The organism is Pseudomonas sp. M47T1 (assembly GCF_000263855.1).
In the GTDB taxonomy this organism is placed as follows: Bacteria; Pseudomonadota; Gammaproteobacteria; order Pseudomonadales; family Pseudomonadaceae; genus Aquipseudomonas.
Map to the genome: position 1 here is coordinate 1 of NZ_AJWX01000007.1, position 55839 is coordinate 55839.

The 55839-nt window shown below is 63.7% G+C and carries 55 protein-coding genes and 2 pseudogenes (1 of these 57 only partly in view); 30 read left to right on the forward strand and 27 right to left on the reverse strand.

The features are described from left to right. The first annotated feature begins 58 nt into the window (after nucleotides 1–58). On the forward strand, nucleotides 59–1267 hold the full coding sequence (locus PMM47T1_RS09915; RefSeq protein ID WP_008368251.1) for an MFS transporter: 1209 nt from the start codon (nucleotides 59–61) through the stop codon (nucleotides 1265–1267). Here the strand turns inward: PMM47T1_RS09915 and PMM47T1_RS09920 are convergent. Further along, on the reverse strand, nucleotides 1257–1985 hold the full coding sequence (locus PMM47T1_RS09920; RefSeq protein WP_177323376.1) for an alpha/beta fold hydrolase: 729 nt from the start codon (nucleotides 1983–1985) through the stop codon (nucleotides 1257–1259). The genes PMM47T1_RS09915 and PMM47T1_RS09920 overlap by 11 nt on opposite strands. Before the next feature lie 303 nt (nucleotides 1986–2288). On the opposite strand from PMM47T1_RS09920, the gene PMM47T1_RS09925 reads away from it, so the two are divergent. Further along, on the forward strand, nucleotides 2289–3272 hold the full coding sequence (locus tag PMM47T1_RS09925; protein ID WP_008368256.1) for a DUF1852 domain-containing protein: 984 nt from the start codon (nucleotides 2289–2291) through the stop codon (nucleotides 3270–3272). A gap of 27 nt (nucleotides 3273–3299) precedes the next feature. Then, nucleotides 3300–4329: pseudogene (locus tag PMM47T1_RS09930) on the forward strand (methionine synthase). A gap of 535 nt (nucleotides 4330–4864) precedes the next feature. Here PMM47T1_RS09930 and PMM47T1_RS30820 read toward each other — a convergent pair. Beyond that, nucleotides 4865–5005 (reverse strand): annotated as a pseudogene (locus PMM47T1_RS30820) (hypothetical protein); the annotation flags it as partial. 3 nt (nucleotides 5006–5008) lie between these two features. Here PMM47T1_RS30820 and PMM47T1_RS30825 point away from each other — a divergent pair. The 3 genes from PMM47T1_RS30825 to PMM47T1_RS09945 all read left to right on the forward strand — a co-directional run bounded on the left by PMM47T1_RS30825 (nucleotide 5009) and on the right by PMM47T1_RS09945 (nucleotide 7257). Next, nucleotides 5009–5692, forward strand: coding sequence for a hypothetical protein (locus PMM47T1_RS30825; RefSeq protein WP_443216090.1), 684 nt, complete (start codon nucleotides 5009–5011; stop codon nucleotides 5690–5692). A 311-nt stretch (nucleotides 5693–6003) separates the two neighbouring features. Continuing rightward, the gene (locus PMM47T1_RS09940; RefSeq protein ID WP_008368261.1) at nucleotides 6004–6474 is read left to right on the forward strand and encodes a hypothetical protein; all 471 of its coding nucleotides are present in this window, start codon (nucleotides 6004–6006) and stop codon (nucleotides 6472–6474) included. 129 nt (nucleotides 6475–6603) lie between these two features. Continuing rightward, complete coding sequence (locus PMM47T1_RS09945; protein ID WP_157212978.1) at nucleotides 6604–7257, forward strand: ATPase; 654 nt, start codon at nucleotides 6604–6606, stop codon at nucleotides 7255–7257. Here PMM47T1_RS09945 and PMM47T1_RS09950 read toward each other — a convergent pair. Continuing rightward, a complete protein-coding gene (locus PMM47T1_RS09950; protein ID WP_008368265.1) occupies nucleotides 7250–8056 on the reverse strand; it encodes an AraC family transcriptional regulator in 807 nt (268 codons plus the stop codon). The two genes, PMM47T1_RS09945 and PMM47T1_RS09950, sit on opposite strands and share 8 nt — an antisense overlap. Nucleotides 8057–8174: 118 nt before the next feature. Here PMM47T1_RS09950 and PMM47T1_RS09955 point away from each other — a divergent pair, with 118 nt between their 5' ends. Next, the gene (locus PMM47T1_RS09955) at nucleotides 8175–9101 is read left to right on the forward strand and encodes a DMT family transporter (protein ID WP_008368267.1); all 927 of its coding nucleotides are present in this window, start codon (nucleotides 8175–8177) and stop codon (nucleotides 9099–9101) included. 408 nt (nucleotides 9102–9509) lie between these two features. Further along, nucleotides 9510–9782: a DUF3077 domain-containing protein gene (locus PMM47T1_RS09960; protein ID WP_008368268.1), complete on the forward strand. Its 273-nt coding sequence runs from the start codon at nucleotides 9510–9512 to the stop codon at nucleotides 9780–9782. A gap of 199 nt (nucleotides 9783–9981) precedes the next feature. On the opposite strand, the gene PMM47T1_RS09965 is transcribed toward PMM47T1_RS09960, so the two are convergent. The 4 genes from PMM47T1_RS09965 to PMM47T1_RS09980 form a co-directional block, all read right to left on the reverse strand. After that, the gene (locus tag PMM47T1_RS09965; protein WP_008368271.1) at nucleotides 9982–11295 is read right to left on the reverse strand and encodes a cytochrome c; all 1314 of its coding nucleotides are present in this window, start codon (nucleotides 11293–11295) and stop codon (nucleotides 9982–9984) included. 14 nt (nucleotides 11296–11309) lie between these two features. Then, entirely contained in the window at nucleotides 11310–12914 is a 1605-nt protein-coding gene (locus PMM47T1_RS09970; protein WP_008368273.1) for a GMC family oxidoreductase, read from the reverse strand. Then, nucleotides 12907–13440, reverse strand: a complete 534-nt coding sequence (locus PMM47T1_RS09975) for a sugar dehydrogenase complex small subunit (protein ID WP_008368274.1) — start codon at nucleotides 13438–13440, stop codon at nucleotides 12907–12909. The genes PMM47T1_RS09970 and PMM47T1_RS09975 overlap by 8 nt, the downstream gene beginning before the upstream one ends. A gap of 132 nt (nucleotides 13441–13572) precedes the next feature. Then, nucleotides 13573–14037 carry a GlcG/HbpS family heme-binding protein gene (locus tag PMM47T1_RS09980; RefSeq protein WP_008368276.1) on the reverse strand — a complete coding sequence of 155 codons (465 nt, stop codon included), beginning with the start codon at nucleotides 14035–14037 and terminating at the stop codon, nucleotides 13573–13575. Between the two features lie 325 nt (nucleotides 14038–14362). Between PMM47T1_RS09980 and PMM47T1_RS09985 the strand changes: the two genes are divergently transcribed. From PMM47T1_RS09985 to ada, 3 genes are all read left to right on the forward strand, one after another. Beyond that, nucleotides 14363–14704 (forward strand): FKBP-type peptidyl-prolyl cis-trans isomerase, encoded by a 342-nt coding sequence (locus PMM47T1_RS09985; RefSeq protein ID WP_008368278.1) that lies wholly within the window; start codon nucleotides 14363–14365, stop codon nucleotides 14702–14704. Between the two features lie 94 nt (nucleotides 14705–14798). Further along, nucleotides 14799–15347: a cupin domain-containing protein gene (locus tag PMM47T1_RS09990; protein WP_008368280.1), complete on the forward strand. Its 549-nt coding sequence runs from the start codon at nucleotides 14799–14801 to the stop codon at nucleotides 15345–15347. Nucleotides 15348–15442: 95 nt separating this feature from the next. After that, on the forward strand, nucleotides 15443–16486 hold the full coding sequence (ada, locus tag PMM47T1_RS09995; RefSeq protein ID WP_008368282.1) for a bifunctional DNA-binding transcriptional regulator/O6-methylguanine-DNA methyltransferase Ada: 1044 nt from the start codon (nucleotides 15443–15445) through the stop codon (nucleotides 16484–16486). On the opposite strand, the gene PMM47T1_RS10000 is transcribed toward ada, so the two are convergent. Beyond that, nucleotides 16487–18607, reverse strand: coding sequence for a hybrid sensor histidine kinase/response regulator (locus tag PMM47T1_RS10000; protein ID WP_008368285.1), 2121 nt, complete (start codon nucleotides 18605–18607; stop codon nucleotides 16487–16489). It abuts the gene before it with no gap. A gap of 240 nt (nucleotides 18608–18847) precedes the next feature. Next, on the reverse strand, nucleotides 18848–19531 hold the full coding sequence (locus PMM47T1_RS10005) for a Dps family protein (RefSeq protein WP_008368287.1): 684 nt from the start codon (nucleotides 19529–19531) through the stop codon (nucleotides 18848–18850). 250 nt (nucleotides 19532–19781) lie between these two features. On the opposite strand from PMM47T1_RS10005, the gene PMM47T1_RS10010 reads away from it, so the two are divergent. Continuing rightward, the gene (locus tag PMM47T1_RS10010) at nucleotides 19782–20843 is read left to right on the forward strand and encodes an NAD(P)-dependent alcohol dehydrogenase (protein ID WP_008368289.1); all 1062 of its coding nucleotides are present in this window, start codon (nucleotides 19782–19784) and stop codon (nucleotides 20841–20843) included. A gap of 130 nt (nucleotides 20844–20973) precedes the next feature. On the opposite strand, the gene PMM47T1_RS10015 is transcribed toward PMM47T1_RS10010, so the two are convergent. Then, the gene (locus tag PMM47T1_RS10015) at nucleotides 20974–21549 is read right to left on the reverse strand and encodes a flavin reductase family protein (RefSeq protein WP_008368291.1); all 576 of its coding nucleotides are present in this window, start codon (nucleotides 21547–21549) and stop codon (nucleotides 20974–20976) included. Between the two features lie 183 nt (nucleotides 21550–21732). Between PMM47T1_RS10015 and PMM47T1_RS10020 the strand changes: the two genes are divergently transcribed. Beyond that, nucleotides 21733–22824, forward strand: coding sequence for an ROK family protein (locus tag PMM47T1_RS10020; RefSeq protein WP_008368294.1), 1092 nt, complete (start codon nucleotides 21733–21735; stop codon nucleotides 22822–22824). An 11-nt stretch (nucleotides 22825–22835) separates the two neighbouring features. Here PMM47T1_RS10020 and PMM47T1_RS30575 read toward each other — a convergent pair whose 3' ends face one another. The 8 genes from PMM47T1_RS30575 to PMM47T1_RS10055 all read right to left on the reverse strand — a co-directional run bounded on the left by PMM47T1_RS30575 (nucleotide 22836) and on the right by PMM47T1_RS10055 (nucleotide 29806). Then, complete coding sequence (locus PMM47T1_RS30575) at nucleotides 22836–22964, reverse strand: hypothetical protein (RefSeq protein WP_274379854.1); 129 nt, start codon at nucleotides 22962–22964, stop codon at nucleotides 22836–22838. Next, nucleotides 22921–23268 (reverse strand): MerR family transcriptional regulator, encoded by a 348-nt coding sequence (locus tag PMM47T1_RS10025; RefSeq protein ID WP_008368295.1) that lies wholly within the window; start codon nucleotides 23266–23268, stop codon nucleotides 22921–22923. Before PMM47T1_RS10025 ends, PMM47T1_RS30575 begins: the two co-directional genes overlap by 44 nt. Before the next feature lie 70 nt (nucleotides 23269–23338). Further along, on the reverse strand, nucleotides 23339–24268 hold the full coding sequence (locus PMM47T1_RS10030; RefSeq protein WP_008368297.1) for a 2-hydroxyacid dehydrogenase: 930 nt from the start codon (nucleotides 24266–24268) through the stop codon (nucleotides 23339–23341). Continuing rightward, entirely contained in the window at nucleotides 24249–25583 is a 1335-nt protein-coding gene (locus PMM47T1_RS10035) for an MFS transporter (RefSeq protein WP_008368298.1), read from the reverse strand. The genes PMM47T1_RS10030 and PMM47T1_RS10035 overlap by 20 nt, the downstream gene beginning before the upstream one ends. A 171-nt stretch (nucleotides 25584–25754) precedes the next feature. Continuing rightward, the gene (locus tag PMM47T1_RS10040; protein WP_008368300.1) at nucleotides 25755–27125 is read right to left on the reverse strand and encodes a GntT/GntP/DsdX family permease; all 1371 of its coding nucleotides are present in this window, start codon (nucleotides 27123–27125) and stop codon (nucleotides 25755–25757) included. Nucleotides 27126–27374: 249 nt separating this feature from the next. Further along, nucleotides 27375–28175: a sulfite exporter TauE/SafE family protein gene (locus PMM47T1_RS10045; RefSeq protein WP_008368302.1), complete on the reverse strand. Its 801-nt coding sequence runs from the start codon at nucleotides 28173–28175 to the stop codon at nucleotides 27375–27377. Between the two features lie 11 nt (nucleotides 28176–28186). Continuing rightward, the gene (locus PMM47T1_RS10050; RefSeq protein WP_008368303.1) at nucleotides 28187–29440 is read right to left on the reverse strand and encodes an NAD(P)/FAD-dependent oxidoreductase; all 1254 of its coding nucleotides are present in this window, start codon (nucleotides 29438–29440) and stop codon (nucleotides 28187–28189) included. Between the two features lie 12 nt (nucleotides 29441–29452). Beyond that, nucleotides 29453–29806 (reverse strand): ArsR/SmtB family transcription factor, encoded by a 354-nt coding sequence (locus tag PMM47T1_RS10055; RefSeq protein ID WP_008368305.1) that lies wholly within the window; start codon nucleotides 29804–29806, stop codon nucleotides 29453–29455. A gap of 83 nt (nucleotides 29807–29889) precedes the next feature. Here PMM47T1_RS10055 and PMM47T1_RS10060 point away from each other — a divergent pair, with 83 nt between their 5' ends. From PMM47T1_RS10060 to PMM47T1_RS10075, 4 genes are all read left to right on the forward strand, one after another. Next, complete coding sequence (locus PMM47T1_RS10060) at nucleotides 29890–30753, forward strand: MBL fold metallo-hydrolase (RefSeq protein ID WP_008368307.1); 864 nt, start codon at nucleotides 29890–29892, stop codon at nucleotides 30751–30753. Nucleotides 30754–30842: 89 nt separating this feature from the next. After that, entirely contained in the window at nucleotides 30843–31949 is a 1107-nt protein-coding gene (locus PMM47T1_RS10065; RefSeq protein ID WP_008368308.1) for a Gfo/Idh/MocA family protein, read from the forward strand. A 16-nt stretch (nucleotides 31950–31965) separates the two neighbouring features. Beyond that, nucleotides 31966–32490: a hypothetical protein gene (locus tag PMM47T1_RS10070; protein WP_008368310.1), complete on the forward strand. Its 525-nt coding sequence runs from the start codon at nucleotides 31966–31968 to the stop codon at nucleotides 32488–32490. A 239-nt stretch (nucleotides 32491–32729) separates the two neighbouring features. Continuing rightward, the gene (locus PMM47T1_RS10075) at nucleotides 32730–33131 is read left to right on the forward strand and encodes a low affinity iron permease family protein (protein ID WP_008368312.1); all 402 of its coding nucleotides are present in this window, start codon (nucleotides 32730–32732) and stop codon (nucleotides 33129–33131) included. A gap of 57 nt (nucleotides 33132–33188) precedes the next feature. Here the strand turns inward: PMM47T1_RS10075 and PMM47T1_RS10080 are convergent, their stop codons facing one another. Then, complete coding sequence (locus PMM47T1_RS10080; RefSeq protein ID WP_008368314.1) at nucleotides 33189–33515, reverse strand: thioredoxin family protein; 327 nt, start codon at nucleotides 33513–33515, stop codon at nucleotides 33189–33191. A 22-nt stretch (nucleotides 33516–33537) separates the two neighbouring features. Next, the gene (locus PMM47T1_RS10085; protein ID WP_008368315.1) at nucleotides 33538–33855 is read right to left on the reverse strand and encodes an EthD family reductase; all 318 of its coding nucleotides are present in this window, start codon (nucleotides 33853–33855) and stop codon (nucleotides 33538–33540) included. A gap of 122 nt (nucleotides 33856–33977) precedes the next feature. Here PMM47T1_RS10085 and PMM47T1_RS10090 point away from each other — a divergent pair, with 122 nt between their 5' ends. Next, nucleotides 33978–35273, forward strand: a complete 1296-nt coding sequence (locus PMM47T1_RS10090) for a cation:proton antiporter (protein ID WP_008368316.1) — start codon at nucleotides 33978–33980, stop codon at nucleotides 35271–35273. On the opposite strand, the gene PMM47T1_RS10095 is transcribed toward PMM47T1_RS10090, so the two are convergent. After that, nucleotides 35270–35914, reverse strand: a complete 645-nt coding sequence (locus PMM47T1_RS10095) for an HAD family hydrolase (RefSeq protein ID WP_008368318.1) — start codon at nucleotides 35912–35914, stop codon at nucleotides 35270–35272. The two genes, PMM47T1_RS10090 and PMM47T1_RS10095, sit on opposite strands and share 4 nt — an antisense overlap. A 92-nt stretch (nucleotides 35915–36006) precedes the next feature. After that, nucleotides 36007–36945: a LysR family transcriptional regulator gene (locus PMM47T1_RS10100; RefSeq protein WP_008368319.1), complete on the reverse strand. Its 939-nt coding sequence runs from the start codon at nucleotides 36943–36945 to the stop codon at nucleotides 36007–36009. A gap of 133 nt (nucleotides 36946–37078) precedes the next feature. Here PMM47T1_RS10100 and PMM47T1_RS10105 point away from each other — a divergent pair, with 133 nt between their 5' ends. From PMM47T1_RS10105 to PMM47T1_RS10145, 9 genes are all read left to right on the forward strand, one after another. Continuing rightward, nucleotides 37079–38377 carry an MFS transporter gene (locus PMM47T1_RS10105; RefSeq protein ID WP_008368321.1) on the forward strand — a complete coding sequence of 433 codons (1299 nt, stop codon included), beginning with the start codon at nucleotides 37079–37081 and terminating at the stop codon, nucleotides 38375–38377. A gap of 25 nt (nucleotides 38378–38402) precedes the next feature. Beyond that, complete coding sequence (gene rhmD, locus PMM47T1_RS10110; RefSeq protein WP_008368323.1) at nucleotides 38403–39602, forward strand: L-rhamnonate dehydratase; 1200 nt, start codon at nucleotides 38403–38405, stop codon at nucleotides 39600–39602. Continuing rightward, the gene (locus tag PMM47T1_RS10115) at nucleotides 39599–40399 is read left to right on the forward strand and encodes an HpcH/HpaI aldolase family protein (RefSeq protein ID WP_008368325.1); all 801 of its coding nucleotides are present in this window, start codon (nucleotides 39599–39601) and stop codon (nucleotides 40397–40399) included. The genes rhmD and PMM47T1_RS10115 overlap by 4 nt, the downstream gene beginning before the upstream one ends. A 16-nt stretch (nucleotides 40400–40415) precedes the next feature. Beyond that, nucleotides 40416–41849, forward strand: coding sequence for an aldehyde dehydrogenase (gene aldA / locus PMM47T1_RS10120; protein WP_008368327.1), 1434 nt, complete (start codon nucleotides 40416–40418; stop codon nucleotides 41847–41849). Nucleotides 41850–41913: 64 nt separating this feature from the next. Beyond that, a complete protein-coding gene (locus PMM47T1_RS10125) occupies nucleotides 41914–42765 on the forward strand; it encodes an amidohydrolase family protein (protein ID WP_008368328.1) in 852 nt (283 codons plus the stop codon). Continuing rightward, nucleotides 42762–43079 (forward strand): L-rhamnose mutarotase, encoded by a 318-nt coding sequence (rhaM, locus tag PMM47T1_RS10130; protein WP_008368330.1) that lies wholly within the window; start codon nucleotides 42762–42764, stop codon nucleotides 43077–43079. Before PMM47T1_RS10125 ends, rhaM begins: the two co-directional genes overlap by 4 nt. A gap of 116 nt (nucleotides 43080–43195) precedes the next feature. Then, nucleotides 43196–44254: an L-rhamnose/proton symporter RhaT gene (rhaT, locus tag PMM47T1_RS10135; RefSeq protein WP_008368332.1), complete on the forward strand. Its 1059-nt coding sequence runs from the start codon at nucleotides 43196–43198 to the stop codon at nucleotides 44252–44254. Between the two features lie 12 nt (nucleotides 44255–44266). Next, entirely contained in the window at nucleotides 44267–45037 is a 771-nt protein-coding gene (locus PMM47T1_RS10140; RefSeq protein WP_008368333.1) for an SDR family NAD(P)-dependent oxidoreductase, read from the forward strand. Between the two features lie 126 nt (nucleotides 45038–45163). Beyond that, entirely contained in the window at nucleotides 45164–45646 is a 483-nt protein-coding gene (locus PMM47T1_RS10145) for a DUF4142 domain-containing protein (RefSeq protein WP_008368334.1), read from the forward strand. Here PMM47T1_RS10145 and PMM47T1_RS29020 read toward each other — a convergent pair. Next, nucleotides 45634–45861, reverse strand: a complete 228-nt coding sequence (locus PMM47T1_RS29020; RefSeq protein ID WP_157212979.1) for a type II toxin-antitoxin system RelE family toxin — start codon at nucleotides 45859–45861, stop codon at nucleotides 45634–45636. The two genes, PMM47T1_RS10145 and PMM47T1_RS29020, sit on opposite strands and share 13 nt — an antisense overlap. Before the next feature lie 59 nt (nucleotides 45862–45920). Here PMM47T1_RS29020 and PMM47T1_RS10150 point away from each other — a divergent pair, with 59 nt between their 5' ends. From PMM47T1_RS10150 to PMM47T1_RS10160, 3 genes are read left to right on the forward strand one after another with little or no spacing between them, the layout of a single operon-like run. After that, a complete protein-coding gene (locus tag PMM47T1_RS10150; protein WP_008368335.1) occupies nucleotides 45921–46139 on the forward strand; it encodes a hypothetical protein in 219 nt (72 codons plus the stop codon). 13 nt (nucleotides 46140–46152) lie between these two features. After that, the gene (locus PMM47T1_RS10155; RefSeq protein WP_008368336.1) at nucleotides 46153–46575 is read left to right on the forward strand and encodes a 3-isopropylmalate dehydratase large subunit; all 423 of its coding nucleotides are present in this window, start codon (nucleotides 46153–46155) and stop codon (nucleotides 46573–46575) included. Between the two features lie 49 nt (nucleotides 46576–46624). After that, nucleotides 46625–47197, forward strand: coding sequence for a GNAT family N-acetyltransferase (locus PMM47T1_RS10160; protein WP_008368337.1), 573 nt, complete (start codon nucleotides 46625–46627; stop codon nucleotides 47195–47197). Nucleotides 47198–47256: 59 nt separating this feature from the next. On the opposite strand, the gene PMM47T1_RS10165 is transcribed toward PMM47T1_RS10160, so the two are convergent. The 4 genes in view from PMM47T1_RS10165 to PMM47T1_RS10180 are tightly spaced (at most 17 nt apart) and all read right to left on the reverse strand, a layout consistent with a single transcriptional unit that may run on beyond the window. Next, complete coding sequence (locus tag PMM47T1_RS10165) at nucleotides 47257–48690, reverse strand: efflux transporter outer membrane subunit (RefSeq protein WP_008368338.1); 1434 nt, start codon at nucleotides 48688–48690, stop codon at nucleotides 47257–47259. A gap of 17 nt (nucleotides 48691–48707) precedes the next feature. Continuing rightward, nucleotides 48708–51815 carry an efflux RND transporter permease subunit gene (locus PMM47T1_RS10170; protein WP_008368339.1) on the reverse strand — a complete coding sequence of 1036 codons (3108 nt, stop codon included), beginning with the start codon at nucleotides 51813–51815 and terminating at the stop codon, nucleotides 48708–48710. Further along, a complete protein-coding gene (locus PMM47T1_RS10175) occupies nucleotides 51812–55009 on the reverse strand; it encodes an efflux RND transporter permease subunit (protein ID WP_008368340.1) in 3198 nt (1065 codons plus the stop codon). Before PMM47T1_RS10175 ends, PMM47T1_RS10170 begins: the two co-directional genes overlap by 4 nt. Beyond that, a protein-coding gene (locus tag PMM47T1_RS10180) for an MdtA/MuxA family multidrug efflux RND transporter periplasmic adaptor subunit (RefSeq protein ID WP_008368341.1) crosses the window boundary here: on the reverse strand, nucleotides 55006–55839 show its 3' portion. The gene runs 420 nt beyond the window's last position; the window shows 834 of its 1254 coding nt (coding positions 421–1254); its start codon lies off the right edge, out of view; the stop codon is at nucleotides 55006–55008. Before PMM47T1_RS10180 ends, PMM47T1_RS10175 begins: the two co-directional genes overlap by 4 nt.

The following is a 55839-nucleotide window of genomic DNA, read 5'->3' on the forward strand; positions in this document are numbered from 1 at the left end:
CCGAATTGACTAAAAACGTTCGGTAGCAAAAAACAACCTAATTACCCCAGGCAGGCCCATGAACGCTCAAACGGAACTGAACGACACTGCGCGCCCAGCAACCCTTTCACGGCTTACCACCTGGCTGTTTTCAGTGGCCTGCGCCCTCGCCGTGGCCAATGTGTATTTCGCCCAGCCGCTGCTGGACGCCATGGCGCGAAGCCTCGACGTCGAGCCAGGCATAATTGGCCTGGTGGTCACGGCCACCCAGATTGGCTACGCGGTTGGCCTGTTTTTCATCGTCCCGCTAGGCGACCTGATCGACCGCAAGGCGCTGATCATGACCCAACTTTTGCTGTCGGCCAGCGCACTGATGGCAGTCGGTTTAGCCCAGCACTGGTGGGTGTTGCTGGGCGCGATGGTGCTCAACGGCCTGATGGCAGTGGTGGTGCAGGTCATCGTCGCCTACGCGGCGGCGCTGGCCACCCCTGCGCAGCGCGGGCAGGTGGTGGGCACGGTGACCAGCGGGGTGGTGCTGGGGATTCTGCTGGCGCGCTTCACCTCGGGGTTGATCGCCGACCTTGCCGGTTGGCGCGCGGTGTATTTCGTCTCGTCAGGGTTGATGCTGGCGATGGCCTTTATCGTGTGGCGGACCATTGCGGCTGCGAGCCAACCGCGCCGGCAGGGTTCATACCGCTCGCTGATAGGGTCGATGCTCGAGTTGTTCACGACAGAACCTGTGCTGCGCAGGCGGGGGGTGTTCGCCCTGCTCATCTTCGCGGCCTTCAGTGTGTTGTGGACCGCCATGGTACTGCCCCTGAGTAAGCCGCCGCTGTCGCTGAGCCATACCCAGGTCGGGCTGTTCGGGCTGGCCGGCATCGCCGGTGCCCTCGCGGCTTCCAGGGCTGGCCGCTGGGCTGATCAAGGCTTTGCCCGGCGCACCACCGGGGTCGGCCTGGCCGTGCTGGCGCTGTCCTGGCTGCCGATGGCCTTTGCCGAGACATCGCTGCTGTGGCTGATCGTGGGCGTGATCCTGCTCGATTTCGCCGTGCAGGCCGTGCATGTCACCAACCAAAGCCTGATCTTCGCCGCCCGGCCCGACGCGCAAAGTCGATTGGTAGGTGCCTATATGTGTTTCTATTCGGCGGGCAGTGCCTTGGGGGCTGCGGCGGCGACCTGGGTCTATGCACGGTGGGGGTGGCCTGCGGTGTGCCTGCTGGGCGCCGCCATCAGCTTTACGGCCTTGCTGGTCTGGCGGCTGACGCCGGGCTCCCCGGCTACACGCTGATCGCGCGGAGCACTTGGGCAAAGCCTGCCGGGTCTTCGGCGCACGACGTATGGCCGGTGTCCAGCACGTGCAGCGTTGCATCACTGATGCCGTCGGCCAATTCCTGGGCATGTGTAAGGGTACGTGCAGGGTCATGCACGCCATGCACGATCGCCGTGGGCACACGCGGCAAACCGGCCAGCAGCGGCGCGCAATCGATCGCCTGCTGGCTGAGCAAGGCCTGGATCACCGCTTCGCGGTCCAGTTGGCACGGATAGCTGCGCACGTCCTCCAGCAGAGGCTCTGCCGGCAGGGTATGGAAACAGCGGGCGATGAACGACTCCCGGAACGCTTCGGACCAACCCAGCTCGATTCGCGCCACCAGGCTGTCGATATCACCGTGGCCACGGGTATTGGCGCCGCTGTTGGACAGCACCAGCCCTTTGATGGGGCTGTTTCCCCGCTTGGTACTCAGCAGCGCGGTCAACACGGCAATCGGCGTGCCCATGGAGTGGCCCACCAGAATCACCGACGGCAGGTCGGCGAGCTCGTCGCAGACGCGCTCGGCGATCGACTGCAGGTCGAATGCGCCGCCACCCTCCAGCCAGGCTAGCGCCACGGCGGGCAGGCCGCTGCGCAGCGCCGCTTGCTCGAATACCTTTGGCGAACACATCGCGCCGGGCAGGCACACCAATGTGGGGCCGCCGGCATCTCCTTCGCTCAACGTTGTCCTGTGCATCTTGCTCACTGCCTTTACCTTGTTGTTCTAGGGGCTGTATGAAAAAGCAGATTCGACAGGGCGAAGAGCAGGTTCACAGCATTGGGCCGTGGCCTTGGGCCATTCATCACACACCCACTCATGAATCTACCTAATGCTTCAATGAAATCAATTCAATACCCCTCAATCAACCACCCAACCTACACTACGTCTCAATGATCGATAACATTAAAACTGCCGAATGAAAGCCAGAAAGAGCATTCAGGTAAGCGGAGGGCGCAAAAAACCGGCTTTCACTTCGGATAATCAGGGTACCCCATCACCATGAGCAAAGCGTTTACATTTACCACCACGAGCATTTGCTTCGACGAACACTACCAGCCTTCGGACACTACGCGCACCACAACCAATTTCGCCAACCTGGCCAGAGGCAAGAGTCGCCAAGAGAATCTGCGCAATACTCTACTGATGATTGACAACCGCTTCAACGCCTTGGCGCAGTGGGACAACCCCCACGGCGATCGGTATACGGTCGAGCTTGAAATCATTTCGGTCGAAATGAATATTGACAATAACCAGAGCGGCAACGCCCTGCCCTTGATTGAGCTATTGACAACCTGCATTGTCGATCGAAAAACCGACGAGCGCATTGCCGGCATCACAGGCAATAACTTCTCTTCTTACGTGCGCGATTACGACTTTAGCGTGGTGCTGCCGCAGCACAACAAAGATCGGCGCGAATTCAGCACGCCAGAAAACTTTGGCGATTTGCATGGAAAGTTGTTCAAGTGCTTCGTGAACTCGAGCACCTACAGAGATCAGTTTGCCAAGGCGCCCGTCATTTGCCTGAGTGTTTCGAGCAGCAAGACCTACCATCGGACGGAAAACCAGCATCCCGTGCTGGGTATCGAATACCGTCAAGATGAACACTCCCTGACGGATGAATACTTCCAGAAAATGGGGCTGAAGGTGCGTTACTTCATGCCAGCCAACAGCGCCGCGCCTTTGGCCTTCTACTTCGCCGGCGATTTGCTGGGTGACTACAGCAATCTTGAATTGATCAGCACCATCAGCACGATGGACACCTTCCAGAAGATCTACCGCCCGGAGATCTACAACGCGAATTCCGCAGCAGGGCAAACCTACCGGCCAAGCCTGAAGCACCAGGATTATTCATTGACTCGGATTGTCTATGACCGAGAAGAGCGTAGCCAGTTAGCTATTGAGCAAGGAACGTTCGTTGAAGAGCATTTCATCAAGCCCCACCACAAGAGGCTTGAGCAATGGTCGGCTCATTACGCGCTTTGACTCATCCACCCTACGAGATCACTTATCATGAAAAAATTATTGCCCACTTCCACGGCCGGCAGCCTGCCGAAACCCTCTTGGCTCGCCCAGCCCGAAACACTCTGGTCGCCCTGGAAACTGCAAGACGAGGCCCTGGCCGAGGGCAAACAGGATGCCTTGAACCTGGCCTTGCTAGAACAACAACTAGCCGACATCGATATCGTCAGCGACGGAGAACAAACGCGTCAGCATTTCGTCACCACTTTTATCGAGCACCTAAGTGGTGTTGATTTCGAGAAACGTGAAACCGTTAGAATCCGCGATCGCTATGATGCCAGCGTGCCCACGGTCGTGGGCGCTGTCACTCGGCAAAGGCCCGTATTTGTCGAAGATGCCAAGTTCTTGCGCCAGCAAACCGGGCAACCGATAAAATGGGCGCTGCCAGGCCCTATGACGATGATCGACACCCTGTATGACAAACATTACAAAAGCCGTGAAAAACTGGCCTGGGAATTTGCCAACATTCTCAACCAGGAAGCCAGGGAGTTAGAGGCTGCTGGGGTTGACATCATCCAGTTTGATGAACCCGCGTTCAATGTGTTCTTTGACGAGGTCAATGACTGGGGGGTTGCCACCCTGGAAAAGGCTATCGAAGGCCTGAAGTGTGAAACAGCGGTGCATATTTGCTATGGTTATGGCATCAAGGCCAATACCGAGTGGAAAAAGACCCTGGGTTCAGAGTGGCGCCACTATGAAGAGGCGTTCCCCACGCTGCAGAAATCCTCTATCGATATCATCTCACTGGAATGTCACAACTCTCATGTCCCCATGGACCTGATTGAACTCATTCGGGGGCAAGAAAGTGATGGTAGGTGCCATTGACGTGGCAAACCACGCCATCGAAACACCCGAGGAAGTCGCCAACACACTGCGAAAAGCACTTCAGTTTGTGGATGCCGATAAGCTCTACCCTTGCACCAACTGTGGCATGGCCCCGTTACCTCGTGGCGTGGCACGAGGTAAGTTGAAGGCGTTGAGCGCAGGCGCCGACATTGTACGAAGAGAACTGTTGGCCTAATGTGGTGCTCAATCGAAGCTTCGAGATCTTTGACACTGACGTGCGCCTGTCGCTTGATCCACTTCGCGCTCAACGTTGGGAAAAGCGCTCGATCCATGCGGGCCTGATGTCGAACACGCCAGCCTGCGCTATAGTGTCGCACTTCCCCATCTGCCTTCCCAAGGATGTCTCAGTGGCTTCTAAGCTTTCGTTGCGCGCCATCTTGAAACCGGTTTCAGCTCTTGCCCTGTCACTGCTTGCCGCCCACTCCGTCTGCGCTGCCGACTGGGTCGTATCGTCCAACGACGGCAAATACCAGCGTGTGCAAGGCACTGACACCTACCCCGACAACGCCAAGCCCGATACCCTCACGGTGCTGGACGCCAGTGTGTTCCCACCCAAAGTGAACCAGACCGTTGAAGTGGAAAACGGCATTCAGGGCCCACCCCAGGCCGCTGCCATCAGCCCCGACGGCACGCTGGCGCTGGTGGCCGCGCCCACCCGCTACGACCATGCCGCCAAGCAGTTGCAGATGGACACCTTCCTGCAAGTGGTGGACCTGAGTGCCAAGCCGGCCACCGTCAGCAAGATCGAACTGGGCAGCCATCCGCAAGCCGTGGCGTTCGACCGCAGCGGCAAATGGGGCGTGGTGACCTGCGTGGACGGCGGTGTGCGTCCGCTGCGCATCGACGGCAATAAAGTGACCGTTCTGGACACTATCAGCATCGGCAGCAAGCGCCTGGCCGGCGCGTCGTTCACTCACGACGGCCAGCATGTGCTGGTGGCGTTGCGTGACGAGCAAGGGGTGGCCGTGCTGAACCTGGCCGACGGCAAATGGGTGGACAGCGGTGACCGCCTGAGCACCGGCGTGGCGCCTTACACCATCGATGTGTCCAGCGATGGCCACTGGGCCGTGGTCAGTAATGTCGGCCTGGCCGGCCTGGCCAACTACAAGGGCCGCCTGCTGGGCGATGAAGACAGCGTGACGCTGATCGACGTGTCGAAAACGCCGTTCCGCGCCGTGCAGCATCTCAACGTGCCGTCCGTGCCCGAAGGCGTGGCCATCTCGCCGGACGGCAAGTGGATCGTCGCCCAGTCCATCGACGGCTCCAACCTGCTGCCCAACAACCCTGGCGTGCGCGCCCATGGCCGCGTCACGCTGTTTGCCCTGCGCAACGGCAAGGCCGAGAAGGTCAATGACGTGGCGGACGGCAACTCGTCCCAGGGCGTGGTGTTCAGTGCCGACAGCAAGCACGTGATCGTGCAGTTCAACGTGGAGCACCAGTTGGGGCTGTACAGCATCGAGAACGGCAAATTGGTGGACAGCAAGAAGCGTATCGAGCTGAGCGGCGGGCCATCGTCGCTGCGCAGCGCGCCACGCTGATTTGGCTGCGTCTGTGACGCGGCCTGCGGCCGCTGCTACAGACACCGAACTCCCCCCGTAGGAGCTACCGTCAGGCTGCGAAAAAGTCCGCCGGACCTTCACGCTGTCGGGTCCATCGCGGGCGCGGGCGCGCGTTGTACGCCTTCGCAGCCTGGCGATGGATGGCCGCCGCGCAGTTCCTACGGGCTCGCTGTACCCGTTGCCAGCGACCATCACCCTGATCAATAGCGACCATTGATAATCACAGGTTCCTTGACCCGCGAATCAGGTTCACCATGGCTTCACACCCATGTAGTCCTGGAGCTCATGCCATGAAAGGTCCCCTCGTCGCACTGCTCGCCCTTGCCCTGGTCACCGGTTCGGCCATGGCCGCCCCGCGCGCCGCCGACGATGAAGGCATGTTCCGGCCAGCCACCCAGGTGTCGGCGGTTGCACTGCACCATTCGCAATCGGTGGGTGTGATTCTCAACGAGCAGACCCAAGCAGCGCTGATGCACCGCAACGCGGCTACCCGTGCCGCGCTGGAAGCAGTACGCGCTTCACTGCAACAGCAGTTCGCGAACGTGCAGTTCTATTCCAGCCTGGACAAGGTGCTGGCCGCCCGCCCCGATGTGATCGTGGTGCTCAAGAGCGCCAACCAGCACGGCGGCTTTGTGCAGGCGCAGTTCTTTGACAGCAATCTCACCTACATCACTGAAGCTCGCGGTGTGAACGCCCAGCAGGCAGGCGCGCTTAGGGCCTTCGATGCTTCGCTCAAGGCGCTGGTGGCCAGCGCCGACTGAAGGGGACAGATCGCTGATGGGCGAGTGCCATCATCACGGTCAATAACAACCATCAATAATGACAAGTTCCCTGACCCGGGAATCAGGTACACCATGGTTTCACCTGATGAAGCCCTGGAGTTCCGCATCATGAAAGGTCAAAACGTTGCCCTGCTCACCCTTGTCATCACCCTGGCCGGTTGCTCGGTTCCCGGTGCACCGCGCTACAGTGACAATCCCGACGGCATGTTTCGACCGGCGACCCAGGTCTCGTCCATCAGCCTCAAGCACTCGCAATCGGTGGGCGTGATCTTCAACCAGAACACCCAGGCAGACCTTGCCTACCTCAACGCCTACAACGCCCGGGCCCGCGAGGGCGTGGAGCAGAACCTGCTGCAATCACCGATTCAGCAGGCCTACATCAACAGCTCAGACCCGCGCCTGGCCGTAGACTCGGTACGCACCTCGCTGCAACAGCAGTTTGCCTCGGTCACCTTCTACCCCAACCTCGACGCGGTGATGGCGGCGCGGCCTGACGTGATCGTGGTGCTCGATACCCGCAGCACCCTGGCCACCGAACGCAGTTCGGATGTGCAGGCCAGCGTGCGGGCCCAGTTCTACGACAGCAACCTGACCTACATTGGCGAAGCGCGCGGCATGGACGGCAAGAACATGAGCCCGGTGTGGACCCACACCAAACGCGCGCCGGAAATCACCGATCAGGTGAACGCCCAGCGCCAGGTGCAAGTCAACGCGCTGCAACGCTTCGATGCGTCGCTGAAGGCGTTGGTGGCGGTCAACTGATCAGGCCCGGCGTGTTGCCCTTGCGGTACTCGTCCGGGGTAGCACCGGTCATGCGCCGAAACATGCTGATGAACGCTGACGCGCTGCTGTAGCCCAAGTCCAGGCCGATGGCTTCCACGGTATGGCCCTGCTCCAGTTTCGCCAGTGCATCGACCACCTTGAGGCGTTGGCGCCATTGCGCGAATGACATGCCCAAGTCCCGCTGACAGCGGCGCACCAGTGTGCGCTCGGTGGTGTTCACCCAGCGTGCCAGTTGGGGCAGTGAACGTGGATCGGCGGGGTTGGCTTCCAGTGCGCGCAGTACCGGCCCCAGCAGCGGGTCGCTGGAACCTGGCAAGTAACTGCCCGCGTGGGGCGCTCGGGCCAGGCGGTCCACCAACACGTGTAGCAAGCGTTGTTGTTCGTCGGTTTGTGGCAGGGTCGGCGGCTCGGCTCGCAGCGCTTCCAACAAGGCACGAATCAACGGGCTGAGCGTCAACGCGCAATGTCGCGCGGGCATCTGTGCGCACAGCTCCGGCGCCAGGTACACCGAGCAGTGGCACGCCTCATGGCGGTTGAAACCCATGTGCTCAACGTCCGGCGGCAACCAGATGCCGTATTGCGGCGGTGCCAGATAGTGGTGGTTGGCAATCTCGATTTCCATCACGCCGCTGAACGAATACACGAACTCTCCCCACGCATGGCGATGCCGCGGATACATAGCATGTGCCGGCATGCACGCGGTGCGGAAGAACACCGGCGCCGGCAGCTCATACCTGAAGGGCGGCAACTGCAAGTGCTGGGCAATGTCGAGCTTCATGGTGTCAACCTGAAAGGAATGTCGGAGTCCAGCTATTGACTGTCAGATAGGAACTATATCAATAAAACCCGTCAGCCTCATAATGCCAAACCTTTCCAACCACAACAGGAACATCCCCATGCAGCAGCGCAGCGCGCTGGACGGCCGCGCCAGCGGCATGATGCTGGTGCTGTGCGCCATCTGGGGCTTGCAGCAAGTGGCGATCAAGGCGATCGCCACCGACATATCACCCATCCTGCAGATTGGCGTGCGCTCGGGCGTGGCCGCCGTACTGGTGGCCACCCTGATGTTCTGGCGCCGCGAGCAGCCGCGCGCCGGAGACAACCACTGGCTGCCAGGCCTGGCCATTGGCGGGCTGTTCGGCCTGGAATACCTGCTGGTGGGTGAAGGCCTGCGCCACACCACCGCCTCGCACATGGTGATATTCCTCTACACCTCGCCGATCTTCGCCGCGTTGGGGCTGCACTGGAAGCTGCCGGCCGAGCGCCTGAAGGCGGCGCAATGGGGCGGCATCGGCCTGGCTTTCCTGGGCATTGTCGTCGCCTTCAGCGGCCACGGCAGCCAAGGCACCAGCACCCTGCTGGGCGACGCCCTGGGCCTGGCGGCCGGCGCCGCCTGGGGCGCCACCACCGTGGTGGTGCGCACAACACGCCTGTCCGGCGCACCCGCCACCCAGACCTTGCTGTACCAACTGCTGGGCGCCTGTGTGCTGCTGCTGGCGGCCGCCGTGGCCCTGCACCAAGCCAGCGCCAACTTCACGCCCACGGTGGTAGTCAACCTGACGTATCAGGTGCTGGTGATGTCGTTTGCCAGCCTGCTGGCATGGTTCTGGTTGCTGCGCACCTACCTGGCCTCGCGGTTGGGGGTGCTGGCGTTTCTGACGCCGTTGTATGGCATCGGCTTTGGCGTATGGCTGCTGGATGAGCCGCTGGAGGCGCGCTTCCTGATGGGGGCGGCGTTAGTGACCGCGGGGATTTTGTGCGTCAGTGGGTATGAGTGGTTCAGTCAGCGCAAGGGCAAGCTGGAGGAGCGCGCCCCACAATAACGAGATCTCCAGGCGGGCACCCAGGCTGACAACCCCTACCCAACAGGCACCGAGTTGCCAGCCTTTAGTGCTTGGCTTAACACCGAGTCGCCGGTTTCCTCCCGCGAAAAACGTTGGTCCTACTTCCCTTTTTGTAGGACCTTTCTGATTTCACCCTGTAAGCTCCCCGCCGTCTTGCGCACGTCAAGTACCCAGGCCTACCCTTCCCTCCGCCGCTGAACCCAGCGGCCGGGTTGGCAGCCCGAATACCTGAAGTGCGTCGAGCCACCGTTCATGGTGGCTGTACGCAGGGCACGTTCGCGTGCGCCGGGCTCTTCAGGTACCGGTCTGCCAACCTGCGTACGGCCGCCACCCTTCGTTTGGCAGCGAGGACGCGGCTTTGGCTGATTACCTGAAGGATTCAACCTGATGCAAGACGACTGTGCTTTACCCCTTCTGACTACCTCACAAGATTTCGGCGATTGCGGGGCCAATGACAAGGCACTGTTTTCGGTGCGGGCCGGTGTGCCTGTGAAAGATGCGCTGGTGCAGGTATCGCTGCTGCTCAAGTGCGCCAGTGAGACGGCCTTTGAACGCTCCGACTGCGGTCTGCCGCAGCGTGGGTTGATTGGTTCGACGCTGCATTGCCTGGATAGCGCTCGCGCGCTGGTGGACAGCGTATTGGCCGGTTTGCACCGGTAACGTAGCCGCTGCCGATAGGCTGCGCGGCGCTTCGCGGGTAGAACCCGCTCCCACGTTTGTTGCACTGTGCCATGGCCTGATGCACCGAGCTGCCCGCCTTTGGTGTTTGGCTGAACACCGTGTTGCCGACGCCCCACCAGAAATGCAAAAAGGCCGCCCATCTCAGGGCGGCCTTTGGCATTCACACAACTACAGCCAATTACATCTTGTCGCCTTCCAGCACCAGCGGCGGATTAGGCAGCCCCTGATCCTTGCGCAGCTTGGCCACTTGCTTGGCGTCCACCGTGGCAGCCGCCGGGTTGCCGAACTGTTTGAAGACGTAGTTGGTGACTTGCGCCACTTGCTCGTCATTCAGGTCTTCGGCGAAGGATGGCATCAGGATGTCGCCCTTGACCATCTTGCGATTCACCGAGCCCAGGATCACCGAGACCACGTTCTTGGCGTCAGCCGCACCGGTGGTGGTGTGGTTGAACAGCGCAGGGTAGGCGCCGAAACCGCTGCCGGCGCCCTGGCCCTTGGCCCCGTGACAGGTGGCGCAGCTACCCATGAACAGCGCACGGCCCGGGTCCTGAGCCAGTACGGCAGGGCTCTGGCCGCGCAGGCCGACGTAGCCGTCGCTTGGCTTGCCGAAGCTGGCGCGCGAACCTGGCTGCTTGTCGTCGGCGATCGCCGGGGTGGACTGCAGGTAGGTGGCGATGGCGGTCAGGTCGGTCTCGGGCAGGTACTGCAGGCTGTGCTCGATAGCTTCGGCCATGGGGCCGGAGGCGGTGGCCAGGCCGTCGACGTGACCGGTCTTGAGGTAGGTGACCAGTTGCGCCTGGGTCCAGTTGCCGATGCCGGCGACCTTGTCCGGGGTGATGTTGTAGGCCACGAAGCTGCCCAGGTCGCCACCGGCGAACGGCTTCTTGGTGTCCATGCCCATGGTCAGGTTACGCGGCGTGTGGCAGGTGCCGCAGTGGGCCAAGGCTTCCACGAGGTAACGGCCCTGGTTCCACTCGGCGGTCTGGCTTGGGTCAGGCTTGAGCTCGCCTTGCTTGAAGTTGAAAAACTTCCAGAAGGTCATGCCCCAGCGCTGGTTGAACGGGAACGGCAGGTCGGTCTGGGGCGATGCCTCGGCCACCGGTGGCAGCGACATCAGGTAGGCCTTGATGGCCAATACGTCGTCGCGGGACATCTTGGTAAACGAGTCATAAGGCATGGCCGGGTACAGCTGCTCGCCGCCCTTGCCCACGCCGTCACGCACCGCAGCGACAAACTGGTCGTCGCTCCAGTTGCCGATACCGTGCTCCTTGTCCGAGGAAATGTTGGTGCCGTAGATCACCCCGAACGGCGTGCCTACCGGGTAACCACCACCAAAGGCCTTGCCCTTGGACGCGGTGTGGCAGGCGGTGCAGTCGGCCGCGTGGGCCAGGTATTCGCCACGGCTGATCAGTGCTGAATCGACCGGTTGTTCGGCCGCCTGGGCACCCAGGCTGGCCAGCAGCGGGAGTACCGCCAAAACGAATTTTTTCATGGTTAGCTCCCGGTTCATGCCAAGCTCTTGAGCACGGTGTCGGCCATGCGCAGGGCCAGCGCGGTGCCGGTCAGGGTAGAGTTGACGATGGCGGCGGTGGGCATTACGCCAGTGCCGGCCATGAACAGGTTTTCGTGGTCGTGGCTGCGCAGGTCGCGGTCCACCACCGAAGTCGCAGGGTCGGCGCCCATGCTCAGGGTGCCGGTGATGTGCTGGTTGTTGTCGTACACGCCACGCTTGCTGAACACCACTTCGGTACCGCCCATGGCGTTGGCGATGTCCTTGTATACCTCGATGGAGTGGTCGTAGCCCTTGTGCACGTATTCCGGGAACTTGTAGTACACCTCAACGCGCGGCAACCCCCAGGCATCCTTCTCGGTCTTGCTGAGTACAATGCGGTTGTCGCGGTCGGGCAGGATTTCCATCATGCCCTTGAGCAGCACGTAGTGGTCGGCCTGGTACTTGAGCTTCTCGTTCAGCGCCTTGCCGTAGTAGCCCTGCTTGATCAGGCGCTCGGTAAGCATGCGCGTGGGGTTGGTGTTGGCCAGGTCGATACGCAGGCCCGAGCGGTCGGATCGGAAAGCGCCATCACGGATGTTGTTGATGCTGCTGGGGCGCATGGGGCCACGGCCGAAGTAGATCGGCTCGTCGGCCAGGAACTCCACGGACGAACCGGGGTGGTCCATCAGGTGGCGACCGACCATGTCGTTGCTGTTGGCAATGCCGTTGGGCATGCGGTCGCTGGTGGACATCAACAGCAGCTTGCTGCTTTCGATGGCGTTGGCGGTCAGCACGAATTGCTTGCCGGTGACCTTGTGGGTGGCCTTGTGGGCGTCCAGGTAGTGCACGGCTACGATGCGACCCTTGTCATCGGCCTCGATGCGATAGACCACGGCGTTGGCGACGATGCGCACACCGGCGTCCAGCGCTTTGCGTGCGGCGATGCCACCGTGGTACTGGGCGTCGATGGGGCACACGGGCATGCAGTTGTTGTTGCCACAGCAGGCCGGGCGGCCGTCATAGGCCACGCTGTTGCGCGCCTGCGGGCCGATGCCCACCTCATAACCCAGGCCGGCCAGGCGCTGCTTCATGCGCTCGAAACCGTAAGGCAGTGGAATGCCCGGCAGCGGATAAGGCTGCGAGCGCGGCGAACCCAGGTCGGCGTCACCGGAGACGCCCATCTGGATTTCCGCGTCGCAGTAGAAAGGTTCCAGCTCGGCATAGCTGAGCGGCCAGTCCACACCCACGCCATACAGTGACTGCAGGCGCATGTCGTTGGGCTGGATACGGAACGCCTGCCCCGCCCAGTGCCAGGTGGTGCCACCCACGCCACGCAGGTAGGAGGCCAGGTACGGGTCCGGGCCTTTCTGGATCAGGTAGCCGTTGTCCACCGGTTGGAACTTGGGCTGCGGGGCCCAGGGTTTTGGCGGGTAGGGTTCGGTGAAGTCGCCCTTGAGCGGGCTGTTGCGGAACAGCTCCACGGCCTCGTCACGCTTGATTTCCGGCCCCGACTCCAGGATCAGCACCGAAGCACCGGCCTTGGCCATTTTCAGCGCCGACAGGGAACCGGCGATGCCGGCACCAATGACGACTACATCTGCACTGAGGGAATCAGACATGGGCCACGCTCTCGGACTGAGGAGGTTGAATCCAGAAATTCGGTTCACCGGCGCAATAGCTCGGCGGGGTAAAGGAGGTGCTCAGCAGTTGGTAGCTGACGATGGTTTCGAAGCCGACGCACACGGGGTTCATCTTGCTGCCCACCACGCCCAGGTACCAACCGCCCAGCAGGGCCTGGTACAGCGCCGCCACAGGGGCTGGCTGACTGGCCAGTTGCGCCTGAAAGGCATTGGGGGCGGCGTTCTGATGAGCGTCCAGCAAGGCATTGAGGGCCGTCATGTTGGCCGTCAGTTGCGGGGCCGCGTGGTTGAGCCAGTCGTACAGGCGTTGGCCCAGCTGCAGGTCGGGCTTGTCGATGCCGGTCAGGCGCATGGACAAGGCCAGGAAGTCCGCTGGCAAGGTCAGGTTGCTGACCAGCGGGGCGCTGGCGAACGCGTTGGACACAAGCAGGGTCTTGCCCAGGGCACCGGCAGCCAGGAGGCTGGTGGCGCCGAAGACCAGATGGCGTCGGCTTAGATTTATCATGGTTGATCGTCCGTTGTGATCACATCCCCGGTAGCCAAGGCTCCGGGGCTTTTAATGGTGTGCACAGTGGGGCGCCGCGACTGGCGTGAGCCTGTCGCGGTACCGGTTGAATCAGGTGAAAGCGGGGAGGTGTTACTTGAGGGCTTGCGCCGCGGTTTCGCTGGCCTGGTTGTCCAGGGCCTGAACCGGGGTGCTGACGCCGACCGCACCCACTACTTCGCCATTCAGGGTCAGCGGGTAGCCGCCGCCCAGGGCCACGGCGTGGGGGATTTCCAGCACGGTGTTCTCGCCTTTCTGCAGGCGCTCCATGAACTTGACCGATGGCGCGCGGTACAGCGCCGAGGTGCGTGCCTTGCCGATTGAGGCATCGACGCAACCCAGCGGCGCGCCGTCCAGGCGTTCAAAGGCCAGCAGAGTGCCGGACACGTCGACCACCGCTACGCAACCAAAGCTTTTCTGCGCGGCCAGGCTGGCCTTGACGCTGCTGATTACCTGCAGGGCCTGGGCATTGTCCAGTTGCTGGTGAGTAGCGGCGAAGGCGCTGGAGGAGGCGAGTGCCAGAATGCTAGCACCGAAGAAAAAAGACAGGGTTTTCATGTAGTTGCCATTCCTATGAGCAGTAACGAATTTTAACCAACTGGTTAGTCCACTAAAAACCCGTGTTTGCGCAAATGATCGTTACAAAAAAGCGAACAATTGCCGCATTGACTTTTTAGAAAGGCCTTGAAGCAGGCATTTCAAACGATTTGTGTGGGAGCGGGCTCTGCCCGCGAAGGCCGCACCGCATACCGCCAGATACACCGAGGCGCACTTTTCGCGGATAGAACCCGCTCCCACAAAAAACGGCAGCGCCCGCAAGGCTGTGTGGGATAGCGATAGCAAATTGCGTAAACTAACTGCCCGGATTTGACAGGCCCCCGTGATGAACAACGAACTACTGGTAGAAGACCTCCACCCGGGCACCGGCAAGGCCGTGGTCAAGGGCGCGCTCATCACCACGCACTACTGCGGCACCCTGGAAGACGGCACCGAGTTCGACTCCTCGCATTCGCGCGGCAAGCCCTTCCAGTGCGTGATCGGCACCGGTCGCGTCATCAAGGGCTGGGACATCGGCCTGATGGGCATGCAGGTAGGCGGCAAGCGCAGGCTTTTCGTGCCCGCGCACCTGGCCTATGGCGAGCGCAGCATGGGCGCACACATCAAGCCGAACAGCAACCTGCGCTTCGATATTGAACTGCTGGAAGTGCTGACGCGCGACGATTGACCCTGTAACGGTTAAAACGCCTTGACCTGCCGACCGCGATGGTTATAAAGGTCAGGTCATTTTCGACATGAAGCCCCTGAACAATAAGGCACCTATGGATACCGGAACACGACTGAAGTTGGTGCGCGAACGGTTTCAACTGTCCCAACGAGAACTGGCCCGCCGCAGCGGCGTGACCAACTCGACCATTTCCAACATCGAGCAGAACCGCGTAAGCCCCTCGGTCAGCTCGCTGAAGAAGCTGCTGCAAAGCATCCCCATGAGCCTGGCCGACTTCTTCACCTTCGACGAGCCGCCCAAGCAGGAACGCTATGTGTTCCGCTCCGACGAACAGCCAGACCTGGGCCGCGAAGGCCTGCGCCTGCTACTGGTAGGCGCCACCCTGCCCGGCCGTGACATGCGCATGCTGCGCGAACTGTACGCCCCCGGCGCGCACTCGGGTGACGAGCTGATCGTGCACAACGAAGGCGAGGAATGCGGCGTAGTCACCCGAGGCACCATCGAGCTGACCATCGACGGCCAGACCAGCATCCTCAACCCCGGTGACGGCTACTACATCCCCACCACCCTGCCGCACCGTTTCCGCAACATCGGTCAGGACGAGGCGGAAGTGATCAGCGCCAACACCCCGGCGAACTTCTAAGGCTCCCACAAAAAATTGCCGCGCAAGACTCGGGGTGTTTCCGCTGCACCGCAGCGCTAAGCTGGGGGTCATGTTCAACCTGCAAGGCAATGCCCATGAACCCCGTGGCTGAAACCGACCCCCGCTGGCTGGCCGTGCTGGCCCGCGACGCCAGCGCCGACGGCGAGTTCGTCTACGCCGTGCGCACCACCGGCCTGTATTGCCCGCCCGGCAGCCCGGCCCGACGCCCGCGGCGCGAAAATGTCGAGTTTTTCGACAGCGCCGCACAGGCCGAGGCTGCCGGTTATCGCCCCAGCCGGCACACTCTGGCCGCACGCACCCGTGATGCTCATGCCGCCCTGGTGACCCGCGCCTGCGCGTTGCTGGACGCTGCCATCAGCCCACCCTCGCTGGCGCAACTGGCGGCCGATGTGGGCCTGAGCCCGTATCATTTTCATCGCCTGTTCAAACGCCTCACCGGGCTGACGCCCAAGGCCTACGGCGATGCCCGGCGCGCACAGCGGGTGCGCGAGCAGCTCAAGCCGGGCGGTTCGGTAACGGATGCGGTGTACGCAGCCGGGTTCAACGCCAACAGCCGCTTCTACGAGTCAAGCAACCAGCGGCTGGGTATGAAGCCTGTGCAATTTCGCAATGGCGGCGCCCAGGTGACCATCCGCTTCGCCCTGGGGCGCTGTTCGCTGGGGGACATCCTGGTGGCCGGCAGCGAGCGTGGCGTGTGCGCGATTCTGCTGGGCGATGACGCCGAGCAGTTGCTGCGCGACCTGCAGGACAGCTTCCCCCAGGCCGAACTGATCGGCGCCGACGCCAGCTTTGAGCAATGGATGGCGCAGGTGGTGGGGTTTGTCGAAGCGCCGGGCATTGGCCTGGACCTGCCCCTGGACGTGCGCGGCACCGCGTTCCAGGAGCGGGTATGGCAGGCACTGCGCAGCATCCCGCCAGGCAGCACCGCCAGCTATGCCGAAGTAGCCCGGCTGATCGGCGCACCCACTGCCACGCGGGCGGTGGCCCAGGCGTGCGGTGCCAACCGCCTGGCGGTGGCCATTCCCTGCCACCGGGTGGTGCGCAGCGACGGTGCGTTGTCGGGCTACCGCTGGGGCGTGGAACGCAAGCGCCGCCTGCTGGAACGCGAGGCGCCGTGATCAGCTGGCGCCGCCGTGCAACACCCGCCGCACCCTATCGGCCAGTGCGTCAGGCCCGTACGGCTTGCGCAGCAGGTGCTGGCCGGGCGCCAACTGATTGTTGCGCGAAATAATGTCACGGGTATGGCCCGAGGCGAACAACACCGGTAGCGGTGGCGTGCGCGCCTGCGCCCAAGCTGCCAGGTCGGCACTCTTGATGCGGCCGGGCATGACTACGTCGGTGAAAATCAGGTCCACCTGCAATCCGGCAACCAGCAGCCCCATGGCCACATCGCCGTTTTCGGCAATCACCACCCGGTAACCCAGTTGCTCCAGCAACTCGGCGGCGGTGGCACGTACCTGGTCATCGTCTTCCACCAGCAGGATGCTTTCCTCTCCACGGATGCCGGTCGGCGACGCCGAGGCCGTTTCCACGGCCTCCGCGCCTTCGCTGCGCGGGAAGTACATGTGTACGGTGGTGCCCTGCCCTTCGGTGCTACTGATCTCCACATGGCCGGCGCTCTGCTTGACGAAGCCGAACACCATGCTCAACCCCAGCCCCGTGCCCAGGCCATCAGGCTTGGTGGTAAAGAAGGGTTCGAAGGCCTGGGCCACGGTGGCAGGCGACATGCCCGCACCGCTGTCGCTGACGCCCAGCCGCACGTAGTCACCGGCACTGATGCCCTTGCCCGCACAAAATTCGCGCCCCAGCACCACGTTCTCAGTGCTGATGACGATCTCCCCCTCGCCACTCATGGCGTCGCGGGCATTGATGGCCAAATTGAGCACGGCATTTTCCAGCTGGTTGCGGTCCACGTGGATGCACCAAGGCTGGTCGGGCACCTGCATGCGCACCTGCACGGTTTCCCCCAGCGCGCGCACCAGCAATTCGCCCAGGCCATCATAAAGGCGCCGCAGGTTGTAGGTGGCCGGCGACAGCTGCTGGCGACGGGCAAACGCCAGTAACTGCGACGACAGCTTGGCGCCGCGCTCCACGGCATCGATCGCCGCGGCCACGCGCACCTGGACCTCAGGGTTGTCGCGCTGCTGGCGCGCCAGCAGGTGCAGGTTGCCGGCAATCACCTGCAGCACGTTGTTGAAGTCGTGGGCCACGCCCCCTGTCAGGCCGCCGATGGCTTCGAGTTTCTGCGACTGGCGCAGTTTGTCTTCCACCTCGGAGCGCGCGCGCACCTCCTGTTCCACCCGCTGTTCCAGGTTACGGGTCAGTTTCAGCAGCGACGCCTCGGCCATCTTGCGTTCGTGAATATCAATCAGCACGCCGGGGAACCGTGCGGGCCGGCCTTGATCGTCGTAATCGCAACGACCACTGGCGAGCACCCAGTGGTAGCTGCCATCCGGACGGCGCAGGCGGTATTCAGCATTGTACGGGCCGCCGTGCTGCACGGCCTGATCAATCAGGCTGCGCACCTGCTCGCGGTCGTCGTCGTGAATCACCTGCAGGGCGGCACTGGCGGGCAACTGGTCAAGGCCAAGCTCGGGCGGAAACAGGAAGGTGCGGGCAAAACGCTCGTCGCCGGAGAGCCTGTCGTTGCTGATATCCCAGACGAACGAACCCATCACCGCGCCGGTGTTGAGGGCCATCTGCAAGCGCTCGTTGGTGGCGCGGTAGGCGCGCTCGGCGGCTTCGCGGGCGCGCTCGGAAAGCATGTGCGCGGTGGTTTCCACGACGATGGCCATGACCCCCGCCGGGCGCCCGTCATCGCCCGCCACGGGGCTGTAGTAAAGGTCCATCCACACGTCTTCGGGCACGCCGTTGCGCAGCAGCACCAGTTCCTTGTCGCGGTATGACAACGTGCCGCCCGCCAGGCAGGTATCGACCACATGGCGGTTGAAGTCGGCCACCTCGGGCCAGCCCAGCTCCACGGGCGAGCCCAGCAGGTAGGGGTGGCGGCCACCGGCGAACACCGAGTAGGCGTCGTTGTAGATCATGTAGCCCATGCGCCCCCACAGCATCACCAGGGGCAAGGGCGATGCCAGCAGAAACTGCACAGCCATGCGCAGGCTGGCAGGCCACTGGTCGAACGGACCGAGGTCGGTCTGCGACCAGTCGAAGGCGCGGATGCGCGCCGCCATTTCGCCACGCCAGCCTTCGCAGCCGTGGTCTTGGGAAAGAAAGTGCATGGCCGGACTCGGGCCCCGTGAGCGTGGATTCACGGTTTGAGTCTAGCGCTGGCCGAAAGGTTTCACTATCAAAACCGTGGAGGCACGCTGGGGCAGGAGCTGCCGCCAGGCTGCGAAGGCGCGCGCAGGGGGCCTGCGATCAACATGACATCGCCGAAGGTGCTGCGGACCTTTTCGCAGCCTTCCGGCAGCTCCAATTATGAACCCCACAACATACAGCAGGGGCTGGTCAACAGTGCATCAATGACCGGTGGTGATATCACCCTGGCGGCTGGTTTCGAACAGGAACCAGGTGCGCTGTTCGGTTTCGTCGATCCAGTTCTCGATCAGGCTGGCGGTGGCGATGTCGTTGTACTTGTCGCACAGCTCGTGCACTTCGCGCATGTAGGCGGCCAGGTTCTTGTTGTCGTCCTGCAGCTCGCCCAGCATGTCCAGCGGCTGGACGAATTCGGCGTCGTTGTCCAGCACCTTGCTCAGGCGGGCAATGTGGCCGATGGAGCGCAGCGAGTTGCCGCCAATTTTGCGCGTGCGTTCGGCAATGGCGTCGACCATGGCGAAAATTTCGGTGGCGTGGTCGTCCAGCAGCAGGTGGTAGTCCCGAAAGTGCGGACCGCTGACGTGCCAGTGGAAGTTCTTGGTTTTCAGGTACAGCGAGAACACATCGGCCAGCAGGCGGTTCAGCGCGCCGCTCAGGTCACGGGTGGCTTCGCTGCCAAGATCAGTGGGCGTGGCCAGGGCACGGGCGCGGGTTTTCAGCGCGGCCGGCTTGTCCAGCGCAGGCTTGGTGGCAGGCGCCTTGGCGGCTACCGGCTTGGCGGCGGGTTTCGCGGCAGCGGTCTTGGTGGCGGTGGTCTTGGTGGCGGCGGTTTTTTTCGCGGCTGCAGGTTTCTTCACAGCGGCGGGCTTCTTGGTTGGCGTTGCCATTGCAGTAGTTCTCCTCGGGTCTTGGAACGGAAGATTCATGCAGCGGCCGAACATGCCGACGACGCGCTGATCCCCCAGCCTAACAGGTCGCTTTCCAGCAACTCAATCTGATCATTACCTTGAGGTTTGGTTTCATGATTTCAAGGGGTATCACGGCTTGAACCCCTTCTTCATTCATCGGTGAATCGTTTCATGGCACTTAAGGGCGACTATGCTGTTCCAAGCTTTTTTCCCCAACGAGGTGACTGTCATGATCAAGACGTATAGCTATGCCGCCCAGAGCGCCAGCGACGCCCTCAAACCCTACCGTTTCGAACGCCGCACCCCGGGCGCCGATGACGTTCAGATCGACATTCTCTACTGCGGCGTGTGTCACTCCGACCTGCACACCGCGCGCAACGAATGGAACAACACGCTCTACCCTTCGGTACCCGGCCACGAGATCGTCGGCAAGGTGGTGGCGGTAGGCGCCAACGTGAAGGCCTTCAAGGTCGGCGACCTGGCGGGCGTAGGCTGCATGGTAGACAGCTGCCAGCATTGCGCGTCCTGCGCAGAAGGCGAAGAGCAATACTGCGAGAGCGGTTTCACCGGCACGTACAACGGCCCGGTGTTCGGCGGTGAAAACACCTTCGGCGGCTACTCGGACACCATCGTGGTGAAAGAAAAGTTCGTGCTGCGCATTCCCCACAAGGACAACCTGGCCGCCGTGGCCCCTTTGCTGTGCGCCGGCATCACCACCTACTCGCCGCTGAACCACTGGAAGGTGGGCCCCGGCAAGAAAGTCGGTGTGGTAGGCCTGGGTGGCCTGGGCCACATGGCGGTGAAAATCGCCCATGCCATGGGCGCTCACGTGGTGCTGTTCACCACCTCGCCGAACAAGCGCGAAGACGGCCTGCGGCTGGGCGCCAACGAAGTCATCGTGTCGAAGAATGCCGACGAGATGGCTACCCAGGCCAACCAGCTGGACTTTATCCTCAACACCGTGGCCGCACCGCATAACCTGGACCCGTTCCTGGCGCTGCTCAAGCGCGACGGCACCATGACCCTGGTGGGCGCCCCGGACTCGCCGCACCCTTCCCCCACCGTGTTCAATCTGATTTTCAAGCGTCGCAGCCTGGCCGGCTCGCTGATTGGCGGCATTCAGGAAACCCAGGAAATGCTCGACTTCTGCGCCAAGCACAACATCGTCTCGGACATCGAGATGATCGCCATGAAAGACATCAACCAGGCGTACGAACGCATGGTCAAGGGCGACGTGAAATACCGTTTCGTCATCGACATGGCCACGCTCAAGCAGGAAGCGGCTGCCTGAGGCGATAAACGCCGGCTTGGCCGTAGGCGCTGCCACCAGGCTGCGAAGGCGCACGCAGCGGGCCGCCGAAGAGCCTGCGAACCTTTTCGCAGCCTTTCGGCAGTTCCTACGGCATTAACCGCAAGCGGCGCTAGAGCATATTGCCCACCACCGGCGCGCCAATCGCCATGAAATGCCCACCCGCCACGTGATGCAGGGTACGCAGTTGATCATGCTGCTCGAAATGCCAGTGCCCTTCACTGAACACACGCGAATCGGCCTGGGCGCTGATCACTTCGCCCAGGAACAGGTCGTAGGTGCCCTCGTTGTGAGGTTCGGGCAGCAGGCGGCACTCCAACCATGCCACGCAACCCTCCAGTAACGGCGCGTCCAGCTGTTCACCGGCGAAGGTGTGCAGGCCATAGGCGGCGAACTTGTCCAGGGTCTTGCCGGCGGTGTTGCCTACCGTCTGCACGATGTCGGCCTGGGCTACGCAAGGCACCTGCAGCACGAAGGTGCCACTGGCTTCGAGCAACTGCCGGGTCCAGGTGGATTTGTCGAGCACCACGGCAACCTTGGGTGGCTGGAAATCCAGGGGCATGGCCCAGGCGGCGGCCATGATATTGCGCCGGCCGCCATGCGCGGCACTGACCAGCACCGTAGGCCCGTGGTTGAGCAGTCGGTAGGCCTTGTCCAGCGCAACAGGGCGGCGAAAATCGGCAGTCATGGTGGTACTCCGGCAAAAGCGCGAGTGTAGCAATGCCGGGGTGGATCGGGGCAAGCCACTGTCGCTGAAACGCCAATCCATCATGCCGCCGGAGAAAATTGCCTGTCTGCGCACAAAACCATTGACCTTCACAGCGCTGTCAAGGGTGCCATGTAACGGCCCATCCATGGACAGGAGCCCTTCATGCTTTCACCCATACATTGGCAAGCGATGCCGGCCGCAGACCAGCACAGTGCCCTGCGTACCATTGTCTTCGATATCGGCGGCACCTGGTTGCGCTCGGCGCGCTTTCGCGCCGCGCAGGGCCTGGACGAAGTGCAGGTGCGCCCGGCCATCAGCCTGGCCAACCACCAACAGGCTAATAGCCGGCTACTCAAGGACTGCCTGCTGGACTACCTGGTCGATACCGCCAACAGCCGGGGCGCCAGCCGCTGTGGCGTATCCCTGGGGGCCAGCCTGAACACGCGCGGCGGCCAGAGGTGGGGTAGCAATGGCAGGGAACCGGACCTGCCGGGTGAACTGGCCAGGCGTGCACCGCATATTCGCTGGCACGTGGTGCATGACATCACCAGCAGCCTGTTGCACTACGTGAGCCAGCCTGCGCACCTGAGCCAGGGCCTGCGCAAGATCATGCTGGTGACCCTCAACAACAGCATCGCCTGCCGCACCCTGGACCTGCGCACCCACCTGATGCCGCTGGACAGCGTCGGCCCGCAACACGAATTCGGTCACTGGGCGGTGGCACCGGTGCAACTGGACGAGCGCCGTGCGCTGGACCTGCCGTGCGAGTGCGGCGCCCACAACCACCTGGCCGCCTTCAGTTCCGGACGCGGGCTGCATAACCTTCATCGTGCCCTGCGCCATCACGACCATGAGCGCTGGACCCGCTCCACCATGGCCGGCCTGCGCGCCGCCGGCATGGCCCATGAAGAGGCGCTGGCCCTGGCCTTGGCCAGCAATGATCTCTATGCAACCAACCTGCTGCGCCTGAGCACACGGCCGATGGCCGATGCCCTGCGTTGCGCGCTGGCCATGGACCCTGAAATCGACCGCATGGTGTTGACCGGCGGCCTCAGTATCAACCTCAACCGCCACTACCTGCGCGCCCTGGAGCGGCACTTTCAGGACGCAGGCCTGTACCTGACCAGTCGGTTCGATCCTGGCTACATCATGAACCGCATCACCCTTGCCGCCCCTGGCAGCGCTGATGGCCTGTACGGAGCGGGTTTGTACGCGCTGGCAGCAGAGCGGCCATTGCCGTTTTGGCCGGCCTGACACAGGGCTGATCAGGAGATGTGGGCGACGCCGCCGGACAACGCGTCGTTAGCCACCGGCAGCGGATCGAGCTGCCCCAGCGCCGCCAGGTACTGATCAATGATGGGCCGCCAGGTACTGATCAATGATGGCAAGTGCACGGCGCTGCTCCAGCATGGCCTGCAGCACGTGCCCGCGCTGCTTGCGCAAGGCTTGCACCAACGGTGCATCGGCGCCCGGCGCAGGCGTTACAGCGAGCAGGCTCGGCAGCACCCGGCGGATCACCAGCAGCGTCATGCCGGCATCCTGAAGCGCCTGGATGTGCTTGAGCCGCTGAATATCGGCGCGATGGTAGTCACGGTAGCCGGACGCCAGCCGCTGTGGGCGGATCAGGCCCTGCTCTTCGTAATAGCGCAGCATGCGCGGGCTCAGCCCGCTCTGGCGGGCCAACTCACTGATCAGCATCACGACTCCCCGGCGGCGCGCGCCTGAATGCGGCGCCTGTCACTCCCAGCATAGCCTGGCGGGCGGGGCGTCAAGCCGGGATAGGCGTAGGCAGTGGCTGGCCGGCGAAGAATGCCGACAGGTTGGCCAGGGTCAGGTCGGACATGGCCCGCCGCGTGGCCCAGGTGGCGCTGGCCATGTGCGGGGTCAGCAGCACGTTGTCCAGGCCCAGCAGACCGGGGTGCGGGCGCGGTTCGTCTTCGAAAACGTCCAGCGCCGCACCGGCCAGTTGATGGGTGGCAAGCGCCTGGAACAGTGCGGCCTCATCGACCACGCTGCCACGCCCGACATTGATCAGGTAACCCTCGGGCCCCAGCGCCTCCAATACCTGGGCATCCACCAGGTGCAAGGTCTGCGCGCCGCCGCCCACGGCCACCACCAGGAAGTCCACCGCTGCCGCCAGGCTCACCGCATCCGGGTAAAAGGCGTAGTCCACTGCCTGACGGTTGCGCCCGCAATAGGCCACCGCCATGTCGAAACCCTCGGCGCGCCGGGCAATGGCCTGGCCGATGCGCCCCAGGCCGATAATGCCCAGGCGCGCGCCACTGACCTTGCGGGTAAAGGCGATGGGGCCGTCAGCCCAACGACCCTGGCGCACGAAACGGTCGGCGGGCCCTGTGCCGCGGGCAATACCCAACAGCAGTGCCATGGCAAAGTCGGCCACGTCGTCGGTAAGCACGTCCGGGGTGTGGGTGACGGCAATGCCACGCTCGCGCGCGGCCGCCACGTCGACACCGTCATAGCCCACGCCGAACACCACGATGATTTCCACGGCGGGCAGGCGATCGAGCAGCGCGCGGGTCACCTTCGACTCGCCATTGGCAACCACTGCGCGAATGTGCGCAGCGCCCTGCCCCAGGCCGCTGGCCTGTTCGTCACTGTCCAGCACGGCGAAATCGGCCAGCAGGCGTTCGGTGAGCATGTCCGGCAGGCGGGCGATCTTAAGCACGTTTGCGTTCATTGGCATTTCCTTGCAGGTGAATCTGGCCACGGGCCCGTTGGGCCCCCAGGTACAGCCCCAGCACGCCGCCGGCCAGCAAGGCGCAGGCGACCAGCAACAGGGCATAGTCATAGGTGTGAGTAGCGTCCTTGATCCACCCCATCACCGGCGGCAGGCCCAGGCCTGCGAGGTTGGCAATGGAGTTGATCAAGGCAATGGACACGGCGGCGGCCGGCCCCGACAGGTATTCGGTGGTGGTGGCCCAGAACACCGGCGTGGCTGCCCAGTTGAACGCCACCGCCAGCACCAGCAAGGCATACGCCAGGCCATGGTTGCCACAGACCACGGCAATGCCCAGGACGATGCCCGCCGCCAGCAGCGGCCCACCCAGGTGCAGGGCGCGCTCACCGTGCTGGTCGGAGTGGCGGCCGTTGACGTACATGAACACGCAGGCCAGCAGGAATGGCAGCGCCGACATCAGGCTGACCACGAACGAGCCCTGGCCCGACACCGACTGCACAATCAGCGGCAGGAACAGGGTAATGCCAATGGTGCCGAACGCCTGCAACAACCAGAACAGGCTGAGCAGCCACACGGTGGGGCTGCGGAATGCCTTGTGCCAGGCATCATGGTGGGAGATCAGGGTGCCGGTCTGCTCGGCGGCGATGGTGGTGGACAGCCAGGTCTTTTGGCGCTCATCCAGCCAGTGGGTGGCCTGCGGCGAATCCGGCAGGTAGCGCAACACCACCACGCCCAGCACGGCCGCCGGAATGCCTTCGAGCAGGAACAGCCAGCGCCAGCCGCTGACCGAGGCCATGCCGTCCAGGTGCAGGAAAGCTCCGGACAGCGGCAAGCCGATCACTGAGGCCAGCGCTGCGCCGATGTAGAAGAACGACATGGCCTTGGCTCGGTCGCTGCGCGGGTACCATTGGGACAGGTAGTAGATGATGCCGGGGGTGAAGCCGGCCTCGGCAGCGCCCAGCAACAGGCGCATCACATACAGCTGGTTGGCGGTCTGCACCAGGCTCATGCCGGCGGCGACAATGCCCCAGGTAATCATGATGCGGGCGATCCAGCGGCGTGCACCGACCTTGGTCATGATCAGGCTGCTGGGCACTTCCAACAAGATATAGGTCAGGAAGAACAGCCCCACGCCCACCCCGTACATGGCGGCCGACAGCCCCAGGTCGGCGTTCATCTGCAACGCCGCCACCGAGATATTCGACTTGTCGATGTACGCCACCATGTACAGCAGCATCAGGAAGGGGATCAGCTTGAGATTGAGCTTGGCCATGGTGCTGGCGTGCAAGCCGTCGTTCAGCGGGGGCTGGGTCATGACGGGGTCTCTCTGTCTTGTCGTTATTGTTGGCGATGAGTGCCTTTGACGAAGACCATAAACCAGCACAGAGGCAGATTCAATATATGAATTATCATCCCTATATATGAGATATACGCTGAAACGATATAGCCGCAGCCTGGCGGCAGCGGCTACGGATGCGGGTACGGGTTACGTGAGGAAATGCCACAACAGCAGCGTGCCCACCAGGCCCACCACCGAGACAATAGTCTGCAGTACCGACCACACCCAGATAGTCTGCTTCAGTTGCAGGCCGAAGTACTCGCGCACCATCCAGAAGCCCGCGTCGTTGACGTGGCAGAAGAACACCGAGCCGGCGCCGATAGCCAGGGCTACCAGCGAACTCTGGGTGGCGGCGAGGCCCGCCATCATTGGCGCCAGAATACCTGCGGTAGTGGTGGTGGCCACGGTGGCTGAACCCGTGGCCTGGCGCAGCGCCACGGCAATCAGCCAGGCCAGCAACAGGTAGGGCATGTGCGCGCCTTCGGCGGCCTTGCTGATGGTCTGGCTGACGCCAGCGTCCAACAAGGTCTGCTTCAGGCCGCCACCGGCCCCGATGGTCAGCAACAGCACGGCGATCGGCGCCAGGGCCTTGCGCAAGGTATTGCCCACCTGTTCGCGCGGCAGGCCGTTGGCCCAGCCCAGGCACACCACGGCGGCCAGCACCGCCAGGCCTAGGGCGATCAAGGGCTCACCGAGGAACTTGAGGGTCACGGCCAACGTGGTCTCAGGCGCCAGGGCCACCTTGGCCAACGTGCTGCCCAGCATCAACAGCACCGGCAACAGGATGATCAGCAACGAGATGGCAAAACCGGGCTGGCGCTGCCCCTGGGGCTTGGCGCTGAACAGCGCGCCCAATTCGGCGGGCTCCTGCACGTCCATGCGCCGCGACAACCAGTTGCCGTACAGCGGGCCGGCGAGGATTACCGCCGGCACGGCGATGGTGAAGCCCAGCAGCATGGTCAGGCCCAGGTCCGCGTGCAAGGCGCTTACTGCAATCAACGGCCCCGGGTGCGGCGGCATCAACGCGTGCAAGGTAGTCATGCCGGCCAGGGCCGGAATGGCGATTTTCAGCAGGGGCTGATTGGACTGGCGCGCCATGACGAAGATGATAGGCACCATCATCACCAGGCCCACCTCGAAGAACAGCGGCAAGCCAATCACCAGCGCCACCAGGGCCATCACCCACGGCAGGCTGCGGCCCTTGCCCAGCCCGAGCAAGGTGCTGGCAATGCGGTCGGCGGCGCCGGACTCGGCCATCAGCGCGCCCAGCATGGAGCCCAGGGCAATGATGATGCCCGCCTCGCCCAGAATGCCCCCTGCCCCTTTGCTGAAGGCCTTGGCCACTTCTTCAGGCGCCAAGCCTGCGCCCACGCCGGCGATGAAGGTACCGACCAGAATCGACAGGAACGGCGGCAGTTTGGTCGCGCTGATCAGCACAATGATGGTGGCGATGGCCACCAGGCAACAGAGGATGAGGCGGGTGTCGTGGGCAAGCCAGGCGAGGTTGGTCGGGTCCACCAGGAACTCCTTATTCTTGGAAAATGCTGCAACATGCTGTTGCAATTCGCCCGCAAGAATACCACCGTTCCCCCGCAGCAGCGCCCGGCAGGCCGCGTTGCTGCCACTGCGTGATGCCTAGCGTAGGAGCCGACGCCAGCCATAGGGGATGCAGCGCGCCCGCGATCGACATGACCACGCCGAGGTCCTGCGCAATGGTTCGCGGCCACGGGCCGCTCCTACAGGGGGGCATGCAGGTGCGGCGCATGATCAGGCCAGGGATATGGCCAGGTAGGCTGCCACCACCACGCACAACCCCGCAAACCCCACCTGCAGCACCCGCGCCGGCACCTTCGGCGACAGCGCCCGCCCCGCCACCATCCCCGCCACGCTGGCAGCGATGAACATTGCGCCGTCCAGCGGGATGCGCACACCGGCATGCAGCGCGCCCACCACCGCCATGCCCGACACCAGGGCAATCACCATCAACGAGGTGGCAATGATGCCGTGCACGCGGATGTCGGTCAGTTGCCGAAACGCCGGCACCAGCAGGAAGCCGCCGCCCACGCCCAGCAACCCGGTGAGGAAGCCGCAGCAAGAACCCACCACCGACAGGGTGATGCTGCACCGCAGCGTCCAGTTCAAGCGCCCGGTGCGGTCGTTGAGCATGCAGTTCTTTTGCTCCCAGCCATGGTCGATGCCAGAGCCTGCACACGTGGCTTCGCGCGACTGGCTGAACATGCGCCAGGCCACGATCAACAGCACGCCACAGAACAACGCCACCAGCAAATGCTCGGGCAAGCGGTGCGCCATTAATAGCCCCAAGGGCGTGAACAGCGTGCCCAGGCCGGCCATCAACAACGCCGCGCGCCAGCGCACGATGCCCTTGCGCAGGCCGTCAATGGCGCCCACGGCTGCGGCCGCACCCACCGCCAGCAACGCCACCGGCGCCGCCTGGGTCATGGGCCAGCCCAGGCCGATCACCAGCGCCGGCACTGCAAGAATGCCCCCGCCGGCGCCGGTGAGCCCCAGCACAACCCCGATCACGCCACCCAATATCAGCGCCAGCATGCCCCGCCCTCCTATTCAGTGGCCGAGCAGCGGGTCAGCCATTCACGGCCCTTGAGCATGCCGTTCCAGTAGAACCAGGGCAGGAAGCTCGCCTTCAGCCACCAGGCCGAACGCCGCGCCACGGTGGAGTCCAGGGGGAAGCTGGGCAGCAACTTGCCGCCATAGCCGAACTCGGCCAGCACCACGCGGCCCTTTTCCACCGTCAGCGGGCAGGAACCGTAGCCGTCGTAGCGCAGCGGCAGGGCCTGTCCGGCGCGCAGGGCCAGGAGGTTTTCAGCCACCACCACGACCTGCTTGCGCACTGCCGCAGCGGTCTTGGCGTTGCTGGTAGAGCACACATCGCCCAAGCCGAACACCGTGTCGTGACGCACGTGCTGCAAGGTACCCGGGTCCACTTCGCACCAGCCGCCCTCGTTGGCCAGCGAGCTGTTGCGCACGCAATCCGGCGCCACTTGCGGCGGCACCACGTGCAGCAGGTCGAAGCCCTTGGCCCGGCGAATCAGCGTGCCGTTGGCATCCAGGCTTTCAAACCAGGCGGTTTTCGCCGGGCCGTCGACCTTCACCAGTTGCGAACCGAAAGCCAGGCGCGCGCGGTACTTGTCGATGTACTTCATCAGTGCCGGCACGTAAGCGGCCACCCCGAACAGCGCCGGGCCGGCCAGGTTGAACTCCACGTCCACGTGCTTGAGCACGCCCTGGCGCAGCCAGTGGTCGCAGGATAGATACAGGGCCTTCTGCGGAGCACCGGCGCATTTGATCGGCATGCCCGGCTGGGTGAAGATGGCCTTGCCCTTGCGCAGGTTCTGCACCAGTTGCCAGGTGTAGGGCGCCAGGTCGACGCGGTAGTTGGAGGTCACGCCGTGCTGGCCCAAGCTCTGTTCCAGGCCTTCGATTTTCTCCCAGGCCAGGCGCAGGCCGGGGCAGACGATCAGGTGCTGGTAAACCAATTGCCGGCCGTCGTCCAGGGTCACCTGGCGGTGTTCGGCATCAATGCCCTGCACCGCCGCCTGAATCCAGTTCACGCCCTTGGGCACTATTTGGGCCATGGGCCGCGCGGTCTTGCCCACGGCGTAGGCGCCGCCGCCCACCAGGGTCCAGGCGGGTTGGTAGTAGTGGGTTTGAGCGGGCTCCACCAAGGTGATGGCAAGGCCCGGCTGACGCTTGAGCAGGCTGGCGATCAGGCCGATACCGGCGGCACCCCCGCCGATGATCAGGATGTCCGCGTTGCTGGCGGTCGCACCCTGTTGCTGCGCATTCTCTTGCATGCCGTCCACACTTTATTGAGGTAAGGAAGTTGATCCCAGGCTCGCCAACACCGTGCCGCAGTACAGGCCCGACAAGGTCTTCATCACCTGTATCACTTCGTGGCTGGCCAGCCCGTAGTAGATGTATTTGCCTTCGCGGCGGGTAACCACAAGGCCCTCGTCGCGCAGCACGCCCAGTTGCTGCGACAAGGTAGGCTGGCGCACACCGGTGCCGGCTTCCAGTTCGCCGACGTTGCGCTCGCCTTGGGTCAATTGGCAGAGAATCAACAGCCGATCTTCGTTGGCCAGCGCTTTGAGCAGCGCGCAGGCCTTGGAAGCACTGGCGCGCAGGCGCACGACGTCGTCGGTGGTCAGGCAGGTTTGCATGGGCAGGGGTCGCTCTCGATCACTTTCTATGATTACATTATGTTTAAATATAGATTATCAGACAATAGAGTGTGGAGGTTTTCATGACGCCACGGATCCAGCCGTTTTTCGACAGCGGCTCCTCGACCTTCAGCTACGTGGTGTACGAGGCGCCAGGCAGCGCCTGCGCGATCATCGACTCGGTGCTCGATTACGACCACAAGTCCGGGCGTACCGGCACCACGTTCGCCGACGAGATCGTCGCGTTCGTCAACGCCAACCACCTCAGCGTGCGCTGGTTGCTGGAAACCCACGCCCATGCCGATCACCTGTCCGCCGCGCCCTACTTGCGCAGCCTGCTGGGCGGCAAGATCGCCATCGGCGAGGGCATCCGCCAGGTGCAGAAGGTATTCAAGACGGTGTTCAACCTGGAGCCAGGCTTTCGCCTGGACGGCTCGCAGTTCGATCGCCTGCTGGCCGCGGATGAGACCTTCAGCATTGGCAACCTGGCCGTGCGCGCCCTGCACGTACCCGGCCACACCCCGGCCGACATGGCCTTCCAGATCGGCGAGCATGACCTGTTCGTGGGCGATACGTTGTTCATGCCCGACGTGGGCACCGCCCGTTGCGACTTCCCCGGCGGCGATGCCGAGCAGTTGTACCGCTCCATCCACACACTGCTGGCCTTGCCGGCCGACACCCGCCTGCACCTGTGCCACGACTACCCGCCCGAAGGCCGTGAGGCCCAATCGCAGACCACCGTGGCCGCCCAACGCCAGGCTAATATCCACGTGCGCGACGGCATCGACATGGCCGCATTCGTGGCCATGCGCACCGCCCGCGACGCCACCTTGCCCATGCCCGTGCTGCTGATGCCGGCGGTGCAGGTGAACATTCGCGCAGGCCAGTTGCCCCCCGCTGAAGACAACGGCGTGCGCTACCTGAAGATCCCGCTCGACAGGTTGTAAGGCAACGCGGTGGAACTCCTGCGCCCACCGCTTGCCCATTTCTGAAAGGTGCCGGTATTTCACCGGCCTGGCTTTTCAGGAGCAAAGACATGCCCGATGCACACGGCAAGGTACGTTACGCGGTGGTCGCCGGCGGCTGGATTTCCCAGGGCGCATTCATGCCCGGTGTGGCCCAGACCGACAACTCGGTAATGACCGCCCTGGTCACCGGCGACCCCATCAAGGCCCGCGACCTGGCGGCCCAGTACAACCTCAAGAGCTACGGCTACGAGGTATTCGACACCCTGCTGGCCAGCGGCGAGATTGATGCGGTGTACATCGCCACCCCCAACTTCCGCCACCGCGAGTTTGCGGTGCCGGCCCTGGAGGCCGGCATTCATGTGCTGCTGGAAAAACCCATGGCCACCAGCGAGCAAGACTGCCTGGCGATAAACGCTGCGGCCGAGCGCAGCAACGCGCTGCTGATGGTTGCCTACCGCCTGCATTGCGAGCCGGCCACAGTGGAGATGATCGGCAAGGTGCGCGCTGGCGCCATCGGCGAACCGCGGCTGTTCACCTCCACCTTCACCCAGCACACCAAGGAATCCAACCACCGCGCCCACTCCGGCTACTGGGCCGGCCCGGTGACCGACATGGGCCCCTACCCGCTCAACGCCGTGCGCAACCTGTTTGGTGAAGAGCCACTGGAAGTGTCCGCCGTGGGCATCCATACCCCGGGGCGGCATTTCGACAGCCATGACACGGTCACCGTGACCCTCAAGTTCAGCCAGGAACGCCTGGCGCAGTTCATCGTCAGCTACAGCATGCCCGGCAGCCAGCGCTTCCAGTTGATCGGCAGCGAAGGCGAAATCGAGGCGTCGCCCTGCTTCGGCTTCGGCGAAGGCGTGGCCATCGGTTACCGGCTGATCAAGGACGGCGAGCCCCACGAACACCAGCACCCGGTGGTGGACCAGTTCGGCGGCGAGACGCAGTATTTTTCCGAGTGCATTCTCTCGGGCAAACAGCCCGAGCCGGACGGCGACGAAGCCTGGCGCGACGTGCGCGTGCTGGCCGCCATCGAGAAGGCCCTGGAAAGCGGCCAGCCGCAACGCCTGGAACCATTGGCACCGCGCGCCGGCATTCAGCCCGATCAGGCCCGGCAGCTGCCACTGGCCAAGGTGCCGCCCTACGTCAACACTGCCGAACCCAACGATTGAGCCGGGGGCCTGACGCTTGAGCCGAATCATCACTTCACGTTTACCGGGGGCCCAGGACGACTGCGACAATGCGCAGATGTTCGGCACCCCCAAGGACCGCCTGGACTTCTACCGACGCGAGATCCAGTACGAAACGGCCATCCTCTCCAACCGCACCAACGCCTACCTGTCAGCCCAGTCGTTCCTGGTGATTGCCTACGCCTCGTCCATGGCCAACCTCAACCCCGAATGGGGCAAGGTGTTCACCCTGATCGTGCCGCCCGTGCTGGCCCTGCTGGGCGTGCTGTGCTCGCTCAACGCCTGGCCCGGCATACGCGCCGCCTACGACATCATCGACCACTGGCACTTCAAGCAGAGCGGCCTGCTGCGCGACCTGCCCGCCATGGGCCTGGCCTATGACGACGAACCGTTGTTCAGCGAAATGGAATCCAGCCACAAGGGCTATCGCAAATCGCTGATGTTCTCGATTCGCGCACCGTGGTTGTTTGCCGGGTTCTGGGTGGGGTTGGGAGCGTTCGCTTTGGCGATTCAGATGACCTAGTCTCCTGTCTCCGAAATAAGCTGTTCACTTTGACGGCGTCTGTCGTTACCAGGCGGCGTGGCAACTCCTCGCCATAGCCCCGCCATGAGTCGTTGCCGCGCCTTGCCTGGCAACAACAGCCACTCGTCAAAAGAGAACGTATTTCGAAGACAGGACACTAGATGAAACCACTCATGTAACAAAGAATTTCGGCGCGCCGACGAGGTCTATCCAATACCTTCACCACGGATCCTACGGCCATGAAATTCTCGTTGTTCTCCAATGCCCTGTCGAAAGCGGCGGGCAGTTCGCGCACGTTCATCATCGCCGTGTTGCTGATTGTCATCTGGGCGGCCACCGGGCCGATGTTTCACTATAACGACACCTGGCAGCTGATCATCAACACCTCGACCACCATCATCACCTTCCTGATGGTATTCGTGATCCAGAATACCCAAAACCGCGACAATGATATGCTGCACATCAAGATCGACGAACTGCTGCGCGCCACCAAGGACGCACAGAACGCCGCCCTGGACCTGGAGGACCTGGATGCCAAGGAACTGACCACCATTCGCAAGCAGTACAAGTCCATGGGCACCGATAAGACTATTGAGGTGACGGAGTCGACCACCACCCTGAAGGGAGACCCCGACGCCTGAACGTTGAATGGTGTGACCTGTGGGAGCGGGCAGAGCCTGCGCCCACAAAAACGGTTGTCACCCCTGGCCGGTCATTTGCTCAAAGGCTTCTTCGATCAGGCTCACGGCGCCGGGGCGCACCAGGCGCGCCACTTCTTCGCCGTCGCGCAGGAACACCAGCGTCGGCCACAGCTTCACCCGAAACGCCCGGCCCAGGGCGCGGCCGGGGCCGTCTTCGACTTTCAGGTGACGCACGGCCGGATATTGGCTGAACACCGTCGCCAGCAACGGCTGCGCTGCCTTGCAGTGGCCGCACCAACCGGTACCGAACTCGATCACGGTGGCGCCTGGCAGCTCGTCGACAGCGCGGCGGTCGGGGGCGTCTTCACTGTATTGGAGGGTCATGCTCATGGGCGACTCCCTTGGGTCAGACCTCGATCAGTACTTCGCTGATCTGCACCACCGGCGTCAGGTCGGTGTAATTGGGGATATCGCCATTCAGTACCTCGGCATGGGGCACGAATGACGCGCCGAAGGTTTCCAGCGACTCGCAGTAGATATGACACTGCCCCAGGTAGGCCGGCGGCGTGCCAGGTGTAGCGCCGGACAGGCCCTTTTCCACGGTGTACTTCAGGCAGGCATCACCCATCAGCTCCTTGAGCAGGGTCATGTGCTTGTTCTGGTAGTAATCGAAATCGAACCGTGCGCCTTCCTGGTAGGGGTACATCACGCTGACTTTGATCATGGCAGGTCTCCTTTACGATAATTGCGTTGCTCGATAGTAGCGCCAATTCAACTAACCGGTCGCGGCAAAGTCACAGTTAATGACGGCTATTGCATTAATGTCCTGCGGGACCGTGGGGTTCAATGAGTTTCATTCTGTGGATGTCGGTGCTTGGCGTGCTGTTGCTGTTGCTGGCACTGACGTCGGCCTATTTGCGCTGGCTGCCGGTAACCACCTCGGCGGTGTGCCTGGCCTTTGGCATGGCCCTGGGCCCGCTGGGCCTTGGCCTGGTGAACATGGACTTCGCCCGCGCCGCCAACTGGCTGCAACGGCTGACGGAAATGGCCGTGCTGTTCTCGCTGTTCGGCACCGGCATCAAGCTGCGCCTGGCGCCTAACCGCACGGCGTGGAAAGCCTCCTACCTGCTGGCGGGGCCGGTGATGCTGCTATCGATCCTGGGCGTGGCGGCCCTGGCGCACTATGGCCTGCAACTGCCCTGGGGCTTGTCGGCATTGCTGGGGGCCATGCTGGCGCCCACCGACCCGGTGCTGGCAGCCATGGTGCAGGTCACCAATGCGCAGGATTTCGACCGCGTGCGCTACGGCCTGTCCGGCGAGGCGGGGCTGAACGACGGCGTGGCGTTTCCGTTCGTGATTCTGGGGTTGATGATGATCGACCCGCCGGCGCTGGGCCTACCGGAACTGGGCACCTGGGCCTTGAAGAACCTGGTATGGGGCGTGCCAGCCGGCCTGGCCATCGGCTATGGCCTTGGGCGGCTGCTGGGCCATGTGATGATTGCCCAGCGGGTACGCAACCGTGACAGCTTCGAATCGCCCAACGACTTCCTGGCGCTGGCGCTGATTGCCATCAGCTACGTGGTGGCCTATGCGGTAGGCGCCTTCGGCTTCCTGGCGGTGTTTGCCGCTGGGTTCGGGCTGCGCCAGGCCGAAGCGCGGGTCTCGCACTCCGAGGTGGCCGCCGAACATTTGGAGACACCGGGCGAGGAGCCCCTGGAGGAAGGCCAGCAGGCTGCCGCTGTGATCATGGGCGACATCCTCACCTTTGGCGACCTGGTGGAACGCTCTATGGAAGTGCTGCTGATCACCCTGCTGGGCGCGGCGCTGTGGCTGTATTGGGACTGGCGCGCGATCGGCCTGGGGCTGGGCCTGTTCTGCGTGATCCGGCCCCTGAGCGTGTGGCTGCTGGTGCGCGGCAAACACCTGGACGGCCACCAACGCGCCCTGCTGGGCTGGTTTGGCATTCGCGGCATCGGCTCGCTGTATTACCTGTGTTATGCCATCGCCCATGGCTTGCCGGCGCAGATCCAGCACACCGCCATCAGCCTGACGCTGTCAGTGGTGGCGCTGAGTATCCTGCTGCACGGCATCAGTACCCAGCCGCTGCTGGAGCACTATGAGCGGCGTCATCGCAAGGCCTAGGCCAGCGACGCCAACAGGGCCTTCAGCGCGGTGTAGTCCGGCACGTGGTGAAAGCCTGGCTGACCTTCGAAGCGGGAAAAGTCCGTGTCGCCGTAACCGGCCACCTTGCTACCCGCCGCCAACCCTGCCTGGACACCGGGAATACTGTCATCCACCAGCAGGCATTCGCCGGGCTCCAGCATAAGCATCCGCGCCGCCGCCACGATCAGTTCCGGCGAGGGTTTCCAGGCGTTGACCTCGTAGGCGCTGACGATGTTGCCGTCGAAGGCGTCCCACAGGCCGGCAGTTTTCAGGCAAGTCTCGATCTTGGTGCGCGGGCCATTGGAGGCCACGCACTTGGGCAGTTTCAATTCACGCACAAAGTCCAGCGCACCGGGCATGGCGTCCAGGCCGGCGGCAAACAGGTCGAGGCTGCGGCTGCGGAAGTCGCGCATGAAGGGCTCGGCGTCCAGGTGCCCGTGCTCTTCGCACAGCTCACCGACGAAAATAGCGAACTGCACGCCGCGAAAGCGTCGCAGCACTTCATCGTGAGGCAGATGGATATCACGTTCGGCCAGCAGGTCGCGCAGCAGGCTGGCGGCCAGGCGCTCGCTGTCGACCAGGGTACCGTCACTGTCGAAAATTACGCCTTTGATGGTCAATGCATTGCTCCTGTGTTGAAAAACCAATGATGGGAGCCTGCCCCGCCGGGGCTTTTTTGTCCACCCTGAGCGCCAGCGCAGCCTGGCGGCGGCTACACAGTACTACGGGCGCGCAGGAGATCAATGAAGGCGCCCAACTCCCGACTCACCGGCTCGCCCTTCCTCAACAAAAGCCCGAACGGTGCCATGCGCTCCTCCAACTCGATGGGCAATGCGGTCACCAGCCCCATGCGCAAATAATCGCGCAAGGCCGTTTCCGACAACACCATGATCGCATCGGTCAGCTGGATCAATTGCTGCATCGAGTACACCGAGCTGCATTCGATGATGTCCGCCGGCGCCACCAGGCCTTCGCGTTGCAAGGCCTGCTCCAGGGCGATGCGCGCCGGGCTGGTGGCGGGCTGCAGGATCCACGGCCATTGATCTACCAGTTCGGCAAGGTTGAAAGCGCGTCGCTGCGTCAACGGGTGACCACTGCGCACCACCAACAGCAGGCGCTCGTTGCCCAGTGGCTCGAAATCATAATGCTGTGGGTCGATGCTGGCGTTGCGGCGGGCGATGGCCAGGTCAATGCGCCCTTGCTCCAGCAACTGGATCACTTGGTCGCTGGTGTCGCCCATGATGCGGATGCGCAACTGCGGATGGCGCCGCTTGATCTCGGCAATGGAGTCCATCACCAGGCCCGGCGCGGCGCCCATCAGGGTGCCGATGGCCAAGTGGCCGTAACCGCCTTGGGCGCGGGCCGCCAGGTCTTCGGCGCAGCGGTCGAGGCCGCTCAAGGCGTTCTCGGCAAAACGGATCAACTCGCGCCCCAAGGCCGTGGGGCGCATGCCGCGCGGCAGGCGCTCGAACAGCTCGCAGCCGAACATGTCCTCGATTTCGTGAAGCATGCGCGTGGCGGCCGGCTGGGACATGTTAAGGGCCTGGGAGGCGCGGTGCAGGTTTTCGCTGCCGCTCAGGGCCACCAGCATGTGCAGGTGCTTATAGCGCAGGCGATTGAACAGGCTGCGGGCAATGGCGGGCGGTTGCATGGAAACACTCCGTCGTACCGATACCTTCAGGGTATCGGCTATTAGCAAAAATCGATTTGTAGCGCATAGCGGCGCCGCCGTACAGTCCTTGCCACTTGCCACGCAGTCAAATAACTCCAAAAGGAAAACTGCCGTGAAGACTCTACCTGCGTCCTTGGTCGCCAAGGTGTCCTGGCGGCTGCTGCCCTTTCTGCTGCTGATGTACATCATGGCGTTCCTCGACCGCGCCAACGTCGGCTTTGCCCGCCAGGCGTTCCAGGCCGACACCGGTATCGGCGACAGCGCCTTTGCCTTCGGCGCCGGGGTGTTCTTCGTGGGCTATGCGCTGCTGGAAGTGCCCAGCAACCTGATCCTGCACAAGGTGGGCGCGCGCCTGTGGATGTGCCGCATCATGGTCAGCTGGGGCCTGATCAGCGCCGCCATGGTGTTTGCTCACAACGAAACCAGCTTCTACGTGTTGCGCTTCGCGCTGGGCGTGGCCGAAGCCGGGTTCTTCCCCGGCGTCATCCTCTACCTTACCTACTGGTTTCCCGGGGCTGCACGCGGCAAAGCCATGGGTTTCTTCTACTTCGGCGCACCGCTGGCCTTCATCTTCGGCAGCCCGCTGTCCGGCCTGCTGCTGGAACTGGATGGCGTGGCCGGCGCCCATGGCTGGCAGTGGCTGTTTGTCACCGAGGGCCTGATGGCCACCACCGTGGGCATCTGGGCCTACTTCTACCTGGACAACCGCCCGGCCGATGCGCACTGGCTGAGCACCGACGAACGCGCACTGCTGCAAGGCGTGATCGACCAGGAAGACCAGCACAAACAAGGGCACGGCAGCCTGCTCAAAACCCTGTGCCAACCGGCGGTGCTGTACCTGTGCCTGATCTACGGGCTGATCCAGGCCAGCGTCTACGGCGTGGTGTTCTATTTGCCCACCCAGGTGGCGGGCCTGCTCGGCAGCAAGGTTGGCCTGCTGGTGGGGCTGGTGTCGGCCCTGCCCTGGCTGTGCGCGCTGCTGGCCGCCTGGTGGGTGCCGGCCCAGGCCGACAAGCGTGGCGACCATCGGCGCGTGGCCTGCCTGACGTTGCTGGTGGCGGCCGCCGGCATTGCCCTGTCGGTGAGCGTGACCAGCCCGCTGTGGGGCGTGGTTGCCCTGTGCTTCGCCGCAGCCGGCTTCATTGCCGTGCAACCGGTGTTCTGGACCTTCCCCTCACGCACCCTGGCGGGCAGTGCCGCAGCCGGTGCCATTGCCCTGGTGAACGCGGTGGGTGCGGTGGGCGGCTTCATCGCCCCGGTGCTGAAGACCTGGGCTGAAATCCATTTTTCCTCGCCGGCCGCCGGCCTCTATGTGCTGGCCGCGACCACCGTGCTGGCCGCAGTGCTGGTGCCCGGCATTGTCATCAAGCCTCGCGTCAGGCCGCAACCGCGCCCTGGCTACCAACACTGAATCGATCACCTGCAAGGAGCTGTTCATGAGCGTCCCAACCATCAAACACGTGCGCGCCTTCACCCTGCGTGGCGGCGGCGCCGACTACCACGACCAGGGCGACGGCCACTGGATTGACGACCACATTTGCACCCCCATGGCCAAGTACCCGCAGTACCGTCAGAGCCGCCGCAGCTTCGGCATCAATGTCCTGGGCACCCTGGTGGTGGAGATCGAGGCCAGCGACGGCACCGTCGGCTTTGCCGTGACCACCGGCGGCGAGCCGGCCGCCTACATTGTCGAAAAACACCTGGCGCGCTTCCTGGAGGGCGCCAAGGTAACCGACATCGAACTGATGTGGGACCAGATGTACCAGTCCACCCTGTACTACGGGCGCAAGGGCCTGGTGATCAACACCATTTCCGGCGTCGACCTGGCGCTGTGGGACCTGCTGGGCAAGATCCGCCAGGAACCGGTGCACCAGTTGCTGGGCGGCGCCGTGCGTGACCAATTGCAGTTCTACGCCACCGGCGCGCGCCCGGACCTGGCCCAGAAGATGGGTTTCATCGGCGGCAAGATGGCCCTGCACCACGGCCCGGCCGAAGGCGAAGAGGGTTTGCGCAAGAACCTGGACGAACTGGCCACCATGCGCGAGCGCGTGGGCAAGGACTTCTGGCTGATGCTGGACTGCTGGATGAGCCTGGACCTGAACTACGCTACGCGCCTGGCCAAGGGCGCCGCCGAGCTCGGCCTGAAATGGATCGAAGAGGCGCTGCCACCGGACGACTACTGGGGCTACGCCGCCCTGCGCAAGGCCGTGCCCAGCGGCATGATGGTCACCACCGGCGAACACGAGGCCACCCGCTGGGGCTTCCGCATGCTGCTGGAAATGGGGTGCTGCGACATTATCCAGCCAGACGTGGGCTGGTGCGGCGGCATGACCGAGCTGGTGAAAATCAGCGCGCTGGCCGACGCCCACAACACCCTGGTAGTGCCTCACGGCTCATCCGTCTACAGCTACCACTTTGTTGCCACGCGGCATAACAGCCCTTTCGCCGAATTCTTGATGATGGCGCCCAAGGCCGACCACGTGGTGCCCATGTTCCACCCGCAATTGCTGGGCGAGCCGGTACCGGAAAACGGCCGCATGCGCATTTCGTGTCTGGACCAGCCTGGCTTCGGCGTCACGCTGAACCCTGAATGCCAACTGCATCGTCCGTACAATCGCACGGGGGGAACCGTATGAAACTGCCCGTCAATGCGTTCAAGGCACAACTGGCCAAACGCGAGCCTCAATACGGCATCTGGGCCGGCTTTGCCACCGGCAATGCCGCCGAACTGGTGGCCACCTTCGGCTACGATTGGATGCTGATCGATGGCGAACACGCGCCCAATACCGTGCCCAGCATTCAAGCGCAATTGCAGGCCGTGGCCCCCTACGCTTGCGCGCCGGTAGTGCGCCCGGTAACCGGCGACGCCAACCTGATCAAGCAGTTGCTGGACATCGGCGCCCAGACCCTGATGGTGCCCATGGTCGACTCTGCCGAACAGGCCCGCGAGCTGGTGCGCGCCATGCGCTACCCGCCCCACGGCATTCGCGGCGTGGGCGGCGGCCTGACCCGGGCCACGCGTTGGGACGGCGTGCCCGACTACCTGCTCACCGCCCATGAACAGCTGTGCCTGATTGTGCAGGTGGAGTCGCGCCTGGGGGTGGAAAACGTCGAGGCCATCGCTGCGGTCGACGGCGTGGACGCCGTGTTCATCGGCCCGGCCGACCTGTCCACCGGGCTGGGCCATGCCGGCAACCCGTCGCACCCCGAAGTGCAGGAAAAAATCCGCCGCGCCGTCGACGCCACCCTGGCCGCCGGCAAGGTCTGCGGCATCCTCGCACCGCAGGAAGAAGACGCCCGCCGCTACCTGAGCTGGGGTTGCCAGTTCGTGGCCGTGGGCATCGACATCAGCCTGCTGCGCCAGGCTGCGCTGAGCAACCTGGCGCGCTACCGCGATAACGCCAAGCACACTGCGCCGTCGCACACTTATTGATTCCACGGAGCCTGCCATGTCATCCGTACCGGTTTACCAGAACTACATCAACGGCCAGTTCGCCGACAGCGCCGAGCACCTGGAGGTGTTCAACCCGGCCACCGGCGCACTGCTGTCCCGCGTGCCGGCCGCCAGCGGCGAGGAAGTCGACCGCGCCCTGGCCGCTGCCCGCACCGCGCAAAAAGACTGGGCGCGCAAGCCGGCCATCGAGCGCGCAGGCTATCTGCGCCGCATCGCCGCCAAGCTGCGCGAACACGCGCCAGCCCTGGCACGTACCATCACCTCGGAGCAAGGCAAGATCAGCGCCCTGGCCGAGGTGGAGGTCAATTTCACCGCCGACTACCTGGACTACATGGCCGAGTGGGCGCGGCGCATCGAAGGCGAGATCATCAGCAGCGACCGCGCCGGCGAGAACATCTTCCTGTTCCGCAAGCCGCTGGGCGTGGTTGCCGGCATCCTGCCGTGGAATTTCCCGTTCTTCCTGATCGCGCGCAAGATGGCCCCGGCGCTGATCACCGGCAACACCATCGTGGTCAAGCCCAGCGAAGAAACGCCGAATAACTGCTTCGAATTTGCCCGCCTGGTGGCCGAAACCGACCTCCCGGCCGGGGTGTTCAACGTGGTCTGCGGCGACGGGCGCGTGGGCGCGGCGCTCAGTGCCCATGCCAAGGTGGACATGATCAGTTTCACCGGCAGCGTCGACACTGGCGCGCGGATCATGGCCGCGGCGGCGCCCAACCTTACCAAACTCAACCTGGAACTGGGCGGCAAGGCCCCGGCCATTGTGCTGGCCGACGCCGACCTGGACCTGGCAGTAAAAGCCATCCGCGACTCGCGCATCATCAACACCGGCCAGGTGTGCAACTGCGCCGAGCGCGTGTACGTGGAGCGCAAGGTGGCCGATCAGTTCATCGAACGTATCGGTGCGGCCATGGCCGCTACCCGCTACGGCGACCCGCTGGCCGACAGTAGCGTGGAAATGGGCCCGCTGATCAACCGCCAGGGGCTGGACAGCGTCGACGCCAAGGTACGCCGCGCCCTGGCCGACGGCGCCCAGCTGATCACCGGCGGCGCCGTGGCCGATCGCCCGGCCGGCTTCCACTACCAGCCCACGGTGCTGGCGGGCTGCCGCGCCGACATGGACATCATGCGCAAGGAAATCTTCGGCCCGGTGCTGCCGGTCCAGATCGTCGACGATCTGGACGAGGCCATCGCCCTGGCCAACGACTGCGAGTACGGCCTGACCTCGTCGCTGTACACCCGCGACCTGAACAAGGCGATGCAGGCCATGCGCGAGATCGACTTTGGCGAGACCTACATCAACCGCGAAAACTTCGAGGCCATGCAGGGCTTCCACGCCGGGGTGCGCAAGTCGGGCGTGGGCGGTGCGGACGGCAAGCATGGGCTGTATGAATACACCCATACCCATGTGGTCTACTTGCAGGCCTGAGACACTTGTGGGAGCGGGCGCTGCCCGCTCCCACAAAATTGAACAACAAGAAAGGACGCTGATCTTGATCTACACCGGCCCTCTGTTCGACAGCCACCTGCACCTCTACGACCCTACCCGCCCCGAAGGCATCCCATGGCCGCTGCCAGGTGATGCCATCCATGGCCCGCGCTTGCCCGCCGATTACTGGGCACTGGCCGCCCCGGCGGGCGTGGTCGGCGCCCTGGTGGTAGAGGCCAGCCCGCGGCGCCAGGACAACGACTGGGTACTGCGCACCCTCGACCAGGACTCGCGTCTGGTGGGCTACGTCGGCAACCTCGATCCGCTGGCATCCAGCTTTCATGAAGATCTTGACCGCCTGAGCGCCGACAGGCGCTTTCGCGGTATCCGTTACGGCAACCTGTGGGGCCGTGACCTGCTCGCCGACCAGCAGCAACCAGGCTTCATCGACGGCCTGACCCAAGTCGCCGAACGCGGCCTGGTGCTGGACAGCGCCAACCCGGATGCCCGGCTGCTCAAGGCGCTGCTGGCGCTCAGTGACCGCCTGCCGCAGCTGCGTATCGTCATCGATCACCTGCCCAATGCGGCGGGCCTGGCCTTCACTGCCGATCTGCAGGAGTTGGCCAGCCGCCCTCAGGTAGTGGCAAAGCTCGCCGAAATTCCGCAAACCGACAGCCAAGGCGTGATCCTCGATCCAGGTGTCTATCGCGATGTGCTGGCCCGCCTGTTTGAGCTGTTCGGCGAAGACCGATGCTTCTTCGGTAGCGACTGGCCCAACAGCGATCACCTCACCGACTTCAACACCACGGTGGGACTGGTCAAGGCGTGCCTGGCGACCCAACCCGCCCACCCCCAGGAAAAATTCTTCCTGCGCAATGCCCCGCGCATTTACGGCCTGCCGGGGTACACCGCATGAAAACCCGCGCCTTGCGCATGAACCTCAACCCAGGCCAGGTCGAGGAATACCGCCAGCGCCACGACCAGATCTGGCCGGAACTGGTGCAGGCACTGAAGCAGGCCGGGATCGTCGAGTACCGAATCTTCCTCGACCCGCACAGCCATGCGTTGTTCGCGGTGATGCAGCACGAGGACGTGCACCTGCTCGAACAGTTGCCGCCCCTGCCGGTGATGCAGCGCTGGTGGCAACACATGAAGGACATCATGCCCAGCCATCCCGACGGCTCGCCGGTGAGCCTGGACCTGATCCCCATGTTCGAACTGGCTACCTGATAAACCGACTACCCCGTGGAAACTGGCTTGCCAGCGAGCTTTGGGGGGCCTGAAAAACCCGCTGGCAAGCCAGCTCCCACCTGTTGCCATCCAACAAGAACAAAAGGACTGCGCATTTGGAAATCATCATCCTCGGGGTACTGCTGCACTTCATCGGCGGCTTCGCCTCCGGCAGTTTCTACATTCCCTACAAGAAGGTCCGCGGCTGGGCCTGGGAAAGCTACTGGATCACCGGCGGCCTGGTGTCCTGGTTGATCGTGCCGCTGATTGCCGCGCAACTGACCGTGCCCGGCTGGGTCGACATCCTGCGCCAGGCCGATCAGTCCACCTTGCTGTGGACCTACGTGTTCGGTGTGCTGTGGGGCATTGGCGGGCTGACGTTCGGGCTGACCATGCGTTACCTGGGGCTGTCGCTGGGCATGTCGCTGATCATGGGCTTGACCTCGGCGCTGGGGGCGCTGATGCCACCGCTGTACCGCGACCTGTTCACCCATGACAGCACCGGCACCCTCAGCGCCATGTGCACCAGCCTGGGTGGCCAGTGCGTGCTGATTGGCGTGGCGGTGTCGCTGATCGGTATCGCCCTGTGTGGCCGCGCCGGCTTCATCAAGGAACGCGAGGTGCCCGATAGCACCAAGTTCCAGAGCGTCAGCGAATTCGCCCTGGGCAAGGGCCTGCTGGTGGCCGTGATCAGCGGCGTGCTCAGCGCCAGCTTCAGCTATGGCATCACTGCCGGCCGGCCATTGGCCGCCGCTGCCGTGGAGCACGGCGCCAACAGCCTGTTCCAGAACAACGTGACCTTCATGGTGATCATGTGGGGTGGGCTGACCACCAACGGCCTGTGGTGCCTGTGGCTGAACTGGCGCAACAAGACCTTTCACAACTACCGCGACCGCACCACTCCCCTGCTGGCCAACTACCTGTTGGTGGCCTGCGCCGGCACCCTGTGGTTCCTGCAATTCTTTTTCTACGGCATGGGCGAAAGCCGCCTGCACAACGACGCCAGCAGCTGGGTGCTGCACATGTCGTTCATCATTATCGTGTCCAACGTATGGGGCCTGTACTTCAAGGAGTGGCAGGGCACCAGCGGCACCACCAAGGGCGTGTTGCTGGCCGGGATCCTGGTGATCCTGGCGGCGATCACCTTGGTGGGCTACGGCAATTACCTCAGCTAACAGGAGATTCTCATGCTGCTCAAAGACAAGACCGTGATCATCACCGGGGCCTCGCGCGGCATTGGCCGCGCCGTGGCCCGCGAGTGTGCCCGCCAGGGTGGCCGCGTGGTCATCGGCCACAGCGGCAGTGCCCAGGGCAACCAGGCCGCGGCGTCGCTGACCGAGGAAATCCGCGCCTTCGGCGGCCAGGCCATCGACGTGCCCGGTGACGCCGCCGACCCGGACACCGGCGACAAGCTGGTGGCCGGCGCCGTGGAAGCCTTCGGTAGCGTCGACGTGTTCGTCAACAATGCCGGTATCTGCCCGTTCCACTCGTTCCTGGACATGCCCCGCGAGGTCTACCTGAAGACCGTCAACACCAACCTCAACGGTGCCTACTTCGCCGTGCAGGCGGCCGCCAACCAGATGAAAAACCAGGGCCGGGGCGGCGCCATCATCGCCATCAGTTCCATCAGCGCCCTGGTGGGCGGCGGCATGCAAACCCACTACACGCCCACCAAGGCCGGCTTGCATTCGCTGATGCAGTCCTGCGCCATCGCCTTGGGCCCATATGGCATTCGCTGCAACTCGGTGCTGCCGGGCACCATCGCCACCGACATCAACAAGGACGACCTGGCCGACCCGGACAAACTGGCCTACATGACCGGCCGCACGCCGCTGGGGCGTTTGGGTGAACCGGACGATATCGCCGGGCCGGTAGTGTTCCTGGCGTCCGACATGGCGCGCTACGTGACCGGCGCCTCGCTGCTGGTGGATGGCGGCCTCTACGTGAACCTGCAATAAACCTTGTAGCTGCTGCCTGGCGGCGGCGGCTGCATAACGGCTACAGTGCAACTGAGCAAAGCTTCATTTGTCGAAAAGCGATAAAGCGATTCTCATAGCCCATTTGCTCTGCCCGAGACCCTATCTATGACTCACCGCAAAACCCTGCAACTGGGCCTTGCCCTGCTGATCACCGCCAGCAGCGCCGCTTTCGCCGCGCCCAACACCTTCGTCACCAAGGCCCTGAACGGCGGCGGCGCGCAGATCCTGCTGAACCAGCAAGGCGGCGAAAAATTCAAGCAGGCCGACATGCAGACCTACGTCGGTGTGATGGTCAAGGACAACACCATCATCAATGAACAGCTGACCGAAATTGCGAAAAAGCTCGACATCGATCTGCCCGTACCACCCACCAGGGTTGCCCCTGCCCCAGCCGTCTCCGGCAAGACCCCGGAAGCCAGCTTCGCCCTTTACCAGGTCAAGCTGAACCAGGACCTGCTGGACCTGTACAGCGCCGAAGCCAACAGCAACGACGACCCCCAGCTAAAGGCCTTCGCCCTGGCACAGCTCAAAGACGTGCAGCGCCACGAGCGCATGGCCCAGCGCCTGTCGAAAACCTACAAGAAGTAGTCTGTAGCCGCTGCCGCGTCGTAGCCTTCGCTGTCGCGACGCGCGCCGACGACGATGATCAGAACGATGATCGCCTGGCCGTCGACCCGGTAGACGATTCTGGTATCACCCGCCCTGTTTCGTCTACAACCGGCAAGGCTGCCGCGCAGCGGCTTGCCTGTCTTGTCCGGTTCCCCATGGACATCCCATCGCCACGGCGCACGATTGTCCCTCACCTGTCACCATTGAGTGCTACCTTGTTGAGATCCTCGCAAAACCGCTTCAAGGAGCGATCATGGCCCATCAGATGTTTTCCAGTGTCATTGCCTATTCGCAGCACTGCGAACGGGTGATCAAGGAGATGTTGCATGCCCGTCCCAGCCTGGATCGGCAGAAGGTCATGACCTGGGTAGATGAGCAAAGCCATGCTCATTCCGAAGGCGAACCGCTGGAGTACCTCAAGGCGCTGAGCGCCAAGGTACGCGCGGGCCTGCCCATGCCGTGGGATAAATAGACAAGGAGCGTCCATGCGTCTGATCTGCATCGCAGTGAGTGTTTTACTGGTCAGTGGCTGCTCTTCCTTTCGTGCCGACCACCCCGACCCCGTGCCCAAGGACCGCCTGCTGGGCTTCCAGGACCCGCTGGACAACGGCAGTACCCTGGTGGTGCGCCGCGACATCGGCATGCTTGGCGGTGGCTGCTACGTGGCGGTCACCATAGACCGCGCTGTGGCGGCGCGCATCGGCATTGGCGAGGTGGCGAGCTTCCAGGTACCGGCGGGCGACCGTATAGTGGGGATTGTCACCGACACGGCCGACGACACCCTGTGCGGCAAGGGCAGCCTGCACCGCGAGATCCTCGTGCAGGCCAGTGCCGGGCAGGATGAGCAGGTGCGCATCGTCAGTGAGAACAAGCAGGGCTTCGCGATTATGCAAGACAAGAAGCCCTGACTTGGCGGTAGACTTTGCGGGTACCCCACCCGCATTGACAGGCTCTGACATGCAAGCACTCGAAGGCCCCCGGATCATTCTGCGCCCCCTGCAACGTGACGACGCCGCGGCCTTGGTGGCTGCGGCCAGCGACGGCGAACTGTGGAACCTGCCTTTCACCGTGGTGCCCTCGGCCACCACGGTGAGCACCTACCTGGACACTGCCCTCAAGGGCCGCGACGCCGGCACCGTGCTGCCCTACGCCACCGTGCTGAGGGAAACCGGCGAGGTGATCGGCAGCACGCGTTTCTGGAAAGTCGACCGCGCCAACCGCAAGCTGGAAATCGGCAGCACCTGGATTTCCCGGCGCTGGCAGCGCAGCTTCGTCAATACCGAGGCCAAGTACCTCATGCTGCGGCATGCCTTCGAGGTGCTGGAGTGTGTGCGTGTGCAGTTCACCACCGACGAGATCAACGCCCCGTCACGGGCGGCGATTCTGCGCCTGGGGGCGAAGCAGGAAGGCATCGTACGCAATGAACGGATCATGCCCGACGGGCGCAAGCGCAATTCGGTGCGCTTCAGTGTAATTGATGAAGAATGGACAGCAGTACGGGGCGCGTTGGAGGCGCGTTTGTATCGCTGACTGGCAACCCACGCAGTAACCGCAGCCTGCCGGCAGCGGCAGGCAGGGTTTCGCGGTGGTTACTCCCCGGTCCAGGAACCGCCCAGGGCGGCTTGCAACTGCACGCTGGTGACCAACTGCGTGGCCACCAGGCTGAGCAGGGTCTGGCGCTCGCTGAGGCTGGTGGCCTGGGTGGTGGCCACGTCCAGGTAGTCGATGACGCCGGCTTCATACTGGTCGCGGCTGACCGACGCCGACTCCTCCGCCGACTGCGCCGAATTGCGTCGTGCCACCAGCTCCGGTTCCAGAGTGCGCAGTTCAACCAGGTAGTCCTCTACCTCGCCCAGCCCGGTCAATACCGTCTGCCGGTAGGTCGCTACCTTGGCATCGTAGGCAAAGCGCGCCTGCTCCACCGCCGCCTTGGTGGCGCCGAAGTCAAAGATAGTGCCGGTCAGGCTCGGGCCGATGGACCAGAAGCGGTTAGGCACCGAGAACAGGTTGCTGATGGTCGACCCCTGGTAGCCACCGCTGGCACTCAGGGTCAGGTCGGGGTAGTAGGCGGCGGTGGCCACGCCCACGGCGGCGTTAGCAGCGGCCATGTCGCGTTCGGCGGCGGCGATGTCCGGACGACGCTCCAGCAGGCGACTGGGCAAGCCCAGCGGCACGGAGGGCACGTGGTATTGCCAGCCTTCGTCCACGGCCAGGGCGAAGTCGGCCGGTGGTTTGCCGATCAGCAAGGCAATGGCGTGTTCGTACTGGGCGCGCTGCCACTGCAGGTCGAGCATGGAGGCCTGGGCGCTCTGCAATTGGGTCTTGCCGGTGGCCAGGTCGGCACGCGAGGAAATCTGCTCGTCGTACTTGTTCTGGATCACCCGCAGGTAGCGCTCGTAACCCTTGATGGTCTCGCGGTACAGGGCGATGCGCTGGTCAAGAATGCGCAGCTGGAAGTAGTCCTGGGCCAGGGTGGACTGGGCGCTCAGGGTAGCGTTGGCCAGGTCGGCGGCGCTGGCCTGGGCGCTGGCGCGGTTCTCTTCCACGGTGCGGCGCAGCTTGCCCCAGATGTCGGCCTCCCAGCTCAGGCTGAGGCTGGCCGAGTGCTCGTTCTGCGGCGCACCGGCGCTGGAGCTGCTGCTGGAACTGCTGGACGAGCCGGTGCCGGTTTCACTGCGCGTGCTCGACGCCGTGCCGGTGAGGGTCGGGAACAGGTCGGCGCGCGACTCACGCACCAGCGCCAGGGCCTGGCGGTACTGCGCCGCGTACACCGCCACGTTCTGGTTATTGAGCTGAACCTGCCCGGCCAGCGCGTTCAGTTGCGGGTCTTCATACAGCGCCCACCACGGCCCCTTGGGCAGCTCGTCCTGGGGGCTGGCGGCCTTCCAGCCGTCGGCTTCCTTGAACGTGGTGGACATCGGCGCCGTCGGCTTTTTGTAGTCGGGGCCAACCATGCAACCGCCCAGCAGGCTGCTGGCCAGCAGCACGGCAACACAGAGGCGGGAAGGCAGAAAAGCATTCATTGTATAACCCTTGTCAGTCAGCCGGGCACATGGCTGCGGCGGATACGCGTGTGCCAGAGATGCCGGGTGGCACGGCTCATGCGGTCAAGATAGAGGTACACCACAGGAGTGGTGAACAGCGTCAGCAGTTGGCTCAGCGCCAGGCCGCCGGCAATGGCCACGCCCAGGGGCTTGCGCAGGTCGGCGTCACCGCCGCTGCCGAGGGCCAGCGGCAAGGCACCGAAAAACGCCGCCAGGGTGGTCATCATGATGGGCCGGAAGCGCATGCGACAGGCCTCGATGATGGCCTGCTCGGGCGGCAGCTTGCGATCGCGCTCAGCCATCAGGGCGAAGTCGATCATCATGATGGCGTTCTTCTTGACGATGCCGATCAGCAACAGGATGCCGATCAGGGCAATCACCGTCAGTTGCATGTTTACCGCCTTGAGCAGCAACAGCGCCCCTACCCCGGCCGACGGCAGCGTCGAGAGAATGGTCAGCGGGTGAATGTAGCTTTCATACAACACGCCCAGCACGATATACACCGCCAGCAAGGCGGCGGCGATCAGCCACGGCATGCTCGCCGCCAGTGCCGCGTAGGCCTGGGCCGTACCGGCGAAACCGGCCTGAATATCCCGCGGCAGGCCAACCTTGTCCACGGCGGCGTTGATGGCCGCCGTGGCTTGCTCCAGCGACACGCCGTCCTGCAGGTTGAAGGCAATGGTACTGGTGGCCGACTGGCCTTGGTGGGCCACGGCCAGGGGCGCGTTGTCAGGGCTGAAGGTGGCGAACGCGGTCAACGGCACCTGCTGGTTGTCGCTGTTGATCACGTACATGCGCTCAAGCATGGTGGAGTCGCTGGTGTACACCGGGTCCAGGCCCATCACCACGTGGTACTGGTTGAGGGTTTTGTACAGGGTGGCCACCTGGCGCTGGCTGTAGGCGTTGTTGAGCAGGTTGTCGATGTCGCTCACGCTCACGCCCAGGCGGCTGGCGGCTGCGCGGTCAATGTGCAGCTTGAGTTCCTGGCCGCCGGTCTGGGCGTCGGAGTCGATGCCGGTCAACTCGGGCAAGGCGCGCAAGGCCGCCTCCACCTTGGGCTCCCACACGCGCAGCAGGTCCAGGTCATCGGCCTGCAAGCTGAACTGGTATGTGGCGTTGGCGCTGCGGCCCCCCACGCGAATATCTTCGGCGGGCATCAGGAACACCTGGATGCCGGCCACCTTGTTGTTCTGCCGGGTCAGGCGGTTGGCAATGGCCGCAGCGCTGCTGGTGCGCTGCTTGTAATCCTTGAGGCGGATGAAGAAGTCACCGGTATTGCGCGAACCGGCGCGGCCGCTACCAGTGGACGACATCACTGCCTCCACGTCAGGGTCGGCGGCCAGGTCATGGGCAATCTGCATCAGGTGGGGCTTGAGCGCCTGGAACGAGATGTTCTGGTCGGCGCGCACGGCGCCCATCAGCACCCCGGTGTCCTGGGCCGGGAAGAAGCCCTTCTGCACCGTGGCATACAGGTACACGTTCAGCGCCACCGTCAGCAACAGGCTGAACAGGGTCAGCAGGCGATGGCGCATCACCCACGCCAGCCCCGCCAGGTAGGCGCCCTGCAGGCGGGCCAGCCCAGCCTCGATCCATTGATAGAGGCGCGGTTCCTTCGCATCATGCACCGGCTGGCGCAGCAGCATCACGCACAGCACCGGGGTGAGGCTCAGCGACACGATCATCGACAGGCCCAGGGCAATGCTCAAGGTGACCGCGAACTCGCGAAACAGTCGGCCGACAATGCTGCCCATCAGCAGGATGGGAATGAACACGGCAATCAGCGACAGGGTCATGGACAGCACCGTGAAGCCCACCTCGCGGGTGCCCATCAGCGCTGCGCGCAGGGGGCGCATGCCCATTTCCTGGTAACGGGCGATGTTCTCCAGTACCACGATGGCGTCGTCCACCACAAAGCCGGTGCAGATGATCAGCGCCATCAGCGACAGGTTGTCGAGGCTGTAGCCCAGCAGGTACATCACTGCGCAGGTACCGATCAGTGACACCGGCAGCACCACCGCCGGAATCAGCGTGGCGCGCAGGTTGCGCAGGAACACGAACACCACCGCGATCACCAGCAAGGTGGCGATCAGCAGCGTTTCCTCGGTGTCATGCAGCGACGACTTCACCGTGGGGCCACGGTCGATCACGCTGATCAGTTGCACGTCGCCGGGAATCTCGCGTTGCAGTTCGGGGATCAGCGCCTTGATGCTGTCGATGGTCTGCAACATGTTGGCGCCGGCCTGGCGGGTCACGCCCAGCGTCACCGAGGGCTGGCCGTTGTAGTAACCGCCCACGAAGGTGTCTTCCACCGAGTCGTAGACGTTGGCCACGTCCTTGAGGCGTACGGCGGTGCCGTTCTGATACGTGATCACCAGTTCCTGGTAGTCCACGGCCTTGTCGATCTGGTCGTTACCGTCGATCACCCAGCTTTGCCCGTCACCCTGGAGGATGCCCTTGGGCTTGGCCTTGGTGGCGTTGTCGATGGCCTCACGCACGGTTTCCAGAGAAATGCCGGCGTTGTTCAACAGGTTCGGCTGCACGTCAATGCGCACGGCCGGCAGCGCACCGCCGCGCACCGACACCTCGCCCACGCCGTTCACCTGGGCGATCTTCTGTTGCAGCTTGCTGTAGGCCAGGTCGTATAGCTCGCCCGGGCTGCGCGTGGACGACGTCAGCGCCAGCATCAGCACCGGCGCCTCGGACGGGTTGGCCTTGCGGTAAGTGGGCAGCGACGGCATGGAGCTGGGCAGCAGGCTGCGCGAGGCGTTGATGGCCGCCTGCACGTCGCGGGCGGCGCCGTTGATGTCGCGGTCCAGGTCGAACTGCAGGATCAGCGTGGTGGAGCCCTGGCTGCTGGTGGACGTCATCTCGGTGATGCCGGCGATCTGCCCCAGGCTGCGCTCCAGCGGCGTGGCCACCGTGGCCGCCATGGTCTCGGGGCTGGCCCCGGCCAGCGAGGCGCTGACCATGATGGTGGGGAAGTCGACCTGCGGCAGCGGCGCCACCGGCAGCAGTTTATAACCCAGGATGCCGGCCAGGGTGATGCTCAGGCTCAACAGCAAGGTGGCTACCGGTTTACGGATAAACAGCCGTGACAGGTTCATGCCTGTGCCCTGCCCCGGGTGATGCGGGCCTTGGCGCGTTCGCTGAGGCGATCAAACAGCAGGTAGATCACCGGCGTGGTGAACAGCGTGAGAATCTGGCTCAGCAACAAGCCACCCACAATCACCAGGCCCAGGGGCCGGCGCAATTCAGCGCCGGCACCGGTGGCAAGCATCAGCGGCAAGGCGCCGAACAGCGCCGCCAGGGTAGTCATCAGGATGGGCCGCAAGCGCAGCAGCGCCGCCCGGTGAATGGCATCGCGGGCGTTGAGGCGCTGATGCTGGCGGCCTTCCAGGGCGAAGTCGATCATCATGATGGCGTTCTTCTTGACGATACCGATCAACAGGATCACGCCGATCAAGGCGATCAGGCTGAACTCCGTGCCCGTGAGCAACAGCGCCAGCAAGGCGCCGATGGCCGCCGACGGCAGCGTCGAAAGAATGGTCACCGGGTGGATGAAGCTCTCGTAGAGCATGCCAAGCACGATGTACATGGTCACCAACGCCGCCAGGATCAGCCACAGGGTGTTGCTGGTGGCGGTCTGGAAAGCATCGGCGGCGCCCTGGTAACGCAGGGTGATGCTGCTGGGCGCGTCCAGTTCGGTCATGACCTGACTGATGGCCTGCTGCGCCTGTTCCAGCGAATAGCCGTCGGCCAGGTTGAACGACAGGGTCACGGCCGGGAACTGGTCCAGGCGGCTGAGCGACAGCGAACCGGTGCGCTGGCCTACCTTGGCGATGTCGGTCAGGCGCACCATCTGCGCCGCCGTGGTGGTGGTGGACGAGCTGGTGGTCGAGGCACTGCTGCCGGTGGTGGTGCCCGTAGTCGTGGTGGTGGTGCTGCTGTTGCTACCGGTGGTGCTGGTGGTGGCCGCCGCCAGGTAGATGTTGTCGAAGGCCGCCAGGTTCTGCTGGAACTTGCCTGGCACCTGCAGCACCACGCGGTACTGGTTGGACTGGGTGAAAATGGTCGAAATCAGGCGCTGGCCGAACGCGTTGTACAGCGCCGTGTCGACGTCGGAGGCGGTGATGCCGAAACGCATGGCGGCTGCGCGGTCGAGTTCGACGTAGGCCACAAGGCCCTGGTCTTGCAGGTTGTCGATGACGTCGCGCATTTCCTTGCGGTGCTGCAACTTCTCCATCAGCTTGGGAATGAACGCCGAAAGGTTGGCGCTTTCCGAGTCATCCAGGGTGAACTGATACTGGCTGGGCGTCAGTTGATCGTCCACGGTGAGGTCCTGGGACGACACCAGGTTCAGTTGCAGGCCCGCCACGTTCTTCGCCGATTTTTCCAGGCGGGTAATCACCTGGGTAGCGGTGTCATCGCGGTCTTCGAACGGTTTGAGTTCGATCTGCAGGCGGCCGTTGTTCAGCGAGCCGTTGTTGCCGTCCACGCCAATGGTCGACGACACCGACTGCACTGCCGGGTCTTGGCGAACCACCTCGGCCATGGCCTGTTGGCGCCGGGCCATTTCGCTGAACGATACATCCTGGGAGGCGCGGGTGAAGCCCTGGATCAAGCCGGTGTCCTGGGTGGGAAAGAAGCCCTTGGGCACCACCAGGTACAGGAACGCGGTCAACGCCACGGTGCCTACCGCCACCAGCAGGGTCAGGCGCTGATGGTCCAGCACCCACAGCAGGCCGCGGTCGTAGGCGTTGAGCACCTTGTGGTACTGGCGGTCACCCCACCGGGCAAAGCGGCTCTGGCCACCCTCGGGCACATGGCGCAGCAGGTGCGCGCAGAGCATGGGCGTCAGGGTCAGCGAGATCACCATGGACACCAGGATCGCCACCGCCAGGGTGATGGCGAACTCGCGGAACAGCCGGCCGACCACATCGCCCATGAACAGCAGCGGGATCAGTACGGCAATCAGCGAGAAGGTCAGGGAAATAATAGTGAAGCCGATTTCCTGGGAACCCTTGAGCGCGGCGGCCATGGGTTCCTCGCCCTCTTCCAGGTGCCGGGAAATGTTCTCCACCACCACAATGGCGTCGTCGATGACGAAGCCGGTGGCGATGGTCATGGCCATCAGGGTCAGGTTGTTGATGGAGAAACCAGCCAGGTACATCACCCCGAACGTGCCGATCAGCGACAGCGGCACCGCGATGCTGGGAATCAGGGTGGCGGTGAAATTGCCCAGGAAGGCAAAGGTCACCAGCACCACCAGGCCGATGGACAACAGCAGTTCGATCTGCACGTCCTTGATGGAGGCGCGGATGGTTTGCGTGCGGTCACTGATGACCGCCAGTTTCACCGAGTCAGGCAAGGCGGCCTGCAGGGCCGGCAACTTCTGCTTGATGCTGTCGACCACCTCGATCACGTTGGCACCAGGCTGGCGCTGCACGTTGACGACGATGGCCGGCTGGCCGTTGGCGGTGGCCGCCAGGTACTGGTCCTGGGGGGCCTCGGCGGTGGTGGCAACGTCCTTGAGGCGCAAGGCCGAACCGTTTTCGTAGGCCAGCACCAGCTCGCCGTATTCCACGGCGTCGCGCAACTGGTCGTTGGCGTCGATGGTAATGGAGTGCGAGGGGCCGTCGAAACCGCCCTTGGAGCCGTTGACGTTGGCGGCGTTGACCTTGTCGTACACGTCCTCCAGGGTCAAGCCGTGGGCGGCCAGGCTGGTGGGGTTGACCTCGATCTTCACCGCCGGTTGCTGGCCGCCGGCGAGGCTGACCATGCCCACGCCGTTAATCTGCGACAGCTTCAGCGCCACGCGAGTATTGATCAGGTCTTGCACGCGGGTCAGCGGCAGGCTGTCGGAGGTGGCGGCCAGGGTTAGCACCGCGGTGTCCGCCGGGTTCACCTTCTTGTAGGTGGGCGGGTTGGGCAGGTCGCTGGGCAGCAGGCTGTCGGCGGCGTTGATGGCGGCCTGCACTTCCTGCTCGGCCACGTCCAGGGACAGGTCCAGGGAGAACTTCAGGGTGATCACCGAAGCCCCGGCCGAACTGGTGGAGTACATCTGCGACAGGCCCGACATTTGCCCCAGCTGACGTTCCAGCGGCGCGGTGACGGCCGAGGCCAGCACGTTGGCGCTGGCGCCCGGGTACAGGGTGCTGACCTGGATGGTCGGGTAGTCGACCTCCGGCAGCGCCGAGGTGGACAGCAGGCGATAAGCAAAGATGCCCGAGAGCATCACCGCCAGCATCAGCAGCACGGTGGCGACCGGCCGCTGGATGAACAGTCTGGACGGGTTCATTCGGCTTTATCGTCGGTCTTGGGCTGGGCGGTTTTTTTCGCGCCGGCGTCGGTGCTGGCCGGTTTCTCCACGTCGACCTTGCTGCCGTCGCGCAGGTGATCGATGCCACGGGTCACCACCTGTTCGCCCTGGGCCACGCCCTGGGTGATCACGGTCTGCTCGCCCAGCGCCGGGCCGACCTTGACGGAGCGGCGCTGCACCTTGCCGTCCTTGACCGCGTAGAGGAACTCGCCGTCGCTGCTCAACTGCACGGCCGCCGAGGGCACCACCACCGCGTTGTGCAGGGTGTCGGTGGTCAGCTTCACGTTGACGAACTGGTTGGGGTAGAGCTTCTCGTCCGGGTTGTCGAACTGGGCCTTGAGCTTGATGCTGCCGGTGCTGGTGTCGATCTCGTTGCTGATGAATTTCAGCGAACCGTTGGCCAACACTGCGCTGCCCAGTTGGTCCAGGGCCTGCACCGCCAGCACTTCACCCTTGCGCACCTTGGGCAGGATGGTTGCCAGTTGCGCCTGGGGAATGCTGAAGGTTACCGCGATGGGGTTGGTCTGGGTAACCGTGACGATGCCGGTGGTACTGCTGGAGGTGACGATATTGCCCGGGTCTACCAGCCGCAGGCCGACGTAGCCGTCGATGGGCGAGATGATCTTGGCGTAGATGAGGTTGAGCTTGGCGGCGTCGATCTGCGCCAGGTCCGCTTTCACGGCGCCGGCGTACTGGCCTACGGTGGCGGTCTGGGTGTCCAGGTCCTGCTTGGCGATGGAGTCCTTGGCAAACAGGCGCTGGTAGCGCGCCACGGTCAGCTGCGCGCTCTTGAGCAGTGCCTGGTTCTG

Coding starts and splice junctions, on each gene's coding strand:
- ada (WP_008368282.1), top strand. CDS start 15,443: ATGAACCCCGTGGCTGAAACCGACCCCCGCTGGCTGGCCGTGCTGGCC.
- PMM47T1_RS10170 (WP_008368339.1), bottom strand. CDS start 51,815: ATGAACCTGTCACGGCTGTTTATCCGTAAACCGGTAGCCACCTTGCTG.
- PMM47T1_RS10155 (WP_008368336.1), top strand. CDS start 46,153: ATGCGTCTGATCTGCATCGCAGTGAGTGTTTTACTGGTCAGTGGCTGC.
- PMM47T1_RS10005 (WP_008368287.1), bottom strand. CDS start 19,531: ATGGCAACGCCAACCAAGAAGCCCGCCGCTGTGAAGAAACCTGCAGCC.
- PMM47T1_RS10015 (WP_008368291.1), bottom strand. CDS start 21,549: ATGACTGCCGATTTTCGCCGCCCTGTTGCGCTGGACAAGGCCTACCGA.
- PMM47T1_RS10165 (WP_008368338.1), bottom strand. CDS start 48,690: ATGAATGCTTTTCTGCCTTCCCGCCTCTGTGTTGCCGTGCTGCTGGCC.
- PMM47T1_RS10020 (WP_008368294.1), top strand. CDS start 21,733: ATGCTTTCACCCATACATTGGCAAGCGATGCCGGCCGCAGACCAGCAC.
- PMM47T1_RS10055 (WP_008368305.1), bottom strand. CDS start 29,806: ATGCAAACCTGCCTGACCACCGACGACGTCGTGCGCCTGCGCGCCAGT.
- PMM47T1_RS09920 (WP_177323376.1), bottom strand. CDS start 1,985: ATGCACAGGACAACGTTGAGCGAAGGAGATGCCGGCGGCCCCACATTG.
- PMM47T1_RS09985 (WP_008368278.1), top strand. CDS start 14,363: ATGAACAACGAACTACTGGTAGAAGACCTCCACCCGGGCACCGGCAAG.
- PMM47T1_RS10065 (WP_008368308.1), top strand. CDS start 30,843: ATGCCCGATGCACACGGCAAGGTACGTTACGCGGTGGTCGCCGGCGGC.
- PMM47T1_RS10000 (WP_008368285.1), bottom strand. CDS start 18,607: ATGCACTTTCTTTCCCAAGACCACGGCTGCGAAGGCTGGCGTGGCGAA.
- PMM47T1_RS10045 (WP_008368302.1), bottom strand. CDS start 28,175: ATGCTGGCGCTGATATTGGGTGGCGTGATCGGGGTTGTGCTGGGGCTC.
- PMM47T1_RS09925 (WP_008368256.1), top strand. CDS start 2,289: ATGAGCAAAGCGTTTACATTTACCACCACGAGCATTTGCTTCGACGAA.
- PMM47T1_RS09940 (WP_008368261.1), top strand. CDS start 6,004: ATGAAAGGTCCCCTCGTCGCACTGCTCGCCCTTGCCCTGGTCACCGGT.
- rhaM (WP_008368330.1), top strand. CDS start 42,762: ATGAAAACCCGCGCCTTGCGCATGAACCTCAACCCAGGCCAGGTCGAG.
- PMM47T1_RS10080 (WP_008368314.1), bottom strand. CDS start 33,515: ATGACCCTCCAATACAGTGAAGACGCCCCCGACCGCCGCGCTGTCGAC.
- PMM47T1_RS09915 (WP_008368251.1), top strand. CDS start 59: ATGAACGCTCAAACGGAACTGAACGACACTGCGCGCCCAGCAACCCTT.
- PMM47T1_RS10050 (WP_008368303.1), bottom strand. CDS start 29,440: ATGCAAGAGAATGCGCAGCAACAGGGTGCGACCGCCAGCAACGCGGAC.
- PMM47T1_RS09980 (WP_008368276.1), bottom strand. CDS start 14,037: ATGAAAACCCTGTCTTTTTTCTTCGGTGCTAGCATTCTGGCACTCGCC.
- PMM47T1_RS09990 (WP_008368280.1), top strand. CDS start 14,799: ATGGATACCGGAACACGACTGAAGTTGGTGCGCGAACGGTTTCAACTG.
- PMM47T1_RS10140 (WP_008368333.1), top strand. CDS start 44,267: ATGCTGCTCAAAGACAAGACCGTGATCATCACCGGGGCCTCGCGCGGC.
- PMM47T1_RS10150 (WP_008368335.1), top strand. CDS start 45,921: ATGGCCCATCAGATGTTTTCCAGTGTCATTGCCTATTCGCAGCACTGC.
- PMM47T1_RS09965 (WP_008368271.1), bottom strand. CDS start 11,295: ATGAAAAAATTCGTTTTGGCGGTACTCCCGCTGCTGGCCAGCCTGGGT.
- PMM47T1_RS10060 (WP_008368307.1), top strand. CDS start 29,890: ATGACGCCACGGATCCAGCCGTTTTTCGACAGCGGCTCCTCGACCTTC.
- PMM47T1_RS10085 (WP_008368315.1), bottom strand. CDS start 33,855: ATGATCAAAGTCAGCGTGATGTACCCCTACCAGGAAGGCGCACGGTTC.
- PMM47T1_RS10160 (WP_008368337.1), top strand. CDS start 46,625: ATGCAAGCACTCGAAGGCCCCCGGATCATTCTGCGCCCCCTGCAACGT.
- PMM47T1_RS09955 (WP_008368267.1), top strand. CDS start 8,175: ATGCAGCAGCGCAGCGCGCTGGACGGCCGCGCCAGCGGCATGATGCTG.
- PMM47T1_RS10175 (WP_008368340.1), bottom strand. CDS start 55,009: ATGAACCCGTCCAGACTGTTCATCCAGCGGCCGGTCGCCACCGTGCTG.
- PMM47T1_RS10010 (WP_008368289.1), top strand. CDS start 19,782: ATGATCAAGACGTATAGCTATGCCGCCCAGAGCGCCAGCGACGCCCTC.
- PMM47T1_RS09960 (WP_008368268.1), top strand. CDS start 9,510: ATGCAAGACGACTGTGCTTTACCCCTTCTGACTACCTCACAAGATTTC.
- PMM47T1_RS09945 (WP_157212978.1), top strand. CDS start 6,604: ATGAAAGGTCAAAACGTTGCCCTGCTCACCCTTGTCATCACCCTGGCC.
- PMM47T1_RS10115 (WP_008368325.1), top strand. CDS start 39,599: ATGAAACTGCCCGTCAATGCGTTCAAGGCACAACTGGCCAAACGCGAG.
- PMM47T1_RS09950 (WP_008368265.1), bottom strand. CDS start 8,056: ATGAAGCTCGACATTGCCCAGCACTTGCAGTTGCCGCCCTTCAGGTAT.
- PMM47T1_RS09975 (WP_008368274.1), bottom strand. CDS start 13,440: ATGATAAATCTAAGCCGACGCCATCTGGTCTTCGGCGCCACCAGCCTC.
- PMM47T1_RS10030 (WP_008368297.1), bottom strand. CDS start 24,268: ATGAACGCAAACGTGCTTAAGATCGCCCGCCTGCCGGACATGCTCACC.
- rhmD (WP_008368323.1), top strand. CDS start 38,403: ATGAGCGTCCCAACCATCAAACACGTGCGCGCCTTCACCCTGCGTGGC.
- PMM47T1_RS10025 (WP_008368295.1), bottom strand. CDS start 23,268: ATGCTGATCAGTGAGTTGGCCCGCCAGAGCGGGCTGAGCCCGCGCATG.
- PMM47T1_RS10075 (WP_008368312.1), top strand. CDS start 32,730: ATGAAATTCTCGTTGTTCTCCAATGCCCTGTCGAAAGCGGCGGGCAGT.
- PMM47T1_RS10090 (WP_008368316.1), top strand. CDS start 33,978: ATGAGTTTCATTCTGTGGATGTCGGTGCTTGGCGTGCTGTTGCTGTTG.
- PMM47T1_RS10100 (WP_008368319.1), bottom strand. CDS start 36,945: ATGCAACCGCCCGCCATTGCCCGCAGCCTGTTCAATCGCCTGCGCTAT.
- PMM47T1_RS10035 (WP_008368298.1), bottom strand. CDS start 25,583: ATGACCCAGCCCCCGCTGAACGACGGCTTGCACGCCAGCACCATGGCC.
- aldA (WP_008368327.1), top strand. CDS start 40,416: ATGTCATCCGTACCGGTTTACCAGAACTACATCAACGGCCAGTTCGCC.
- PMM47T1_RS10145 (WP_008368334.1), top strand. CDS start 45,164: ATGACTCACCGCAAAACCCTGCAACTGGGCCTTGCCCTGCTGATCACC.
- PMM47T1_RS09970 (WP_008368273.1), bottom strand. CDS start 12,914: ATGTCTGATTCCCTCAGTGCAGATGTAGTCGTCATTGGTGCCGGCATC.